Genomic DNA, 57,671 nt, shown 5'->3' on the forward strand with positions numbered 1-57,671 from the left:
GACACATGGAGACCTCGGCGACGCGCCACGCGAACAAAATAGGCGTCAAGCGTCATTCAAAAGGGCCGCAGAGCTACGCTTACGGGCAACTCCGGCCGGGCGCTGAAGTACGGCGGAGCGCCGGTCGTCGGCGGTCAGTTCGCCCCTTGGGCTCCGATCGCGGCGGAGCAGACGGCGAGCGGATTTGACTTCGCATGGAAAGTGCCTAGTGGGGACGCGTACACGGTCTGGAGCACGGATGCCAGCGGCAACTACATCACCAATCTGACTGGGATCGTGACCGGTGGCAGCACCGCGCTGGAGTCTCTCGAAACCGTATTCCATCGACCCTGAATGGAGATCGCACGATCGGGTTCCCAAGCGTCGAGGCTGTAGCCAAACCAGCCTCCTGCAGGCCGGCAATAACTACGAGCTCGGCAGCTCAGGTCCACTACTAAAATACAACGGCGTGGCGGTCGTCACCGGCCAGTGCGCCGTGGGCTCCGATAGCGGCAGAGCAGACGGGCGAGCGGCTCCGATTTCGTTTGGAAAGTTCCTGGGAGTGACAGCTACACTGTCTGGAGCGCGGATGCGAGCGGCAACTACATCACCAATCTGACCGGGATCGTGTCCGGCGGCAGCACCGCGCTAGAGTCTCTCGAAACCGCATTCCATCAGGACCTGAATGGAGACGGCACGATCGGAACGTCTCCAGTCGCCGCCGTTAGTAAGCCTACTACCGCAGCCCCAATAGCTCCGGCCCATCTCACCGAGGTTCACAGTTTCCAAATGTCTCTGCCTCTCATGCTCATGTTGGCGGCTTTCTCATCAGCTAAAGACTTGCTTAGGCGCGCAATCAGGATCAGGCATCAAAACAATCTCGTCAGCGCCGTTTCGAAAATCAAAACGAAACCGCGGCAATTATTTTCATTTTCCGATAGTGCGCCGTCGTAACCCGCGCATAATGTATCCAATATCTCCATAGGCGAGCGTCAGGGCCAAGCGGCGCAACTGGGAGTAGGCCACGCTCAGGCCTGAGGGCGCGTGCCCACCGCGGATTGCCAAGTTCTCCTTCGCAAAATTTTCGGCAAGAACACTCGTCTTGGTTTGGCTATGATGCCGAAGGCAGCCCCAATGTTCCCGGACATGAACCGCGCGCCCACACTTTAAGAGGCGAATAAACCAATCATAGTCGAACGAGCAATTGTACCTCTCATCGAAAAAACCAACTCGCTCGTGCAGCCCTCGACGCCAGAACGCTGCCTGATTTGCCAGCAGCATGCCTTCTGCGAATACACTTTCGTAGGTTGGCTTGACGTACCTGACATCTCGAATCGGCGCGCCAGCCTCGTCGACAAGGACGATGTCGGCTATAACAATGTCGGCATATGGATAGCGTTTAGTGGCCACGGCAAATGACTTAAAAGCTCCGGGCAAATAGAAGTCGTCGGAATTTTGCCAGCCCACCCAGTCGCCAGTGGCGCGCTGCAATCCCTTGTTGAGAGCGTGCACTTGGCCTCGGTCTTTCTCGCTAACCCAAAAGGCCAAACGGTCACTGTAGCGTTCGATAATCTCCCGGGAGCCATCTGTGGAACCACCGTCGATGACAATGTATTCAAGTTTTGGATATTTCTGGTTGAGAACGCTGTCGAGCGTCTGAGGCAAGAACTCTGCTTGGTTGAAGGACGGTGTGATGATCGACAGAGTGGGGAAGGAGGCGGTCGTCCCGCGAAACGCTTGGTCATTCGTCATAGTCATCTCACCGAGAGTTTTCAGAATTTCGAATAGGCCAGCCGCGCAAGTGCGGATGCTCGGATCTCGTGACCAGTGATGCTGAAAAGCCCAGCAAGAGACCAGCTGTCGACGACAAAAGGATCCGTCCATAGAATTGATCGAGAATTATGAAGAATAAGAGCAATGCGAGCACAACAATCGCTGGGCGACTCGTGCAAGGGAGACGGTTAATCGTCAAGCCGATTAACAAGAATATCGCAGTGCCGAGCAGTAGTACGTACGCGATGCCCCCAACAACGCCCATCTCGACGAAGGCTTGTAAAATAGTGTTATGCGGAAAGCTGCCTGGGCAAGTGCGGGCAGCGAAGTTTTCGAGCCCGATTCCGAATACTGGCGTTTCTCGAAAAAGTAAGAAGCCTTGTTGAATCAACCAAATCCGAATCGGCGTCGAATCAACCATTTTAAAAAGTTGATCACACTCCTCCCGCGGTACGCCCGCCGGCGGTTCCGAGTCTCCTCCCAAGCTCAGAACGCCAGCGCCTGCCGGCGAGTCTCGTCCCAAGCCCGGAAGGCCAGCCCCCACCGGCGGTTCTAGCGGCAGATATGTGCGCACCATGAAGTCGCGGGCAGCGTGGTTCAATATCAGTGCGAGCGTGGCTCCGACAAGTATAGCGGCGAAAACGACAATGCGCCCGCGGCGTCCATCGCGGGTGGGAGCCAGTACCATTAGCAAGGCAGTCGCGATGGTCGCGATAACGACGCCGCGCGCTCCGACTACCACGAGCGCAGCGGTGACCAGCGCGGCGATCATCGGCCTTGTCCAGGTTGCGATCGAGCATTTCCCGGACGCGCCGCTGGCTTGGATCACCACGGTGATGCCGAGCGCAACGGCCACGATTAGTACGCCGTGGTTAAGGCCCAGCATGACCGGTCGTAAATTATCGCCCGCCGTCAACTGCAGTGAGAACTGCCACGCGATCGCCGCTGCGCTTACTGTCAGCGTTATCGCTCCGAGGATCTTGAGAAAGCGCATTATGTCCTGCGCGGAAACGAGCCTCGCTGCAGCGTAGGGGCCGACCCAGAACGTCACGAGGAGGGCCCAGTCGCGTAGACCTGCATGGAGTGTCAAAACTTTGAGATGGACCGCAAGCAAGACAGAAACGAGGCAGAATGTAACGTCTATTCCTGTAATGCTCACCTGGTGACGGATGAAGTTCGGCAGAAGGAGAGCCAGAGGTATAAACCAAACAGCTACGGACCAGACAGCAAAATATGAGGATTCGTGGTTGATACCTAGCAATTGTAGTGAGAGAAAATACACTAGCGACGCGATCGGCAGGAGGCTCAATAAAGTGAGGCTGAGTGATCGAAGTAAAACGCCGCTCATCATTCACCCCCTCTTCCGAAAGTTACCTTGGTCCTCAAATTGAGGTTTGCATCCTGAGATTGACGCGGAAAAGCAGACATCGCAAAAGGTTTCTTGCTCTCCGATAGAAGAGGGGATCTACGATGCTCGCGAGCTCGGCAAGCGATGCCTGATTGATTGCAACCTGGCCGGGCATCGGCGGCGACGATTCCGGTAGCTCGTGATTTAGGCCTCGCCATAGCAATTTTGAACGAGACGTATGAGTTCCCGAGCTGTCGAGCCCATCATTCCGAACGAGGCTGACGGGAGGGTAGAGTACTAGCCCATCTCGACGGAACACCGACCAGTACCATCGAATTGCCCAACTATCTATGCGGCCCGCTTGCTGCCTCTGGAGCATATCGTAATAGCTAAATAGCCCACCAAGATCGAAGCGCGATCTAAGTGCGTAATTGGAGCGCAAGGCGTCGGTACCTCGCGCCTCGGGATCAAAATCGTGCCACGATCTTGACCATGTGGCCCAGCCCCAAGACGTTGTGACCGGCAAAAACCGTGCTGCCGAACTCGGCGATGCGTTGCTTCGCGCAAACGCAAATCCAGAGATCTGCATGACGCGTGGATCATCTGCAAAGGTATCGAGACCGGCGTTCATATAGTCAAGAAATGCAGACGAGACGATTAGATCATCTTCGACGACAATGACGCGGCCGTACTGTTCGCACAAGCGAGTCACACCGGCAATGATCGAGTGGGCGAGGCCCTGGTTCTCGGTCGCGATGACGAGGGTCTTTCGTGGATGCTCGAAGGCCTCGACGATAGCGCGTACATCCGCGACCGCTTGCTCGTCGCTTATGCCGCGAGGACCGTCGCAGAAAATATACAAATCAGTGTTTTCTATCCCCCTGCAGCGAGCGAGAGATTCCAGCGTGGCTCTCGTTTTGTCAGGCCGTCGAAAAACGAAAAGTGCAATCGGAGCAGTCATTATGAAGTTGTTCCGGTTCCCCCAAATTCAGGATTTGCCGATCCATCCTTCGACCGCTTGCGACCGTCTGTCAAGAAGTGCTGGTTGTGGATGAAAGCTAGATGAACTTCGCGGCGATCTCTCACTAAAGCAGCTGGTTGCGGTGCTAGGAATTGTGATATGCAATCTTCAATCGATGCACGCACATCGCGATTTCGAAGCATGCCCGAACGAAGTAGATCATCTCCACCTGCGTGATCGGCGCGCCTCCTCGTGATTGCTGTCTCTGTCGCGAACGCGATCTGTTGCTCTATAAACCGGGGCTTCATCATTGGCTAGGGCCCGCCCAGCCGGAAAACTCGTACTGAGGTTGGTCCAAGAACTCAGGGGACGCCGGCGCGCCTGAGGCGCGACCGGCCCCTGGCGAGGCCTCCTGCGATCTCGGGAAGGAAGATCCCCAACGAACCTATGAGCCTATCGGTCATGCGATGACCGTAAGTGGCAATTATTCGCGGTAGACGACCTAAGCGAACCTCGTTATGACCCACATATAGACCTTGAAGGACAGGTGGTGGCTAGGAGTTGGTCGTGTCGCGAAGCTTGAGCGGAGAACTTGCCGACGCCTTTGAGGCAGCAGTCGACCGGCGGAATGCGTCAAGGGTACAGCGACTAGTCGCCGACCCCCTGCGAGCTTTGACGCCCGCGTTGCTACGGACGCTTGGGCGCGTCAGGGAAGTTCCTGCCCAAACGTTCTGGGGCGAGACAATGCGGGTTGTGGTTCCCGAGCCGGTTTCGGCGATGATTTATCGTTTCGGTTATTACGATGAAAACGTTTGCCGTTTCTTGCTTGCAGCTCTGCGCGAGGGCAACACATTCGTGGATATTGGCGCTCACTTTGGGTTTTTTTCGAAACTCGCCGCTCGGCTGGTCGGAGGGGGAGGGCATGTGGTTGCGTTCGAGCCCATGCCTCGGACACGCAGTCTCCTGAGCGCGAACCTCTCCAGCTCGATTGTCGCCGGTTGTGCGCGCGTCGTTGAGTACGCCGCTTTCGACGAGGAGAAAACAATCGAGTTTCGCGACTACGGGGACGCGCATTCATCGTTCAACTCTGCTTTCGTTGGACGTGGGCTCGAGCGAACCGGAATCCCTGTCGATGTGCGGGCGCGCCGCTTCGACGACATCTGGAACGAGCTGGACCATCAACGCATCGACGTTATGAAGATCGATGCGGAGAGCGCCGAACTGAGGGTTTTGATCGGTGCCGAACAATCGCTCGCGAAATACAGGCCTGTCGTCATCGCAGAATTCGGCGATTTCGATCTTCCGAACGTTCCCACTTCACGATCCATCGTTGAATGGCTGATTCCCCGTGGATACGTTGCGTTTGAGGCGTCAAGAAGTGGCCCCACGCCACATCAGACCCAAATAAGGTATAATTATACCAATCTGATGTTTATGCCGCGCGAGAAGTTGGGCGTCATCGATGCGTGCGACTGTCACTAGGCAGGCGATAGCCTCCCTGGCCGACGTTGTTAGCCAGGGCGTCGCACTTGCATTTCTGTACGGATACCTGCTGCGTGCTCTCGGCTCGGATCAGGTGGGCCTTTGGGCCGTCGTTTTCAGTATAGCAGCGATTGGACGCGGTGCCGATCTCGGGCTGTCGAGGGGGTTGATTCGTTACCTTCCATTGCAGACCGATGATCCTCGGCGCTCGCCGGATCTGGTCGATACCGCAGTCGTGGGGACTATCGTTCTCCTTGCGCCGTTGGGTCTCGTGTCAGCCGCGGCATTGTGGTTCTTGATCCCATTGTCCGTTCACGGTTCTTTGCATGATGCGCAAGCGCTGATCCCATGGGCACTAGTGCTGCTTGCGGTCATGACGATGGGGCAAATTTATCTGAACGCGCTTACGGCGGTCTTCCGTACCGACCAGCGCTCCTATGCAAACATCATTGCGACGCTGGTCATGCTCTCCGCAACTGTATCGCTTGTGCCGGTCTACGGACTTCTCGGTGTCGCGTGGGCGCAGATCATTCAACACCTAGTCTCGATCGCAGTTTCCGCTTTGTATCTGAAGCGCAGCCTTCCGGGATTTCGTTTAGTGCCACGAAGAGCCGGGCGCAAGGACATGCGCCTGCTCTTCGCCTACGGCTTGAAGCTGCATGCTGCCGGCCTTGCCATGTTGATATTTGAGCCCGCTACACGGATCATCATGGCCAGGGTCGAAACGCTCGACGCTGTCGCCTACTACGATATGGCCTCTCGCTTGCTGCAGCAGGCGAGAAACCTGATCGTCATGGCAAATCAGGTCATGTCGCCCTACTTTGCCCGGCTGTCCGCTCTCTCTCGCGTAGAGCTCCTGACTGCCTATCGCTCGGCCTTGTCCATGACGCTCTTCTTCTCGCTGCCGACGATGGCAGGCCTTGTCGTCTCGGCTCCACTGATCGCAATACTGTGGATAGGCAAGAGCAACGATTCGTTTGTCGTCTTTGTCGCGATACTGAGCGTGGGTTGGACCATCAACGTTTTGAGTGCGCCCGCCTACTTCCTGGCTACGGCCGCAGGATACCTATCTCCCGTTATCGTTTCCCACTTGCTGATCTCTGTTGGTAGTTCCGTTCTTGCTTATGCATTCAGCCTGGTTGCTGGCGAGCGCGGAGTTGTTGCCGGCGTTACGTCCGGACTCTTCGTCGGGAGCGTCTGGTGCATGCGAATGGTGCATGCCAACAGCCTTGGCGGTTCGGAACAACTATGGCGGCCTTCGGATCTGCGCTTTGCAATTCTTTGCGCCGTTGCGCCGATAGCAAGCCTGACGTTCTACTTCGCTATGCAGGCGTCGCTTGGCGCACTAACAAGTGCGCTGGCGGGGCTGGCTGGCGGAACGCTCGTGATCGGTTTGGCGGTCTTGACCAATCCCTCCACAAGGGTGATACGCGACAGCTTGCTGCCGTCGCCAAAGCGACATGGCGGAACGAAGGCCGTTGACATATGAGCATGAAGCACCTCGCCACTGCATTTCTCGCTAAATTTGATCTTCACGTCGAACGCTTGTCCAAGAGTCCGAAAGAAACGCTGCTCGGACTTTCGGGCGAAAATGTGCGAAATGTGCTGGATATCGGAGCCAATGCGGGGCAGTTCGCGCGTGTGGCCCTAAAGCGATTTCCCCGAGCGAAGATCTGGTGCTTCGAGCCGCTTCCCGCGGCATACAAGCTTTTGAAAGGCATCGAACGGGACAGTGACGGTCGCATGACCGCTCTGAACTTTGCGCTCGGGGCCACGCAAGCTGTGGTGGACATGCACTTCCATAGCGAGCATTCTCCGTCGTCGTCGCTTATGCCTACGACGGAGATGTGTGAGGAGCTCTTTCCGCAAACTCGCGCTCAGGCCAGCGTTCCCGTCGAAGTCCGGACGCTTGACGACGTGTGCGCCGGATTCCCAATGCCACCGTTCGAAGATCTCGTGATCAAAATAGATGTTCAGGGTTATGAAGCCGAAGTCATTGCGGGAGGCAGGAGAACGATAGCGGCGGCAAAGGCGGTGATCGTCGAGATTTCCTTTGACGAGCTCTACAAGGGAGCCCCGACTTTTGAAGACCTGAGTAAACTGCTGGGCGAGACGGGACATCGTTTCGCCGGAGCCATAGAGCAATTTACTTCAGGGGACGGCCACGTCATCTTCATGGACGCACTGTTCAAGAAGTTCGGATAGTTCTCGGCGACAGAAGGATGAGACACTGCCTTGGCGGCCAGCATTTCATGATAGTCGTTGCCGTTTCGCGAAGCGGCACGTATGACGCGACATGTCGGCGGGATATGCGTGTGATTGCGAGCCGCCTTTTGTCAGCGAAAGTCTTCTAGCCATGTGCGGGATTGCGGGTATCGTTCATTTCCGTGGCAACGCGATTGAGCAGGAGCCGATATCGCGCTTGACGAATCTCCTGGCCCATCGCGGCCCGAACGGCGCGGGGACCTGGTTCAGTGCCGATCGCGATGTCGCCATGGGGCATCGCCGGCTGGCGGTTATCGATCCGGGAGAGGGCGGCTACCAGCCGATGTTGTCGGCTGATCGTCGCCATGTGATCGTCTTCAACGGCGAAATCTACAATTTCCTCGAGCTTCGGCGCGAACTCGAGGAGCGGGGCGCGATCTTCCGCACTCAATCGGATACCGAGGTCATTCTTGCTGCGTGGCGGGAATGGCGGGAGGGGATGTTGTCGCGCTTCAACGGCATGTGGGCGCTGGCAATCTACGACACCGAAACAAGGGAACTGTTCCTCGCGCGCGACCGCTTCGGCATCAAGCCGCTGCTCTATGCGATGTCGCCGGAGCGCTTTGTTTTCGCATCGGAGCAACGCGCCCTAGTGCGAAGCGGTTTGATCGGGACGTCGCTGGACGTCGACGTCGCGCGGCGGTTGTTGCTGGATGCCTTCGGAGTTGAAGGTAGCGAGCGGACCCTCTGCCAGGAGGTGCGTCGCTTGCAGAGCGGCCATTGCTTGTGGCTGCGTCACGGACAGCTGGAGATTCGACGCTGGTGGCGCACCGTTGATCATTTGCCGGAGGTGCCGACGACCGAAGCCGAGCGCGTCGAACGCTTTCATGAATTGTTCCAGGATGCCGTAGCGCTGAGGATGCGCAGCGACGTGCCGATCGGAACTTGCTTATCGGGAGGGTTCGATTCATCAGCAGTGATTTGCAGCATGGCTGCGCACGAAAGGGCCGGGATGGGTCCGCGCGACAGTACGTCATGGCGCCACGCCTTTGTCGCGACATTTCCAGGCGCATCGAACGATGAGCGGCCAATGGCCGAGGAGGCGGCTGCTTGGGCGCAAATCAATCCGACCTACCTTGAGATCGGGCGGGCGGACGCTCTGAGGGAGCTGGACCAAATCCTCGACGACAATGATGACGTCTATATCGGGCTTCCGAGTGCGATTTGGTTGATCTATCGTGAACTCAGACGCCAGAACGTGCCGGTGTCGATCGATGGCCACGGGGCCGATGAGTTGATGGGGGGCTATTTCCAGGGGGGGCAATACGGCGCTTTCTGGATTAGAAATGCCCTTGCGGGAATTTCCTCGAATTCGGCGTTGACCAAGCGCGGCGTCGATCTGTTGAGGGCGCTGATGATCAAGCGTCAGGGGCAGTATTTCCTGCGCGGCGGACTGCGCCAGGTTCCCGGCCAGCTCAGTCTTGTGGGCGATGACGACGTGCTGCCGCGCGATTGGGGCTCGTTCAATCGCCGCCTCTATCGAATGTTTCACGGCACCGTATTGCCGACAATTCTGCGTAACTACGATCGCCTCTCGATGGCCCATGGCATCGAGGTCCGGATGCCGTTCATGGACTGGCGCCTGGTGACCTACACGATGGCGTTGCCGGAGAGCAGCAAATCCTCCGGTGGTCTCACGAAAGTCATTGCGCGGCGGGCAATGGAAAACCAGATGCCGGAGTCCATCCGCATGGGACGCCGAAAGGTGGGGTTTAACTCGCCGATGCCGGAGTGGCTGAACGGGCCTCTTGCCGGCTGGACGGCCAGCCTGCTCGATCAGAACGTTCCGGCATTCGCCGAGTTGGTGGACGAGCCCGCATTGAGCCGGGCGGTCGGCCGCTTGACAACATCGAAGGCCTGGGATTGGGAATCTGTCGGACGGGTTTGGCCCTATCTGAACATGAAATGGATGCTGGCGAGGCGTACTTGATTTCTGCGGTTGTTCCAAATTGGGCCCTTAGTTCACATCGGAGTTGAACCCGCTAGCATCGGAACGCTTGCTTTCGATGAGCGATGGCATCCTTTCGGCTGACCAATTGGCGGTGCTTGAGACCGGTGCTCGAAGAAGTCTGATCGGACTTCCTAATCACGCCGATAGCACCTTGAAGGCCGTTGAGGGAGGCATGCGTCGTGCTGATGCCACGGGATGCCGCGCCGTATTTGTCCGACCCTCGGAAGCTATGCACGAACCGCAAGTTTCAGGGTCACCATTCTCACCCGACGAGGCGGTGTACAGCGGCAGCTTGCGGTGATCGGGAACTGGGCCGTATACGGCTGCAGGAAGGCCATCCTTCCTGCACCGGAGTGTACCGGGAAGGGCGCTCTTGCCTGCTGTTTTGCTATGCCCGGGGCCTCTTTTTTGCTCGCGTGCGACGCTGTAGGCTGAATCGGCCAGTACTTCGTCGTCCGTTCACCGAACTCGGGAGGACGCGCTACCATCTCGGTGCGTTCCGGCAAGGGAGCACTCCAAATCTTCCGGGCGCCAAGTGTCCGTATAACTACGGCCTAAAGGGTCGCGAATGCAGATTCGCCCTGATCCGTCCGCAATTGCGATGTTATGCTGTAGCCCTTCGCAGGGACATGCGGCGGGCATCAGAGGCGGTTCGCTTCGCTGGCGGTGGTGTTTGCACGGGCTCAGGGCCTCCAAACACCCTAAATTAACCTGTTGTGCGAATGCTCGGCTCCCGCGAGCAGATGGCAGCTGCAGCCCAGTAGCGTTCCGCGTCTGAGATCTCTGACCGGACCAATGGCCTGCCATTCTGACGGCGAATGCGGATGAGCAGGAAGAGGTATGAGCTTGTTTTCTCAAACCCGTATTGGATCTGCCAGTCCGGACGACACGTCCGTGTCCAGCTTTGACCCAAGTACTTGGGTAGGCTTCCAAGCGCTCTGGGGTCATGCAGCAGGGCTGCCTGGAGGCCCCTTATCGGTGCCGTCCGATGATCCCTTCTTCACCGTCACGGGAAGCTCCATCCAGGGCAGCTACATACCGGTCGGCTCGTCCGGATCGACGATCGACACGTCCAATCCGAGTTCCCTGACCTCAGTCACGTCGGGAGGGATCACGTTCAACCTAATTTTCGATGCGGCGGCAATGGCGGCACCCCCCAGCTTCCGAGCCGGTATCCAGCAGGCAGTGGCTATTCTCGCCGCCAACATCACCGATCAGATCACCGTCAACATCAAGATCGACTACAGCGGGACGGGCGGCGGCGCCGCCGCCGGCCCGGACAGTGGGCTGTACGAGAACTACAGCTGGGTCAGGTCTAATCTACTGAGCCATGCTAGCCCGGCGGATATGACGTTCAATGAGCTGCCGAATGCTTCCTCCATTCAGGGCCAGGCCAGCGTCGCAGTTTGGAATACTCAGCTGAAGCTTTGGGGTGTGCTGGGGGCTAACGACCTCACGACTGATGACGGAAGCGCCACCTTCGCAACCGACATCAACCCCAATCTGCTGGTCGGAGTGGCATTGCATGAACTTACACATGCAATCGGGCGGGTGCCCTACGGTTCGGCGCCTGACATCTTCGATCTGTTCCGATTTACCAGCTCGGGCGCTCGGCTGTTCCAGGGTGGGGCAACAGCTCCAGCGGCTTACTTCTCGCTTGATGGGGGCGCTAGTAAGCTCGCGGACTACGGCCAGACGTCTGATCCCAGCGATTTCCTCAACTCGGGTGTGCAGGGGGCGAACGATCCATTCAATGAGTTCTACACGAGCAGCACGATCCAGGGACTTACCGCGAGCGACCTGAAGCAGCTGGATGCATTGGGCTTCCATCTCGCGCTAAACAATCCGGTCACGATCGAATCCTATGGCACCACCGCACTGGTCAAGATCGGCATGGGTTACTATTTGGGCAACTCCGGCCCTCTGCTTAAGTACAACGGAACGGCGGTTAGCACGGCTCAGTTTTCGCCATGGGCTCCGATTGGTGCCGAGCAAACAGGGAGCGGATTTGATTTCGCCTGGAAAGTGCCCGGCGCGGACGCGTACACAGTCTGGGCTACGGACGCGGCCGGCAACTACGCGGGCAATCTGACGCCGATCGTGTCCGGCAAGGATGCGACGCTGGAAAATCTGGAGACGGTGTTTCACCAGGATCTCAATGGCGACGGCACGCTGGGATACCCGGTCATTGAGGGGATCGGCGCGACCGCTCTTTTGCAAGCGGGCAGCAATTACGAGCTCGGGATTTCTGGCCCGCTACTCAAATACGCTGGCGCGACTGTGACGATTGGGCAGTTTGGAGCCTGGACGCCGATTGGCGCCGAGCAAACCGCCGGTAGCTTTGATGTAGCCCTCAAGGTGCCCGGCGCGGACGCGTACACAGTCTGGGCTACGGACGCGACCGGCAACTACACGGGCAATCTAACGCCGATGGTGTCCGGCAAGGATACGATGCTGGAAAATCTGGAGACAGTGTTTCACCAGGATCTGAATGGCGACGGCACGGTTGGATTTCCGGCTATCGAGGCGATCGGCGCCACCACTCTTTTGCAAGCGGGCAATAACTACGAATTGGGCAATTCTGGCCCGCTGCTCAAATATGCCGGCGCGACTGTGACGATTGGGCAGTTTGGAGCCTGGACCCCGATTGGCGCCGAGCAGACCGCCAGTGGCTTCGATGTAGCCTTTAAGGTCCCCGGAACGGATAACTACACAGTCTGGAGTACCGACTCGAACGGTAACTACACGGGCAATCTAACCGAGATCGTGTCCGGCCATGATGCGACGCTGGAAAGTCTGGAGACAGTGTTTCACCAGGACATCAATGGTGACGGCACAGTTGGATTTCCGGCTATCGAGGCCATCGGCGCCACGGCTTTTTTGCAGGCCGGCAACAACTACGAGTTGGGCAATTCTGGCCCGCTGCTCAAATACGCTGGCGCGACTGTGACGATTGGGCAGTTTGGAGCCTGGACGCCGATTGGCGCCGAGCAAACCGCCAGTGGCTTTGATGTAGCCCTCAAGGTGCCCGGCGCGGACGCGTACACAGTCTGGGCTACGGACGCGACCGGCAACTACACGGGCAATCTAACGCCGATGGTGTCGGGTAGGAGCGCTGCGCTAGAGAGCCTGGAGATAACGGTATTCCACCAAGATCTCAACGGGGACGGTACCATAGGATATCCCGTGATCGAATCTAGGGGCTCTACCAATCTCTTGCAGGTCGGAAGCAACTTCGAGCTGGGTGATTCCGGTCCACTGTTGAAGTACGATGGGACTGCCGTCGTAAGCGGACAGTTTGGAGCCTGGACGCCGATTGGCGCCGAGCAGACCGCGAGCGGCTTTGATTTTGCCTGGAAAACTTCTGGTGCGGATAATTTTACCATGTGGAGCACTGACTCGAGTGGCAACTACACCGGCAACGTGCTCGGCGTGGTATCGGGTAGCAGCACCGCGCTTCAAAGCCTTGAGTCCGTGTTCAGTCAGGACCTCAACGGGGACGGGCATATCGGTCTGTCGGCGACCAGTCCTGCCGTATCTACGCCGGTCGCTGCCGCTGCCGTGACTCACGTTGACCTCGCCCAATCCGCTCCCGCGCTGCACGAGCTCGATCATCACTTGTCGGGCTTCTTCTTCACATCGTGAAGCTGGCAGGGTAAGTGGGGCCACCCGAGGTGCTCGCCGGCGGTGATCACGCGAGCAGAGAAACTCACTGAGCTCTCAATGCTGGACTTTTGCGGATGAAATTCGTTACGCCGTCGCGGCTGCTTGTCTCCCTGTTGGTAGTTGCGATACTGGTTCTCGCGGTTGGGACTACCGGATTGTGGATGGCTGGCCGTGTCGCGAAGCGGCTGGACGCGGTCAACGGCGGCCTCGCCAGTCTACAGGTTGCGGTAGAGGACAACAAAAAGAATATCCAAGATCAGCAACACGGTATGCTGGAGCGGCTGAACGAGCAGTCCCATGTTCTAAACGGCATATGGCTCGAGCAGCGGCTGCTATCTCCCCGCGATCTCGGAAATCGCAGGCTGGACGTTCGGCTGTTCGTCATTCGTGATCACCTGTCACAAGCCGGCGATCCGATCGTGTTCATAGGGGACAGCATCACCGAGTCCGCAAGCCTGCCTTCGTCCATTTGCGGGCGGCCTGTCGTTAACGCGGGCATAGGTGGAGCGAGCGTGCAGTCATATCCGCAGATTGCCAGCGAACTGTTAGAAGAAATGAAGGCCTCGCTGGTTGTGATCGCGCTTGGAACGAACGACGCTTCCAAAGCAATGCCGCCCAACTTCCGCGAACAGTATATGCAACTGGTCCATCTAATGCAGCAGCATGCCGCCAAGATTGTTCTGGCGGGCCCACCGCCGCTGGGCAATGGGCATCTCAGAACGTATTTCAACGAGGATACTCTACATCGGATATCCGGATTGATACGTGATATTGCGGCCGAAAACCACTTCGAATATGTCGACCTTGAAACGGCGCTTGGAGCGGACCCGGCTACGATCGACGGCGTTCATCTCTGGGCGGGGGGGTATGAGCCCTGGCGGACAGCAATGTCGGAAGCGATCGAACGTTCACTGTCGTGCGCGACACGTTGAGTTAGACGTAGGATGGCTGGGAAATATGAAACAAAAAATTCAACCGGAAGTGTGATGCCGACATTTAGGCTGGAAGCCACTCGGAGCAGAAGGCCTGAGGAGCGGAGCTGAGGCGCTTGAAGGTCGCGATCTTGGTGACAAACTGCTTTAAATGGCGGGATCCGTTCCTTGAATGATTGCTCCGGCGCTGCATTTCATTGAGCTCGTGCTCAATGGCAGTGCCGAGGGCATTTTTATCAACACCCACGATCAGGTGCTGCAGCGCTTCTTAGGACGCGGCCATCTCTGCGGCCATTTCTTCTGGGTCAATCGGACATCACAGGACCGAGGTCTTGGATCCTGGTGCCCCTTCCGGAGCCCCCTTTGTGCGCAAGCTATCCGACTGTGTCCGCAAGACGCTCTGCTGACCCGTCGACTCCTCGGCAACGCCAACTTGACCGCCCATGCTGTGGGGCTCGGGAAGTTTCCGCCCATTCTGGGTCAAGGCGGAGCGCTGTCGGCCTAGTAGTTCTTTCCCGCGCGCGTCCGGTGACGGCTCAATCTGCCCCGAGACTGCCGCCCATCGAGGTTCGGAACCTACCCGCGGCACCGATTACCCGTGGGAAGGCCTGGAGCAGGTGGCAGGCCTGGGCCAGGCAAATGAAGTACTCGCGGCTGACGGGCCTTGCCGAATCGGCTCTCGGGCGCTTGCTTCGGGGGCCTGGACAGCATAGACGACCACGCGCGGGTCCCAGGATCGCCCGGCCACCGGTATTCTGGAGACAATTGTATAAACTTTCGGAAGGTCCAAAAACAGGGCGCGGTGGTGGCGACCTCGTCCAGTTGACTGAGCGCATCTAAGCCGGCATTTGCTTACACCAGAGAAAGATTGGGACCTCCACCATGCGCACAGATGCCCCCGTGCATGCGGCCAAATCCTTGGTCGACGCAGCCGCCGCGCCGCTATTCAAGGTGCGTCCGCGACCGTTCGGGCCCGGCTATCAGACGGTGAAGCGGCGGATCATCGAAGGGGCCATCGACCAGGGGGTGCTGCGCGGAAAGAACAAACTGCCGCAAGGTTACGGCGTCGCCATGGATGAGCGCGTGGTCGAATATCCCTGGGCCTTTGGGAGGCTACGCGCCGGGGTCAAGATGCTCGACGCCGGTTCGACCTTCAACCACGATTTCCTGTTGTGCCGCTCGCCGCTCCGGGATGCCGAACTCACCATCATGACGCTGGCGCCGGAAAAGCGCTGTTATTGGCATCTCGGGATTTCCTATGTCTTCGGCGATCTCAGGACGACGTATTTTGCCGATCACGCTTTCGATGTCGTGGCGAGCATCTCGACCATCGAGCATATCGGTCTCGACAATGCGATGCTGTATTCCGGCGACGTCCGGCACGCGGAAACCGACGAGAACGGATTCGAGGCCGCCGTCCGCGAGTTTCGGCGCGTCCTCAGACCCGGCGGCACCTGCCTGATCTCCGTTCCGTACGGTAAGCGCGCCAACCTCGGATGGTATCAGGTGTTCGACTTGGCCAAGATCGAGTCGATCGTTGCGGCCTTTGCACCGACGTCTCACACCGTGGACTATTTCGGCTACGCCAGGACCGGATGGTCGCGTGGAAGCGCATCCGGGCTTGCCGATGCGACGGTTTACGATGTGCATAGCGGAAAGGGCTGGGCCGACGATCTTGCCGCCTCGTCGCGCGCCGTCGCGTGCCTGCAGTTGAACGCATGAACATCGACTATCTGATCCAGCGGTTGATTTGCCGTCCAACCTGCCGGTTGGAGGAGGGCGCCGTGCTCGGCTCTAGCGCCAGGATCAGGAACATCTACGGCGAGCAGGACCGTATCCGCATCGGTGCGCATTCGCAGGTGTTGGGAGAACTCCTGACCTTTCGCCACGGCGGCCGGATCGAGGTCGGATCGTGGTGCTACATCGGCGAGAGCAGCCGGATCTGGTCGGCCGGCTCGATCGTGATTGGCGATCGCGTCCTCATCTCGCATTCGGCGAATGTGTTCGACAATCTGACGCATCCGCTGGGCGCAAGGGCGAGGCATCGGCAGATCAGGGCGATCTTCAAGTCCGGCCATCCCAAGGATATCGATCTCGGCGAGCGGCCGGTCCGGATCGGCGACGACGCGTGGATCGGCGCCAATGCCATCGTGCTGCGTGGCGTCAGCATCGGGCAGGGCGGCGTGGTCGCAGCCGGAGCGGTGGTCACCAAGGACGTGCCGGCCTATTCGGTCGTGGCCGGCAATCCCGCTGTCGTCGTGAAGGAGCTTGGCGCGGATGTCGGCTGACGCGAAGATGCTCACTTGGGAGGACGCCGTGGTGTGGCTGCGCGAGCAGCCCGATCAGCGCCAGCTGGTGCTCGATGCCTATTACGACGATCCCCTGGGCGTTGCAGCCGAGCGCTACTTCCGGAGCGGCGAGTGGCAGGAGATCGCCAGGCTGCTGGCGGGTCGCGGCGGCAAGGCGCTCGACGTGGGCGCCGGGCGCGGAATTGCCAGCTATGCGCTGGCGCGGCAGGGCTTCAAGGTCACGGCGCTGGAGCCCGACGGCAGTCCGATCGTCGGCGCCGAGGCGATCCGCAACCTGGGCCGCGAAACCGGCCTCGCCATCGAGGTGGTCCAGGAGTTTTCGGAAGGCCTACCGTTCGAGGACGCGAGCTTCGACGTGGTGTTCGCGCGCGCCGTGCTGCATCACACGCGCGACCTCGACGGCGCGTGCCGCGAGATGTTGCGCGTGCTGCGTCCGGGCGGGCTGTTTCTTGGTGTGCGCGAGCACGTGATCAGCCGCGAGGAGGATCTCGGCCGCTTCCTAGAGCAGCACCCGTTGCACAAACTATATGGCGGCGAGCATGCCTATTTGCTTGCGCGCTACGTCGCCGCGCTGGAGAAGGCCGGGTTCTCCGCGATCGAGGTCCTGACCCCGCTGGGGAGCGCCATCAATCTGTTTCCCTATACCAGGGAAAGCTTGCGGGAGGCGATCATCGACCGGCTTTCCCAGCGCATTCCGGCGCGGCCGCTGTTCGAGCTGCTGCTCGGCAACGGACGCGGCTTCGACCATCTGCTGTCGCTCGCCGGCCGCTTCGACAATCGGCCCGGCCGGCTCTACTCCTTCGTCTGCCACAAGGCCGGCTCATGAGAGTCTGGGTCACCGGCGGCAACGGCTTTATCGGGCGCCATCTCGTCGCTCACCTCGCCGGTCAGGGCGAGCGCGTCCATGGCGTCGGGCACGGCGCGATCGATGAGGCTGAGCGGCAGAAGCTTGGACTGACGGACTGGATCAACGGCGAGATCAGCGCGCCAAATCTCGACGCGCTGGCCCAGCGGGATGGGGCTCCTTCGGCCATCTTCCATCTTGCGGGCGGCTCGTCGGTCGCACGCTCGATCGAACAGCCCTATGAGGATTTCTCGCGCACGGTCACCGCGACGGCCAGCCTGCTCGAGTGGCTTCGCCATTCCGCGCCGGAGTGCCGGCTGGTCGTTGCCTCCAGCGCCGCGGTCTACGGCGCCCATCATGCCGGAGCAATTTCCGAGCAGGCCGACACGCAGCCGATGTCGCCCTATGGCCACCACAAGCTGATCATGGAGCAGCTCTGCCGCAGCTACTCGATCTCCTTCGGCCTCCGCGCCACCATCGTCCGGCTGTTTTCGGTGTACGGTCCGTGGCTCCGCAAGCAGCTATTGTGGGATCTCTGCCTGTGGCTGGCGCAAGGCCAGCGCGAGCTCGTGCTCGGCGGCACCGGCAGCGAGGCGCGTGACTGGATCGATGTGCGCGATGTTGCGCAGCTGCTGGCGCGGCTCGCGGACGATGATGACGAGGCGATGAGGGTGCTGAACGGCGGCAGCGGCATCGCGACCCCTGTCGCGGAGGTCGCCGAATTGGTGACGCGCGCCTGGGGTGGCGACATCAAGGTGAGTTTCTCGGGGACGGCTCGCGCGGGCGATCCATTCAGCCTGGTCGCCGACGCCCGGCAGCTTGCGGCGATTCCGTTCAATTGGGGCATCCCGCTCGACGAGGGCATCGAGAATTACGTGAGCTGGTTCAAGGGGCAGGTCCGTTGAGCAGCGCGCGTCCGATCCGGCTCGCCTTCACCCTGATTTCCCGCAAGGCCTGGGCGGGCGGCTACAATTACCAGCTGAACCTGTTCAATGCGCTGGCCAAGTACTGTCCGGGCGCGATCACGCCCGTGGTGTTCGCGGGCGAAAGCCACGATGCCGGTGAGCTTGAGCCCATAGGCCGCGTGGACCCTGTCGAGATCGTCCGTTCGCTGGATTTCGACTGCTCCCTGCTTGCCTCGCTCGTGCCGACGCTCTTCGCCCGGGATCGCGGCGCGATCTCAAGCTTCCGAAGCCACAAGATCAATGCGGTCTGGGAGAACGCTCGCTTCTTCGGATGGCGCTCTCCCTATCCGACGGTCGCCTGGATTCCCGACCTGCAGCACCGGCAACTGCCGCATCTATTCACGAGCAAGGCGAGGCGCCGACGCGAACTGGGCTTTCAGCTCCAAGTGCTGGCTGGACGCACCATCATCCTCAGCAGCCGCAGCGCCGAGCGCCATTGTCTTACCTATTACCCGCGCACCAAGGGCCGTACCGCGGTCGTGAAATTCGCCAGCGAGCCTTCGGCCGAACTGCTCAAGCTCGATCCTAGGCAGGTGCTTCAGAAATACGAGCTGCCGAGAACCTATTTCTATCTGCCCAACCAGTTCTGGCGGCACAAGAACCACAGGATCGTGCTGGACGCGCTTGCGCTGCTCGCGCAGCAGGGCGTCCGTCCCGTGGTGGTGGCTTCCGGCGGCAGCGATCCGAACGAGCCGGGATATCTCGAGCAGTTCATGCGAGAAGCCGCGTTCCGGGGCCTGGCGCAGCAGTTCCGCTATCTCGGCATGATTCCGCTCCCCGAGGTTTACGCTCTGCTGCGCGCCAGCGCCGCGCTAATCAATCCGTCGCGCTTCGAGGGCTGGAGTACTACGGTGGAGGAAGCCAAATCCTTCGGGGTTCCCATGATCCTGTCCGATATCGACGTGCATCGCGAGCAGGCGGAAGATCGCGCCCGCTACTTCGGCACTGACGATGCGCCGGTGCTTGCCGCGCATCTGCGGGATTTCGCGCGTCCTGCCTTTGTGGTGCGTGAGCTGGGCCAGGAACTCGGCGATCGGGTGCGGCAGTTTGCCGAGGATTTTGTGACGACCATCGAACAGGTCGTGCGAACCTCCCGCTAGCGGTGCGAGCTGCCTCGGCCAGAAAGTGGAAAGCGAGACGTCTATGAGTAGACCGGTCGTCCTCGTCACCGGCGCAACCGGATTTGTCGGACGTAATCTCGTGCCGCTACTCGAGAGCCGCGGTTACCTAGTGCGCCGCGCGCTGCGCGCCGGACCGGCCGGAGCGAACGACATCGTGGTCGGTTCGATCGGACCGTCCACCGATTGGAACAAGGCGCTGGCCTGCGCGGACGCGGTCGTCCATCTCGCCGCCCGGGTGCATCACCCCAATGAAGAGCATGCCACCGAGCTGTACGACGCGGTGAATACGCAGGGCACGCTGCAGCTCGCCCGGGCGGCGGCGCGCTCGGGTGTGTCCAAGTTCATCTTCCTGAGCACGATCCTGGTCAATGGCAGCTCGACCGACGGGAGGGGACCTTTTAAGGCGGATGACGCAGCGGCGCCGCGGGGTGTCTACGGAAAGTCCAAGGCGGCCGCAGAGAACGCTCTGCGGCGCATCGGGGCTCAATCCAAAATGCAGATAGCTGTAGTGCGCCCGCCGCTAGTGTATGGACGCGAGGCGCGTGGTAATTTTCGTCAACTCGTCGGCGCGATCAGACGGCGGATTCCGCTTCCGCTTGGCCTTGTCGACAACAAGCGGGCATTCATCAGCGTGCAGAATCTCGTGTCCTTTGTCGCGCATCTGGTCGACTTCGACCTTGGTTCGGCGTATCAAATCTACTTGGTTGCCGACGACGAGCAGATCTCGACCGCTGCTTTCGTTCGCCGCATCGGCAAGGCCATGGATAAGCCCGGCATTCTTCTGCCTGTCCCTCCTTCGGCGCTGGCGCTCGTCCTTCGGGCGATCCGGCCGGAGCTGCGCCACAGCCTTTTAGGATCCATGGAAGTTGACACCTCCGCCGCCCTGTCGACTGGCTGGAGACCGCCGCTCAGCATGACCGAGGGATTGCGGCTGGCGGTGGGCACATCGGCTTCGTCCTAGACACCCATCCGAGTCATTCGGCAGCTGCTCAGCTGACGCGCCGGCGAAAACATTGTGCGTTGCTCATCGTTGCTCTGAAAGGTCGGGGCTGCGCAACAATTCGCCGATCAGGCCGGCATAGGCGTTCATCGCGACGGTCTGGTCAAACTTTGCAGCCGCTTTAACAGCGCGTCCCGCCATGGCGCCGTCGTCGGCACGGGATGCCGCCCGGATCGCGTCGGCCAGCTGATTGGCGCGACCGGGCGTCATCACCCACCCGAGCCCGTTCTCCACCACCGTCAACGCGGCCTCGGCCTCCGGCTCGGACACCAGCACCACGGGACGGCCGACCGCCAGCAGTTTGTCGAGCCGGCTCGGCACGACACTCTCGCAACGTCCTTCCGGTACGGAATGATCCAGAGATGGGCGGACGCCGGAACGCTTCAAGCTCGGAATCCTCGACCCGCCCGACAGAGGAGATGTTGGTTCGCGGCCGCCTGCAATTGCTTGAGGCGCTCGAAGCCCATGCCCCAGCCCGACAGCAGGAACTGAATGTCCGTCTCCTCCATCAGAAAGCGCGACGCCTCGAACACGATGTCGGGGTCGTGGGTGAAGCCGAGATTGCCCGACAGGACGAAGATGAAGCGCGCGGGCGGCGATCGCCTTGCGGAACGGATTGTCCGGCGTGGCCGGCCGCGGCGCGGGCACGAGCGTCGCCCAGTTTGGGATGAAGCGGATCTTGCTCCGCGTCATGCCGGCATAGCTCAGCAGCGGTCGCTGCGCGTCACGGCCGATGGTGATGACGGCGTTGAGCGCGCGGAACATCAGGCCATTGGCAGCCCGCATTGTCCGCGTCATGAGCGAGCCGGGCTGCAATAGGCCCGTCATCACCAGCACGTCTGGAAACAGATCGTGCATAGTCAGAGCCGCGCGCGCGCCCTTCAGCCTTGCCGCCGCCGCGACCGCATACGGCAGCACGAACGGCGCGGTAACCGTGAGCACGACGTCCCCTCGCCTCAGCTGCCGCGTCAATGCGAGAAACGTGCGCGAGGCGAACAGCAGCTCCGACACCGCGCGTCGGACCAGCGCTGCTTTCCCGGCCAGCCCGAGAGCACGACGACCTCGTGCTCGGCGGCGAGACGGCAGGCGATCTCGGCCACGTTCGCCGCCGTCGTGCTGGTATCCGGCGGATAGTCCTGGCGGGCGACGACGAACTTGCCCAAAGGCTGCATGGTCAGGCCGTGGTCGACCCGAACTCGGGCACCGCATCCTTCAGGATGGTCCTGACGGTAGCGCGATCGTCACGTGCAATCGCCTGCTCCAGCGCCGCGATCCATTTGCGCAGGGTCTGCATCGGCGGCTCGTTCGGCTGCGCCGCCATGATGTCGGCCACGCCGATCTCGCGGGTCGGCTCCTCGGAGGCGCACAGGATTTCGTGCAGGCGTTCGCCCGAGACATGCCGGTGAACACGATCTCGATGCAGGAGCCGGGTTGCAGTCCTGAGAGGCGGATCAGGCGCTCGGCAAGATCGACGATCTTCACCGGGTGGCCCATGTTGAGCACGTAGACCGAGACGTCGGCACGCTGGGTTCCGAGCGCATGGGGGGCCGCGGTGATGACGAGATCGCAGGCCTCGCGAATGGTCATGAGTAGCGGACCGTGTCGGGATGCGTCACGGTCACCGGGTCTCAGCCGCGATCTGCGCCTTGACTTTCGGGACCACCGAGCCGTTCGATGCCAGAACGTCGCCCAACCGGACCGAGATCAGGCGCATCGGCGGCTTGCTGCCGCGCGCCCCCAGCTGCGAGGTCGTGGTCCAGCGCCTGGCAGCACATCTTAGCAAGCGCTTGATCAGGCCGAGCATGGACACCGGCTCGTTTGCCTTGTCGGTCGAAATCATCACCATGGCTTCGGCGCCGGCGGCAACGGCGGCATCCGCCACGTTGACGGAGCCGAAGATATTGGTCTTCACGCCCTCGCTCCAGTCGCGATCGAGGATCGGCACGTGCTTGAGCGCGGCGGCGTAGAACATGATGTCCGGCCTGAATTCGTTCATCAGACGCGCGATGCGCTCGCGGTCGCGAATGTAGGCAGTCCGTCCCTCGATCTCGGCTGAAGCGCCCCGCGTGGCGAGCGCTCCCGTGATCGCGTAGAGCGGCGGCTCCGAGATTTCCACGATCAGGCGCCGCGCAGTGCCGAAGGCGACGAGGCGCTCGCAGATCTCGGACCGATCAATCCGCCGCCACAGGTGACGATCACCGCCTTGCCGTCGATCAGTGCTTCAAGGAGGGCGTAGTCGATTGTCTCGCTGGGCCGCAGCAGCGTGTCCTCGACCGCGACGGCCGTGAGCCGCGGCGTATCGCCGCTCTCCAGCGAGGGCATTCGGCTGACGATCGCGCCCAGCTTGCGCGCCCGCATCAGGATCGATTCCGGAGAGCTTCCGGCTCGCATGCCGACGGCGTCATGACGAGGCGCGCGATCGCTTGTGGCGCTTGGCGAAGTCGGCGATGACGTCCTCGACGTCGTCGATGCCCCCCAGCACCGGCACGTTGCGATGAACTGGCCGCCATCGGCGGTCGCCCGCGACAGCACGCCGACGGGCCAGATGCACTTGATCTTCCCGCTCTCGATGCCGCGCAGCAGCACCTCGGCATCCGCGGCACAGCCGATCAGCAGCGTCGGTGCGGGATCTCCGCCTCGCGCGTGACGCCGCACCCGTGTATAGCGGAAGTAGCGGTAGGCCATACGTGACGCGCTGAGGAAGGAGATCTCGAGAAACCAATAGAGGACGATCGTCATCTTGCCGAGGAAGAAGGCACCGCGGACGTTGGGGGCGACGAAGATGTAGTCGAGCACGAGCAAGGCGACCATCAGCACGGACGCGACGCGGATGATGTTCAACGCGTCCGGCAGCGAGATGAAGCGCCATTTCCTCGTGGTCAGGTTGAAGACGAAGAACACGACCACGCTGAAGGCGAGGAAATAGGGCAGGATCTGGAACAGCAGCGGCAAGCGGTCGAAGAAACCGTCGCCCCCCTCGAATCGCAGATAGATGGCGGCAAAAAGCGTCGCCGTGGTCGCCAGCAGGTCGTGGAGCGCGATCAGGAAATTGCGCAAGGTGAGATGCGAAAGACGCGTCGTTAGCTCACTGGTCTCGGACTTCGGATCTACCGGTGCTACGCTCTTGCGTAAAGAGAGCGACGTCCATTGAAATCCCACGTTCCATCAGCGGTCGCCAGGTTCGAAAGGGCTAAATCGTATTTTGACGATCGCCCAAGACCGAGGTTGTCAGTGAAGCAGCCTCCGCAATTGACCAATCTGAGCAGGTTCCTTGAGGACATTTATTGAACGCCATTACACCTTGCGCTACCTTGCATCATGTCTTCTCGGGGTTGACCAAAGCGTCAGCAGTCGCACCGATATGCTCACTGGACTGATGCAGAGCAACCTCCATCGGCAGGGTTTCACAGCCGATAGCGCCTGACTTTGGACAACTATGGTTTTGCGGTGGCGGCTCGCTCTGCTGTAGCTTTCAACGTGTCCACCTCAGCCCGAATTGCTCTTGTCTCCGCGACGTTGGCCGGGATTTCTTCCGTGGCTTTTTCTACCTTGGTCATGCGAAGGCTCAATTCGGCCAATGCCCTGTAGATCAGGTCCAGATACATTGTTTCGCTCTTCTTGGCCTCAGCTAATTCCTTGGCCAAGATGTCAAATCGTTCGGTTGATGGTTGCTGGATCTGCTTAAAATATGCTTCTTCGGTCCGCCATATCGCGAGCCTCTGCATTTCTAGGAGGGCCATGAAGACGAGGTTTGCCGCAAGCAACGTCACCAAAATTACTCGCCAGTTTTCCTTGAACATCCGATTCCCTCCGATAAAGAGCGCCTATCACCCAGGGCTAGCTGACGGACTCGCAGACGTTTGATTACCCACAAAATCAAAGGCCGCCGGTTCACGTTGGCGGGGCTCTTTCCAAAATCGCCCACATTATTGCGGCTCGCACTGTTGGGTTCTACCCTTCTCGACAGCTTTACGGGTCTTCCGGTCTGTCCATACCAACTAATTTATTCTCGTACCAACCCTCGAATCACGGTGATCGCATCGTGTATCACGATTTGCAGGAGCGCCGCTCCCGGCATCCTTCCCGATCCCGCACCTGCTCTCGCTAGCGGTACATTTGCCACTATGCTAAGGGTTGCAGCTTCAGGGCGAAAGCGATCGATTGAAATGTGCGGAATTGCCGGTATCGTTAATTTCGATGGTGAACCCATCGCCCGTCAGTCCATCGTTCAAATGATTGAAACCCTGGCACACAGGGGCCCGGATAGCTCCGGGATCTGGGTCGAGGACCATGTCGGTCTTGGACATCGCAGGCTCGCGATCCGGGACTTGTCGCCCGCGGGCGCCCAACCAATGATCGATCCCGGTGCGAAGATCGCCGTCTCCTACAATGGCGAACTCTACAACGACGTTGAACTTCGGCGAGCGCTCGGCCGCACTGCGGGTGCCAGGTTCCACACCGGCTGCGATACCGAAGTCATCGCTCCCAGTTATCGTCTCTGGGGCAAAAACGCGTTCCTGAAATTCGAGGGCATGTACGCGATTGCGCTTTGGGATCAGAAGAACGAGCGGCTCATTCTGGCGAGAGATCCGATCGGGATCAAACCTCTTTATTTTTCGTTCGTTGGGCGGTCCTTGCGGTTTGCAAGCGAGATTAAAGCTCTGCTGGCGCTGCAAGATCAGCCGCGGCAACTTTCACCGCATAGCCTGCATCGGTTCTTTGCGCAGGGCTATCCCGGACCGGCGCGCAGCCTGATCGACGGGATCCAGCCGCTGCCGCCCGGCAGCACGCTCGTCGCGGACCGGAAAGGTTGGCGCGTCGAACATTTTTGGCAACCCAAGCGGCACACCAAGATCGTGAGCTTCGAAGAAGCCCTTTCCCGTTTCGACCAGCTCTGGCCCGAGGTGGTTGATGATCAACTCATCAGCGACGTGCCGGTCGCTCTGTTGTTGAGCGGCGGAATCGATAGCGCGCTGATCGCCACCGCGCTGCCTGGTCGCTCGGACCTGTCGGCCTATACCGCCAGTTTCGGCGAAGCCGCCTTTGACGAAAGTGGACTCGCCGCGGTCACCGCCAGACACACCAATCTACGCCAGCGTTTGGTTTCAATCGATACCGAGGATGATATCGAGGTTCGCTTTCTGGACGTTGTCGCCAAGGTCGATGGCCAGCTGGCCGATTCGAGCGCTTTGGCATTTTATTCGCTTTGCCAGAAGGCCGGCCGCGAAGTCCGCGTCCTGCTGACCGGTGATGGCGCCGACGAGTTCTTCGCCGGCTATGAAACCTATCGCGCCACCCGCCTTGCAACGGCCGTGGGGCCTTTGTTTCCGAAATTCGCGATGCAACATCTTTCAGAAGCGCTGTTTGCGAAAGCGGCTGCTAGCCAGGCTAAGGTGGGGGCCGCGGAAAAATTCGCGCGATTGCTCGCCGGCGTGGCGAACGGCGGCGCGCGGCCACACCCGCAATGGCGGCGATATCTATTTCCCGAACAGATCGATACCCTCTATGGCATCGGGATGAAGGACATCGATCGCGAGGCTGACGCCCTCGACGAATATGCCGCGGCACTCGGCACCGAAGGCTCTGCGGCAGACCGGGCCCTAGAGGCTGATCAGCGTTACTATCTTCCTGGGGACATGCTGATGAAGACCGATTCGATGAGCATGGCGCACGGCGTTGAGGTGCGGGTGCCGTTCCTCGACCGGCGCATTATGGAATTCGCCAATGGCCTCGACGTGGCGGTGATCAGTCCGCTTCGCGGTCCGGACAAGCGCATTCTGCGCGCCTATCTCGAGAGACACGGTCTGCCAAAGGACCTGACACGGGGGACTAAAAAGGGCTTCAATATTCCGGTGGCAAACTATCTGCGCCATGGCCTGAGGTCGCTTGGAGAAAGGCTGCTGGACAAGGAGGCTGATTGTCTGGCGCCCTTCCTGCGGCCGGATGCCGTGCGGCAGCTCTGGCGAGAGCACGTTGACGGAAATTCCCGTTATAGTTACACCCTCTGGACCTTGCTTACCTTGGCGACGTGGCGAACAACGGCCAATGTCTAGCAGTGCTTTCCGAGCCAAATTTAGGAAGCAATTTTGGGACCGTTCGAAGACGTTTCAGTCATCATTCCGGCGTTCAATGAAGCGGGCGGGATTGGTCCGACTCTGGAGCAGCTTTCGCTTACACTGCCGGGCGCCGAAATCATCGTCGTCGATGATGGCTCGACCGACAGCACTGCCGAGGTTGTCGAAAAATATCCGAACGTGACCCTGATGCGGCATGGCTTCAACCGGGGATACGGAGCGGCGCTGAAAACCGGCATGGCCCACGCCAGTCGTCCGCTGGTTGCCTGGTTCGACGCCGACAACGAGCATCGCGTCAGCGATCTAGTTTCGATGATAGGTGCCATTCGCCAGGGCAGTCTGGCGGCGGTGATCGGCCAGCGAATATCGGGCGGCGCCTCCGCGGTCCGCGGCGTCGGCAAGGCGGTGATCCTGATGCTCGCCCGGTCGCTCGGGTTCCGCGGCGGTCGCGACATGAACTGCGGGCTTCGCGTGTTCCGCGCTGAGGTGATCTGTCGATATTTGCCGTTGCTTCCGAATGGTTACAGCGCGTCGATGACGAGCCTGCTGGTGATGCTCGAGCGCGGTTATCCCATCGGATACCATCCCGTGGAGCTCGCCGCCCGCATCGGAACCAGCAAGGTCACCCTCCGCGCGGGCTTTGCCAGTCTGCTGCTGGTGATGCGAGTGATCATGATGTTCGCCCCGATGCGGATTTTCCTGCCCTTCGCGTTGGCAATGTTCAGCATCGGCGCGGTCTACGGCGCGACCCTGGCAATCCTGCACGGCGAAGGGTTTCCCACGTTCGGCGTCTTTCTGATGCTCGCCGGCCTTCTCATCGGCATGCTGGGGCTGATCGCCGACCAGCTCAGCCAGATGCGCCTCGTCCAATACGAGACCACCGCACCCTATCGCGCGCTGCCGCTTGCAAAGGACCGCGAAGCGAAATTACCACCGGGACTGTCTTGAGAAGCCATGTCTTGAAGGTCGGGCGATCCGCCGCGCCGCTGCTATTGACCTCGTTGCTACTCTGGCTGGTGTCATACGCGGTCGTTCGAGCCAGGCGTTGCGGTAATTGTCGGCGATGCGGCCGAGCTTCTTCGTCGCCGCCGAGATGCTGATGTTGCTGAGCATCGCAGTCGCAACCCTGCGCTATCAGTCGATGCTCCAAACCCTTTGTTCCGACGGTCCGGTGCATTACTTCCCGTTGCTCAAGCTCAACCTCCTGACGCTCTTCAGCTCGCATTTTGTCCCCTTCGGCGCGCTGGCGGATGCCATGCGCGCGCTGGTTTCGCGCAAGCTCCTAAAAATGCCGGTCGGCAAGGCGGTGGAGGGCGTGATCGCGGATCGCGCGCTGGCGGTGGCCGGATTCGCGCTTTTTGGACTGCTCTTGCTTCCGCTGCAAATCTCGATGCACTGGCCCTGGCGGATCGTCATGGCTCAGGTCGCGACCTTTGGCGGGCTGTTCGTGCTTCTCGGAGTCGCTGCCTTCGGCTTGACCTTGCACGTGCGGTTCCTCAAGTCCGCAGCGGAAGCCGCGCGACGGTTTTTGGGACATATCGCCACGTGCCGTAGCCTCGGCTGGTGGCTTGGCTTAGACCTTCTGATGGCCTTGAGGTCGAAGCCGACGATGTTATACATCTCCTCCGCTGGGCGGCCTAGGCGGCCGGCAGCACCGGCCTGTTCGCAGCGATGCTGTTGCTGCTCGGGCTCGGCTTGCGCATTCCGCTCCGGGGCGCGTTCACGACGACGCCGGCCATCTATCTTTCGCAGGTTGTTCATATCTTCTATGCTGGATTGCTCGCGCGAGATTGCGTTCGCCGCTTCGCTCGTGCCTAGTGACGTTCTGGTCGACTCCGATGCGGTCGCCCTCAGCTTGAGCATAGGTCTTTGCAATCTGGCGGCCAGTGTCCCAGGAGTGATTTTTGCCGGGCCGCTGCTGCAAGCATTGCGAGGGAAGACGATCGCGCCGGGGATGAAATGATCGGCCATAGCGAAAGGGACACGGGTTCAGCCATGAATCCCAATGCGACGACACATGATGGAACTCTCCCGCCCAACTGGGCGCTCGCCCCGCGCAAGAGCTTGCTGCAGTCAGCATGGGACCTAGCCGGTGCTCCCCTGCGGATGGTGCTGCTGCCGGATTCACAGAATGAACGCCTGCACCTGACGTCGCTGCGGGCCGAGCGCTATGCCGCCGTGTTGCCGCAGCTCAGGGGACGGGTTCTCGACATCGGCGCCGGCGACAATGCGCTGATACGTCTCTATCGACATAGGCTGCTCCGCTCAGCCAAGGATGACGCCGGCGCGGACGACAGCGTCGGCGTCGATGTCGTCGACTGGGGCGGGGATACGCTAAAGATCGCATCCTCGGACAGTCTTCCGTTCGAAGCGGAAAGCTTCGATACAGTCGCCTTTGTTGCATGCCTCAATCATATCCCTGAGCGGATCGGTGCTCTGAAGGAAGCGCATCGTGTGCTCAAGCCCGGCGGTTTGCTGGTAGCGACGATGATCGGGCGGCTGATCGGCGATGTTGGCCATGCCATCTGGTGGTACAGCGAAGACAAGCACCGCGACGTTGCCGAAGGCGAGGTCATGGGAATAGACAAGACTGAGATGCTACAGCTTCTTGAGCAAGCCGGCTTCAGGGAGGTTTCGGTGAAGCGGTTTGTCTATGGAATGAACTATCTCTATCTGGCTACGCGCACCTGATTCAGAAATCGCGGCGCGCGTCGGAAGCGGGAAACGGGCAATGACATCCTCGCATTCAGCAAAATCCAAGCCGGACGTCGGTCAGCGGACGATTGCCGATTTCGGCGATCAATGGACCCGTTACACCGACAATTCCGGCTATTATGGCTCGCTCGGACTCTTTGCCGATATCTGCGAGCCGCTACTGAGCCTCGCCAATGTGCGCGGACGCACTGTTGTGGATATCGGGTCCGGTACTGGCCGAATAGTAAATATGCTGCTGGATGCCGGCGCCGCGCACGTGACCGCACTTGAGCCCTCGGAATCCTTCGCTATTGTCGCTGCCAACACCGCGGATCGCGCTAGCCGGGTCGAGGTGATACGCTGCGACGGGACGGCCATTCCGCAGGATCGTGATTTCGACCTCGTGGTATCGATCGGCGTGCTGCATCACGTCGAGGATCCCGGACCGATCGTTAAGGCGGCGAGACGCGCGCTGAGACCGGGAGGCGTGATTTTCATTTGGCTCTACGGTCGGGAAGGCAATGGCATATACTTGGCGCTGTTCGAGCCCTTGCGAGCTGCCACCAAGAGAATGCCTCATCGCCTGTTGGCCATTCTGTGCCACGTCTTGGACTTCATTGCGATGTCGTACACCGCGGCTTCGAGAATCCTGCCGCTTCCGATGCGCCAATATATGCAAAAGGTCTATCGCCGGCTGCCCCCGGATAAGCGTCGCCTGGTGATCTATGACCAGCTCAATCCAGCATACGCTAAGTACTATAGCGAAGACGAGGCGCGGAGCCTGTTGGAGAGCAACGGCTTCACGAACGTTCTACCCATCACCGGCACGGCTACAGCTGGAGTGTGACCGGAGTACGATGAAAACTCCTGGCAGCCCCTCGCAACCTGGTTAGGCGGACTGGTCGGGCCTATAGTAGCTTAAATACCAATCGACGAATTTCCCGACTCCCTCTTCAATCGAGGTCTTCGGTTGAAATTCTATTGCTTCAACGAGACTATCAACGTCGGCATATGTGCTGGCTACGTCGCCCGGCTGCATCGGAAGAAATCGTTTAATGGCCTTCCTGCCGATTTTCGCCTCGATACACTCGATAAATGAAGTCAGCTTAATCGGATTTCTGTTTCCAATATTGTAAATTCGGTAGGGCGCCGATGAAGTTGCCGGATCGGGCGCCTCGTAATTTCGGACCGCACTGGGCGTTGCAATCTTGTCTGCAACCCGAACGACGCCTTCGACAATATCATCAATATAGGTGAAGTCTCGCTCGTGCTGCCCGTTGTTGAATACGTCGATGGGCGTTCCGGAAATAATACTGCGCGTAAAGAGAAACAGAGCCATATCCGGCCGACCCCAAGGACCGTACACGGTGAAGAATCGCAATCCGCTTACAGGCAGATTGTATAAATGGGCATACGAGTGCGCCATTAGCTCATTGGATTTTTTGGTCGCCGCGTAGAGGCTGAGAGGATGATCAACGTTATGGCTGACGGAAAACGGCATCTTGCTATTTGCGCCGTATACGGACGAAGACGATGCAAATACGAGATGCTTGACGCCGTTGTGGCGACAGCCCTCCAATATGTTCAAGAAGCCTACGATATTTGAGTTGATGTAAGCATGTGGTGCTTCCAGGGAATAGCGCACGCCAGCCTGGGCCGCCAAATGGATGACCTTCTCCGGCTTGAACTTTGAAAACAAGCCCGAAACGGCGGCGCAATCTTCGAGATTCGCTTCTACAAAGTGAAAATTCCGAAAGGCAGAAAGCCGGCTTAGTCTGGCTCTTTTCAAATTCACATCATAATAATCGCAAACATTATCGATCGTAACGACGTCGTGACCTGCCTCCAACAGACGGTGGGCGGTGTGATATCCAATAAAACCAGCTGCGCCGGTTATCAGCGTCGGCATCTGTGACATCACGAACTCAGGGTTCGTGCCCTCGATATTGTCTTGGCTTCCAAAGCCCGCCCCAAGCATAACTTTGCTTTGGGCCGCCCTGAACTTTCATCCGGAGCCGTTAGCGTCCTTCAGTATTGTACGCCAAATGGCGCGGGTGGAGCAACGGACGATCGGCGGCCTGTACGCAGTGTTCGAGTCATACCTGCAGGCTCCAGCGAGCGAGCGCCTTCAGTCGGAATTGGACTACTTCCGCAATTCCACCACCTTCCTGGCAAATGAAAAGTTCCTCTTAACGATCGCGGAGATCTGAAGAAGAACCGGCGTTGGAGGCAGAGGCAAAAGGGCAACGCAAGTTGCTATGGAAAAAACGAAGGACCCGAGCAAAGCGTAACTATAGCGGACGTCCGCGAACAATGAGCTTCCCGTGATGTAGATATTGATCAGCGGTATCCCGAGAAATATCGAGCCTAGCAAAACGTCCTTTCTCAGGAGAACCGCCGATGCCGCTAATGAAAGGAGAAAGAAGAGGTCAAGCGGAATATATGCGACCAACCCCATGATAAAATGAAGGTAAGTCGGCTGGCTTCTGAAGTATGGCTTCATCGATGCAGCAAACAGCCGGTGAAGTTCGGACTTGTCATCCTTCTCAAAGAACTCAGCGATTTGACTGTCGAAGGCGCTAACGTTTGGCCGAACCCAGGACAGGTAAAGGTAGTGATTGCGTTCATGCGCAAAGAGCTTCATGCCATTGAAGCCGCGGAAAATCTCATAGTCGGCTGGAAGAGCTAAAAGATAAAAATTGAAACCGCTCGAAGAAAGACCGTAGCCGATCGAGTTCAGTCGAGGTCGATAGCCGTCGGCAATCAGCGCCCGGCCCATGTCCTCGATTTTGCCTATGGCTTCTGTGTTGGAGGCACCGGCAACAATCCAGGAGCGCATGATAGTCGTAACGTCGCCAAACGAAGCTCCCTCCTTGAGCAGCCTTTCCGCACTGATCGAGGGTGGCAACTGGTAGCTTCTAAATCTCTGGGTCAATTCCGGGCTAGGATTGGGATTTGCATACAGCCCCGCCCACAACTTGCTTGGACCCAGTCGGGGAAAAATGAACTCGCCTCCATCAAGTGCTCTGATGGACGGGAAAAGCAAAATGCCGAAGATGAAAACCAAACTGAATGTCGCAAGATTCGCGGAGAGCAGCCGGCCTTGCCGAATAAGGGTCGCGCAAGCGATGCCAAGACAGAATACTGCTACGGTGCTTCTCAATTGAGTTGCGAAGGAGATGCAAATGCAGAAGAGAACCGAAGCTCGAGCGCTCATGATTCGGCTATTGATCGCGCCGACCGATGTTCCCAAAGATATTAGCAAAAACGACGAAGATAGCGACTCCGTCAAAAGCGCATTATGCATCGATTGATAGAATGGAATGAGACAAAGCGCCACCGCCGCAACAGCAAACCATCTTGACGGCCAGGTAGAGTAAAAGGATCGGGTGCAATAGACGAGTGCAGAAGCGGCAATTGCATGTTGTCCGACCGCAAGGCAAGGCCAGATCAGCCTGACTGGCAACAACGCCAAGGCGTTCCAAAGCAGCGGCAGGCCTAATGGAACGTAGTTGTGCCACCAAAGGGGCTCCCCCGTGATGATGCCGGCGCCACGCTGTGAGGTTAAGAGCGCATCAGATATATTGATGTAGCTTGACGCATCCGCCCATATGACCGCGCCCTGCAACCAGAAGAAGAAGATGTGGAGAAGCACTATTAAAAAAATGAAAGATCGCTTCTCAGGGCTCAAACAATTCAGGCTCTGCTCTTCCAGAGAGAAAGAAACAGGCGCGCAGTGTTTTCCAAGTCGCCCCAACTGCATTTGACGTCCAATGGCCATCTCAGACTGCACAGACATTCAACCAGATCATCCGTCAAAGGCGGGAGAGATGGACTCCGCTAGGCACATCACTCCGCGGCAACATGCCTTTTAAATCGAAGACAATGCCTTGATCGGCCAGCTTGAGCAGGCTGGAGACGCGACGCCATCCATACTCACTGAAGATCTTGTGCGGGACGGCAATGATTACCGCATCGGCCGGGGCAAGATCATCAAACTCAAAAAGACTCAAGTCGTATTCCTTCATTGCCTCGAGCCGATCTACAACGGGGTCATGCACCTGGACGTTGATCCCGTATTTTTCAAGCTCTTTCACCGTATCTCCAACGCGACTGTTTCGTATGTCAGGCACGTTCTCTTTGAATGCCAACCCCAAGATCGTCACTGTCAGCGGCTGCCCAAGTTTCTTCATCATCATCACACGAGCGCATTCGTCAGCTAAGGACTTACTCATGGAATCGTTTACGCGGCGCCCTGCAAGTATGACTTCCGGGTGGTAGCCGATCTGCTCTGCCATGTGGGTCAGGTAGTACGGATCGACGCCGATACAGTGTCCGCCGACCAGGCCTGGCGAGAAGGGCAGAAAATTCCATTTTGTTTTTGCGGCCGCCAGCACGTCACCCGTGTCGATACCAAGGCGTTTAAAGATCAGCGACAGTTCGTTGATCAACGCGATGTTCAGGTCGCGTTGTGTGTTCTCGATGACCTTTGCCGCTTCGGCGGTCATGATGTTTGGCGCTTCATGGATAGGTGCGTTAATGACCGCGCCATAGACGCGCGTCATCGTTTCCAAGGTCTTTTGATTCTGACCGGCAACTATCTTGGCGATGCTTTCGAAGCGATGCTCTTTATCGCCAGGATTTATCCGCTCAGGCGAGTAGCCAAGAAAAAAATCTCTACCTGCTACCAACCCGGATGCTTTCTCCAGATAGGGCGCACATTCATTCTCCGTGACACCAGGATACACAGTTGACTCATAGACAACGATATCGCCCCGGGAAAGCACCGAGCCGACGAACTCCGAAGCGCGATACAACATGCTGAGATCAGGCCGCTTGGCGTGATCCAAGGGAGTCGGAACAGTCACGATGAAAAAGTTTGTCGCCGCTAGACTCCGAACGTTGTTCGAATAGACCACATCGGCTTCTGCGAGATCGCCTGACTCAACTTCTCTGGTCCGGTCGTAACCTCTGACGAGCTCATCTATGCGTTGCGGGTTTATGTCGAAGCCTACAGTTTGAAATCCCGCGCGTGCGAACGCAACAGCAATCGGTAACCCAACGTAGCCGAGTCCAACGACGCCAATCCTAATTTCATCACGCACTTCTGTTTCCTTCCATAGCTGTCGTGCACCTTAGACAAGCTGCCAACTCGACCGAGGTCGGACCGAGCACCCCATTGCTGTTCTCTGCGACTTACAGGAAATTCTTGGGGCTGCTCAACTCGAATTGCTGGGTCATTTTGGTCTCGGCTTGGGTGGCGCCTCCGTGATTTATTGCCCGTAGTTTGTACATCACGCAAGAGGATTGGCACCATGACGGGAGGCGATGGCGCTTGAAATGCTTGAGCGATGGATGTCTTGCCAATCCTTATAGCGTCGGCAATCTTCGCTCCTTCCAGCAAATTACCGCCAGAGAAGCCAGTCTCACGTCAGCAACGAATTTTCCGGCATCGTTTGCGTGGCGAGCGGACTGCGAAAACCTTCCGCATCGCCGGGAACAATTTCTCCGGTGATCCATATGATCGCTTGACCGGATTTGTTCACGCCGACTTTGATCTCAGCAGATTCAGCATTGCTCGAAAGCGTTGCGTGAGGCCGTCGCCGGCAAAATGACAATCGTATGCCCCCAATGAGGGACATTTGTTCAGCAACTGGAAGCGTGCACAAGTGCTTCCAAAAGGGAATGGATTTTTGTGCCAAATCGGCGGCGATTCCCGGCGGACGCCGGCTGGATCTGAGCTATGGCCGCTTCAATGCGCGGGACTTGGTCGTTGGCACCGGCAACAAGCTGCCGGGCCTCCGCCGAGTCCGGATTCTCCCACCGCCCTGTCCGGGTAAGTCCGCGCGTGTCAAGTCCACCATAGCGATGCATCCACGGGCCATACGTGTGGCAGAAGATGTGGAAGCCGCGCATGCGGCGGGCAGCACTACCTTGGCTCGGTGCAGTGCCAGGTACAGCATCTTGTAGAGCCGGCCGCGCTTGCAGAACCGGAAGAGCTTTTTCGCCTGGGCGACGTGCGAGGAAGGGCACGCCAACGCCTGCTCTGTCCCTGCCGGTAGCACCATTCGCTCGCGCGACGCCAGAGGCTTTTCAGGGCCCCACAAGACGCGGGGGTTGCTTCGGGAACGCTTTTCCGCAGACTCAGCCGCAACTCGACAACTGGTCAGGAGAGCGGTCCGCCTGCAAAACTTGATCATCCTGATTGCCAGCTACGTCTTTTTATGGGTCGTGGGACCGGCGTTTCATTTCCCCGCTGTTGGTCATTTCGCTGGCGAACTACGTAGCCGCCATCCTGATTGAGCGGTTCAAAGACCCAACGGGCAGGAAGCCATTCTCTGGATCGCGATCTCAATCTCGCTGTTCGCGCTTGCCGTGTTCAAATACTTTCAATTTCTTTGTCTTCTCGGCGGTGCCGGCAGAGCGGTGAAGTTTGCGCGGTTTAAAGCGGTGGCGGGCGAGATGGTGGAAGACCGGGATGGTGAACTCGTCGCTGACCTTGCGCCTCAATGTTTGTCGCGCGGCGATCACGATGGAAGGCATGGTCAATCATGGTGAGAGAGTTTCGCGGGGCTCGTGACGTAGGGAGGGCGTAGCCCGACCGGAGTTACGACCCGCGTCGGCGTGATCCCGAGGGGGACCGCGCCGACTGCGCGACCGACGGGGCGGCTCCTTGGGAAGGCGGGCTCGGCATGCTTTTGAAACTGAGTATCGGCTGGATGAACTTCGTCGGATGCCGGGCCGGGAAGCTGGGTGGCCGTAGGTGGATCGTTCCCTTAGTCGAGCGGCTGCTCTGCTTCGGTTAGACCGGCGAGGACCCTCCATGCGCTTCTGTAGGCTGCCTCGACGGTACGGGCGTCGGCCTCCAGAAGAGTGTTCTTGAGGGGCAGGCCGCCTTGGCCCAGGCGAGTAGCCCGTCACTGTCCTGCTGGGCGGCCAGCTAGCCCAGGAGCCGCTCAGGAACTGGGCGGAGGCCTGGGGCGGCAAGACACGGGGAGCGCGGTTCAGAATGGCCTTGGAAGGCCTTCCGTTCGCTCGTGACGTGGCCTGTGGCCCGCGGCCATGTCACTGTTTCCAAACAGCTTGCAGTCGTTTGACAGACGCCGAGCGCCGGGGCTTGACGTGCGAATGGTGATCTGTCCAAAAAGACGGACGTGAACATGCTTCGCTGGCGCCTCGTCGCGCCTGTTTTATCTCAGATGCGCGGGAACAGGGTAGGCCATGACCAAACGGGTCGCTTTAATCACCGGCGTGACGGGTCAAGACGGGGCCTATCTCGCTGAGTATCTGCTGTCGTTAGGCTATACCGTGCACGGCATCAAGCGGCGCTCGTCGTCCTTCAACACCGTGCGCGTGGACCATCTCTACAAAGACCCGCATGTCGGATACGTGCCTTTCCTGATGCACTACGGTGACATGACGGATTCGACCAACCTTATTCGCTTGATGCAGCAGATAAGGCCGACCGAGATCTACAATCTCGCCGCCCAGAGCCACGTCGCCGTCAGCTTCGAGAGCCCGGAATACACTGCTAACGCCGACGCCGTCGGCGTGCTGCGCCTGTTGGAGGCGATCCGCATTCTCGGCATGGAAAAGGAGACGCGGTTCTACCAGGCCTCGACTTCCGAGCTCTACGGCCTCGTGCAGGAGATCCCGCAGAAGGAGACCACGCCGTTCTATCCGCGCTCGCCCTATGGCGTCGCCAAGCTCTACGGCTACTGGATCACGGTAAACTACCGCGAAGCCTACGGCATGTTCGCGTCCAACGGCATCCTGTTCAACCACGAGAGCCCGATCCGAGGCGAGACCTTCGTCACCCGCAAGATCACTCGCGGCGTCTCCCGGATCGAGGTTGGGTTGGAGCAGACGCTCTATCTCGGCAATCTCGAGGCCAAGCGCGACTGGGGCCATGCCAGGGATTACGTCGAGGGCATGCACATGATCCTGCAGGCCGACAAGCCCGATGATTTCGTACTCGCCACCGGCGAGACGCGCTCGGTGCGCGAGATGGTGGAGCTGTCCTTCGCCCATATCGGCCGCCGCATCGAATGGCGCGGGAAGGGCGTCGACGAGACCGGCGTCGATGCCATCAGTGGCAAGACGGTGGTGAAGATCGATCCGACCTATTTCCGCCCGACCGAGGTCGATCTGCTCGTCGGGGATGCCAAGAAGGCGCAGAAGGTGCTCGGCTGGAAGCCGAGGCGGACTTTTGCGCAGCTCGTCGACGAGATGATGACCTGCGATCTGGCCGAGGCCAAACGGGAAGCGGCTCATGGCAAGCGTACCGTTTGAGCTGAAGGGCAAAAGCGTCTATGTCGCCGGCCATCGCGGCATGGTCGGCAGCGCGATCGTGCGCCGGCTGGCGCGCGAGGATGTGAATCTCGTCACCGTCGAGCGTCGCGAGCTCGATCTCTGCAACCAGGCGCAAGTGTTCGACTGGTTCGCGAAGGTGCGGCCGCAGGTGATCTTCCTCGCCGCCGCGAAGGTCGGCGGCATCGTCGCCAACAACACGCTGCGCGCCGAGTTCATCTACGACAATATCGCGATCGCCACCAATGTGATCCATGCTGCGCATGTGAACCATGCCGAAAAGCTGATGTTCCTCGGCTCGTCCTGCATCTATCCCAAGCTGGCGCCGCAGCCGCTGCGGGAAGACGCGGTGCTGACGGGCCCGCTGGAGCCGACCAACGAGCCCTATGCCATCGCCAAGATCGCTGGCCTTAAGATGGCGGAAGCCTATCGCAGCCAATATGGCAGCGACTTCATCAGCGTGATGCCGACCAACCTCTACGGGCCTGGCGACAATTATCATCCTGAATTGAGCCACGTCGTTGCCGCGCTCATCCGCCGCTTCCATGAAGCCAAGCTGTCGGACGCAAAGACCGTCGAGGTCTGGGGCACCGGCGCGCCGCGGCGCGAGTTCCTCTATGTCGACGACATGGCGGATGCCTGCGTGTACCTCATGAAGACCTACTCCGGCGCCGGGTTGGTCAATATAGGTACCGGAAAGGACATCGCCGTTGCTGAGTTCGCCCGACTCGTCGCAGACATCGTCGATTACAACGGTGAGATCGCTTTTGACACCACTAAGCCAGACGGCACGCCGCGCAAGCTACTCGATGTCAGCCGCCTTGAAAGGCTCGGCTGGCGCGCGAAGACCTCCCTCATGGACGGTCTGAAGCAGGCGTACGGAGCATATCTGTCGCTCGGGTAATAGAGCGGTTACTCCCGCTCAATCCATCGTGGGCCGTCATCGCTTTTGAAGGTCAGTCACTTCGAAGACTATTTGATCAGAACCTTCCATACTCTTATTACTTGGACGGTGGTTGCATTGTTTGCCAGAGACGGCGCTCGCGCTGGTCTGCTTCGATCACTTTATTGGTCTCAACCGTCAAAGCTTTGTTCACGTTCACCGCCCAGGATGCACAGCCAGAATTTCTTTTCGGCGGTGACGAGAAGATGTTGGTACAGCGGATCGGCCTGGATTTTGATCTCGACCATTATGCTGCCGCCGGTGATGATGGAGGGAACGGCGCTGCGGGATGCGGTGACCCACATGTTGTGCTGCTGCGCCATGTGTTGCTCGGCCGCAGCTTCCTCAACAACGCCCAGCGCAGCATGAACTTGGCTTCGAAGACGGCGCCGGCCTGCTCGACGGTCCCATCAGGATCGCCGCCATGTATTTGTGGACGGGATGGCGAATACGATTCTGGATGTCCTTCACCGTGGGACCGCTCGCCCATACCAGGTGCGATTCAAGACCTCTGTCATAGTCCCGAGCTGGACGATCAGATTGTCCGAGAAATCCTGCGGCTCCGTTTCGCCGCGCTTCTCGCGCCACAATCGGATGAGGCTCTCTTGGCCATCCCCCCATGATGATCCGGGCGTCCGAGCCGCCGATGAATGCGGCGGTCATTTGGGTTGAACCTGATGATTTGATTTGACTCGTCTGCGCCATTCGTTTGAACCGTCGTCACCGGTATCTCCCACGCAAGAACAAGCGGCTGTACATGCCGCACTGCGCAGAGGCCTGCGTCCGCTAGGCGAGCTACCGGCGCGATAATCAGAGTTGGCGCCCGGTAGACTCAGTTTGCTCCAGCCGCAGGCGAGTGTCAGTACTTTCTGCAGCAGTTCGGCTTACAACGGGCATGGTCCCTGTTGTCACGCGCTTAAAGGCAAGGACGAAGGTTGACCAGCAACAAAGCGAACAAGACGAAGGCAATTTTGCGCCCCGGAGAACAGCAGGGTACAGGAGACGCGGGCAGACAAAGATGCTTTTAACCGCGCGAGCTGTTGAAATGGAGCAATGATTGTCGGAAGATCGGCGGTATTCCCTCCAACTTGGGTGAGTGATCTTTGAGGCGTCCAGCAGTTTTCTTTGATCGTGATGGCGTCCTCAACGAGGACGATGGCTATGCTTTTGATCCGGACAAGATCCGGTGGATAAAAGGAGCCCAACAGGCGGTAAAGGCAGTCAATGACGCCGGTTACTTTGCGTTTGTCGTGACGAACCAATCAGGAATCGCAAGGGGATTTTATGAGGAGTGGCATGTTCGCAATTTGCACGAATGGATGTCGCGTGAACTCGCTATTGTGGGTGCGCATATCGATGCGTTCGAGTTCTGCCCCCACCATCCCGATGCCGTGATTGAGCGATATCGTGTGCTCTGCAACTGCCGTAAGCCTCAACCAGGAATGATTGGGGCGTTGGTTGAGCGGTACGCAGTAGATATCAATGCTAGCTTCATGATCGGCGACAAGCAGAGCGACCTTGCTGCGGCGCAAGCGGCCGGAATTGCGGCCTATCTGTTCGATGGATCAAATCTCCATAGGTTCATTGCCCCGTTGTTGGCTGATCGGTTTTAGTCTTCAGTTAGGGCGGCGTCCCGGAGGCACGGGAACATAGGGTTGAGGGCGTGATGCTCACGACCTACGGGGCGCTTGATTGCTAAGTGGAGCATTAGCTCGACCGGCCGTACGCGAAGGAGCTCGGGGGATGAATAATGAGGATCGTACCCATATTGGCAAAAAGCAGGATTTATCGCTCGTCTATTTTGGACTTTGAGATGGTTCCGGCTCGTTCTTCATGTTTACTCGTTGGGCAACATTCGAAAGGGGGACTACCGCTCGTCCGCGATCACCTTGCCGTCGTTCGGGAGCGCCCCTGGGCTGACCAGCTCGACGGCGCCGCCGAGCTTGGTCACGGCCCGCAAGCTGTCGGCGACATCTTTACGCAGCACATCGTCTGATGCGCCCGTCTCAGCCTTCAGCGTCATCGCATCGGCCTCGCCCTGGCGGGTCACGACAAGGCGCAGCCTTCCAAGCAAGGGATGGCGTTTGCCGATCTCGGCGATCTGCTCGGGGCGAACGAACATGCCCTTGACCTTGGTGGTCTGGTCGGCGCGGCCCATCCAGCCCTTAATGCGCATATTGGTGCGCCCGCACGGGCTCGTGCCTGGCAGGGAAGCCGTGAGGTCGCCGAGTGCCAGCCGAATCCAGGGATGATGCGGATCGAGTGAGGTCACGACGATCTCGCCGACATCGCCCGGCGCCACCGGCTCGCCGGTGCCCGGTTTGACGATCTCCATGATCAGATCCTCGTTGACGACCATGCCATCGCGGGCCTCGGTCTCGAAGGCGATGAGGCCAAGATCGGCGGTGCCGAACGCCTGGTAGGCGTCGATGCCGCGCGCCTTGATCTCGGCCTGGAGGGAGGGCGGGAATGCTGCCCCCGACACCAGCGCGCGCTTGATCGAGGAGACGTCGCGGCCCGCGGTCACTGCGGCGTCGAGCAGGATCTTCAGGAAATCAGGTGTGCCGCTGTAGCCGACGGGGCGGTAGGCCTCGATCAGCTCGAATTGCTGCTCGGTATTGCCGGGACCGGCGGGAATCACGGCGCAGCCGAGCGCGCGTGCGGAGGAATCGAAGATGAAGCCGCCGGGGGTGAGGTGATAGCTGAATGTGTTGAGCACGATGTCCTGGGGCCGGAACCCGGCGGCAAACAGTGCCCGGGCGCCGCGCCAGGGGTCGGCCTGGCGTCCTTCCGGCTCGAAGATTGGGCCCGGGGACGTGAACAGGCGTGCGAACGACCCAGGCGCCGCAGCGACGAAGCCGCCGAAGGGCTGGGAGGCCTTGTGCAGGGCCGGCAGTTCCGACTTGCGCAGCACCGGCAGGCGGGCCAGCGCCGCTCTGGATGTCACCGAGGCCGGATCGATGCCCTTGAACCGCTCGGCATAGGCCGGTGCGGCCATGGCGCTGCTCAGCACCTCCGGCAGGCGGGCGAACAAATCGGCCTCGCGCGCCGCATGCTCGCGCGTCTCGAGGGTGTCGTAATGGGCGGTCATGGCAGATCTTTCCGGGTTGGCATCCGTTGCACGCAGCCGCTCGCATGGGTATCAGACGGCCATTGACTGGGCGCGGGGAGGGCGCGATGGCGGACGAGGGCATCATTCCGGTGGAGGAGACGGCTGGGGTCGTCGCGCGCCTGAGGCGCCACATGATCGAGGACGCGATCCCGCTGTGGTCGACCGTCGGCTGGGACCATCGGACGGGCGGTTTCATCGACCGCCTGCACCGCGACGGCACAGCTGACGCGGCCGCGCCGCGTCGCGTGTTCGTGCAGGCGCGGCAAATCTATTGCTACGCCAAGGCGGCGCAGATGGGGTGGTACCCGCAAGGCCGCGCCATCGCGCTGAAGGGACTCGAACACCTCTTGGCAAAAGCGAAGGCGCCCGACGGCAAGCCCGGCTATGTGCACCGGCTGACGCCTGATGGCGCGGTGCTGGATGCGCGGCGAGATGCCTACGATCACGCCTTCATCCTGTTTGCGCTGGCGACTGTCTATTCGCTCGACCGGGACGCGCAGGTCCGCGCCGAGATCGACGCGCTGCTTGCTTTCCTCGACGGCCATCTGCGCTCGCCGCACGGCGGCGTGCACGAAGGCCTGCCGGTCTCGCTGCCGCGCCGGCAAAACCCGCACATGCATCTGTTCGAGGCGATGATCGCGTGTTTCGACGCCACCCACGATCTGTCGTTCCAGAACAGAGCCGGCGAATTCTTCGCCCTGTTCCTCGCCAATCTCTACGACAAGCAGAAGCGCATCCTCACGGAGTATTTCGAGGAGGATTGGTCGAAAATCGAGCCCGTCAGCGTCGAGCCGGGCCATCAGGCGGAATGGGTCTGGCTGCTGAAAGGGTTTGAACGCATCACGGGCTGCCCGACGGGCACGCGGCGCGCAGAACTGCTTGCGACCTCGCTGCGCTATCGCGATGCGGCCACCGGCTGTCTCGTCGACGAAGGCGACGATGCCGGCAACACCCGTCGCGCGACGCGCCGGCTGTGGCCGCAAACCGAGATTGCGAAAGCGTGGATCGCGCAGGCCGAGTCCGGCGAGGCGGGCGCGGCGGAGGAAGCGCGCGCGGCGCTGGTGCGGCTCGAACGTTACTATCTCAGCCATCCCGTGCGCGGCGGCTGGTACGACCAGTTCGACGGCGACGGCAAATCGCTGATCGACACCATTCCTGCGTCCTCGTTCTATCATGTTCTCTGTGCGGTCACGGAAGCGGAGCAGGTGCTCGGTTGAGAATTAAAGCCAGCGCTTGCGCCGCTTGAAGCTCTTGAGGTTCTTGAAGCTCTTGCGCTGGTCGCCGGCGCCGCCAAGATAGAATTCCTTGACGTCCTCGTTGTCGCGCAATTCCTCGGCGGTGCCGTCGAGCACGACCTTGCCCTGTTCCATGATGTAGCCGTGGCTCGCCACCGACAGCGCGGCGCGCGCGTTCTGCTCGACCAGCAGGATGGTGACGCCGAGGTCGCGGTTGATCTTCTGGATGATGGAGAACACCTCCTTCACCAGCAGCGGCGACAGGCCCATCGACGGCTCGTCCATCAGGATCATCTTCGGGCGTGCCATCAGCGCGCGGCCGATTGCCAGCATCTGCTGCTCGCCGCCGGAGAGATAGCCGGCAAGGCCCGTGCGCTCCTTCAGGCGCGGGAAATAATTGAAGACCATGTCGAGATCGGCATCGACCTCACGATCCCTGCGGGTGAAGGCGCCGAGCCTGAGGTTTTCCAGCGACGTCATGTCGGCGACGATGCGCCGGCCCTCCATCACCTGGAAAATGCCGCGGCGGACGATCTTGTCGGGATCGATGCCGGCGATGGGCTCGCCCTCGAACAGGATCTGGCCGCGCGTGACCTCGCCATCCTCGGTCTTGAGCAGACCCGAGATCGCTTTCAGCGTCGTGGACTTGCCGGCGCCGTTGGCCCCGAGCAGCGCCACGATCGCGCCCTTAGGCACGTCGAGGCTGAGGCCGCGCAGCACCAGGATGACGTCGTCGTAGACGACCTCGATGTTGCGCACGGCGAGGAGGGGCGGTGCGGGGACGATGCTGGGCGTGGGGCGCTCGATGTGAGCCGTTTCGCTCATGGTCAGTTGCTTTCTCGGTGTCGTCACCCGCGAAGGCGGGTGACCCAGTATTCCAGAGACGTCTGAGGTTCACGGAGAAGCCGCGGCGTGCTGGATCCCCCGCCTTCGCGGGGGATGACAGTTGCGTGCGTGGTGAAAGCCGGCCTCACCAGCCCAGCAATTCCGGCTTGCGCGGCAGCTCGACCGTCTTGACCTTTTCGAGCTTGATCGTGCCCTTGGCCATGAGGTCGTTGAGATCGGCGTCGGTCGCGCCTGATATCTTGGTGCGATAGAGATCGACCTTCAGCGTGCCGCGATGGTCCTTGTCGGTCCAGGTCGAGGGATTGCAGACGCCTTCCATCCCTGCCGGCACCCAATCCTTCTTCTGATAAAAGCCCTTGGCGACGTTCTCGCCGGTGGCGCCGCCGTTCTTGGTGGCCCAGTCGAGCGCCTCCTTCATGTAGAGTGCCGAGCAGACCGCCGCGACGTAGTGCACCGGGCGATAGACCTTGCCCGAGGGGTCCGACATCTTGGAAATCTCCATCAGCGTCTTCATGCCGGGCGCATCGCCGTTCCAGCTTACGGCGGTGCGCAGCGGGAAGATCACGCCATCGGCGGCGTCTCCGGCCGTCTTGGCGGCGTTCTCGTCCATGCCCCAGACATTGCCGAGGAACTGGATCTCGACGCCCGCAGTCTTGCAGGCCTTCATCACCGAGATGTTGGAGGCCGCGGTGTTGCCGAGATAGGCGTAGTTGGCGCCCGAGGATTTCAGGCTCAGGCACTGTGCGCTGTAGTCGCCCGGGGCGAGTGCGAACACCAGTGGCGGCAGCACCTCGAAGCCGAGCTCCTGCGCCATGGCTTCGCCGGCGGCCTTCGGCGCGTTCGGATAGGGGTGGTTGGCGCCCATGTGCACGAATTTCGGCTTGCCGGGCTTGCCCTTGGCCTTCCAGTCCTCGGCCGCCCACATCAGCATCGCGCGCAGCGAGTCCGAATAGCTCGGGCCGTAGAAGAAATTATAGGGCGCGGGCTTGGCCTTGCCGCTGGTGCCTTCGGGATCGGTCAGCGCCGCAGCATAGGAGCCGGACATGTCGGGGATCTTGTCCTGGGCGAGGAAGCCGGTCAGCGCTTCGGTGTCGGCGGTGCCCCAGCCCATGATCGCGGCGACCTTGCCGTCCGGTGCCGACCATTTCTTGTAGAGCGCGATCGCGCGGGGCACCTGGTAGCCATAGTCGTTGGTGTCGAGGTTGACCTGCTTGCCGCCGATACCGCCGTTCTTGTTGACCCAGGCGAAGGTGTCGGCGACGGCCTGTCCAAACGGCGTGCCGACGTCGGAGGTGCCGCCGGAATAATCGGCGAGATGCCCGATCGCGATCTGCGCCTGCGCGCCTGCGGAGTATGCGGCAATCGCGAGCGCGAGCGATGCGGTGCTCAAAAGAGACTTCATCTTCATGGGTCGGTTCCTCCTGTTTATTGTTTAAGTGAAGTTGCCCGCGCTCAATGCGAGAACGGGTAGAGTTTCCAGTACGCCTTGATCTGCCGCCAGCGATGTGCGAGCCCATCAGGCTCGAACATCAGGAATGCGATGATGATCACCCCGATCGCGATCTCGCGCAGGAAAGTGATGTTGTTGTTGAGCGACAGCGCCTTGTCGATCGCACCGCCCTTCAGGTGCAGGCTGATGAATTCCATGGATTCCGGCAGCAGCACCACGAAGGCGGTGCCCATCAGCGTGCCCATGATCGAGCCGGTGCCGCCGATGATGATCATGGCGAGGAACAGGATCGAGCGCTCAATGCCGAAACCTTCCTGCGACACGACCTGCTGGTAGTGCGCGTAGAGCGCGCCGGCGATGCCGGCGAAGAAGGCGGCGAGACCGAACGACAGCGTGCGGTATTTGGTGAGGTTGATGCCCATGATCTCGGCGGAGAGATAGTGGTCGCGGATCGCCACCAGCGCGCGGCCGTCGCGCGTGCGCATCAGGTTGGTGACGAGGATGTAGCTCGCCAGTACATAGGCCAGCACGACGTAGAAATACTGCCTGTCGCCGCGCAGCGTGTAGCCCAGAATGGAGAACGGCTCGGCGCTCGCAGGCACCGAGCCGCCCGAAAACCATTCCGCGCGGGAGAAGAAGTCGAGCAGGATGTATTGCGCGGCCAGCGTCGCGATGACGAGGTAGAGTCCCTTCAATCGGGCCGCGGGGATGCCGAAGATCAACCCGACCATCGCGGTGACGAGACCAGCGAGCGGGATCGCGAAGAACACCGGAATCGGCGCGTTGTTGGAGAGATAGGCCGAGGTGAAGGCGCCGAGCAGGAAGAAGGCGGCATGCCCGATCGAGATCTGGCCGGTGAAGCCGACCAGGATGTTGAGGCCCAGCGCCGCGATCGAGAAGATGCCGATCTGGATCAGGATGCTGAGCCAGTAGCCGCCGAGGACCTGCGGCACGAGGCAGAGCAGCAGCACGCCCGCGATCGCGAAGTTGCGGCTGGTCGTGGTCGGGAAGATCGTGGTGTCGGCCGCGTAGGAGGTGCGGAAATCACCAGCAGGGATGAGGGCAGGGCCGGCCATGGGTCAGATCCGCTCGATGTCGTGGGTGCCGAACAGGCCGTAAGGCTTGATCATCAGCACGATGATGAGGACGTAGAACGGTGCGATCTCGTAGAGATTGCCCCAGTGCAGATATTGGCTGTCGACATATTGCGCGACGTTCTCGAGCAGGCCGATGATGATGCCACCGAGCACCGCGCCGCCGACGGAATCGAGCCCGCCGAGGATCGCCGCCGGAAACACTTTGATGCCGTAGGCGGCCAGGCCCGAGGACACGCCGTTCACCACGGCGACGACGACCCCTGCCACCGCCGACACGGTGGCCGAGATCGCCCAGGCCATCGCAAACACGCTCTTGACGGAAATGCCGAGCGACTGCGCGACTTGCTGATTGAACGCGGTGGCGCGCATCGCAAGGCCGTACTTCGAGGCGCGGAAGAACCAGGCCATGCCGATCATCATCGCGAGCGAGACGACAAGGCTCATGACATAGACGGTCTGGATCTGGAGGCCGAACAGTCCGACGGACTGGCTCTCGAACACGCGCGGGAACGGCTGCGGATTGACGCCGAACATCCATTTCAGCGTCGCCTGGAGCACGGTGGAGAGGCCGATCGTCACCATGATCACCGAGATGATCGGCTCGCCGATCATCGGGCGCAGGATCAGGACCTGGATCGCGATGCCGAACACGAACATGAACACCAGCGTGATCGGCATGCCGATCCAGAACGGCACCTGGTATTTGGCGAGCAGCGCCCAGCACACCCAGGCGCCGACCAGCAGCAATTCACCTTGCGCGAAATTGACGACCTGGGTCGCCTTGTAGATCAGCACGAACGACATCGCGACCACGCCATAGAGCGTGCCGACCACGAGACCGTTGACCAGGAGCTGGATGAGGAAGGCGGTGTTCATTTATGGTCTCCTGATGCACCCACATCGTCATTGCGAGCGCAGCGAAGCAATCCAGCATCTTTCCGCGGAGACGGTCTGGATTGCTTCGCTGCGCTCGCAATGACGGAGTGCATATGCGATAGCCCTGCCGCCTGCGGGGGAAGGCGAAGGCGGGCGCCGTTCGCGACGGACTGCATCACTCCGCGGCCTCCGCCATATGCCCATGCCCGCCGAGGTCCACCACGCGCAGCGTCGTTCGTACACGTTGCGTGGTGCCGTCCTGGAAGCGGATCACGGTGTCGACGAGGATGTCGGGATCGCCGCGGTAGATCGCGTCGATGATTTCAGCGTATTTCTCGTTGATGACGCCGCGGCGCACCTTTCTTGTGCGGGTGAGCTCGCCGTCGTCGGCATCCAGCTCCTTGTAGAGCAGCAGGAAGCGCGAGATGCGTTGCGCCGGCGGCAGCGTGGCGTTGACGGTCTCGACCTCCTTCCGGAGCAGCGCGTAGACCTCGGGGCGCGAGGCAAGGTCGCTGTAGGTGGTGAAGGAGAGGCGGTTCTTCTCTGCCCATTTCGAGATGATGGAATAGCGGATGCAGATCATTGCCGCGAGCGCGTCACGTCCGGCGCCAAGCACCACGGCCTCGGCGATATAGGGCGAGAATTTCAGCTTGTTCTCGATGAATTGCGGCGAGAAGCGCTCGCCGCGCGAGGTCTCGGCGAGATCCTTGATGCGGTCGATGACCACGAGCTGCCTGTTTTCGTTGAAATAGCCGGCATCGCCCGACAGCATCCAGCCGTCCTTGATATCGGCGATGCTCGCTTCCGGGTTCTTGTAATAGCCCAGGAACATGTTGGGGTGCCGCACCACGATCTCGCCGACGCCGTGGATGTCGGCATTGTCGATGCGGATCTCGATAGTGTCGGCCATTGGCACGCCCGTGGTGTCAGGGTCGACCTTGCCTTCGGGATGCAGCGTGTAGGCGCCGAGCAATTCCGTCTGGCCGTAGAGCGTGCGCAGCGGCACGCCCATGGCCTGGAAGAACTTGAAGGTGTCGGGCCCGAGGGCCGCGCCGCCGGTGGCAGCCGAGCGCAGGCGGGTGAAGCCGAGGCGGTCGCGCAGCGCGCGGAACAGGATCGCGTCGGCGAAGCCGGAGCGCTTGCCCTGTTCGAGCGCGGCAAGTCCCGACTTCATGCCGATGTCGAACAGGCGCTGCTTGAAGGGCGTCGCATCCATGACCTTGGCGCGGACATCGGCGGCGATCGATTCCCAGACCCTGGGGGCAAAGAGCACGAATGTCGGCGCGATCTCGCGCAGATCGTTCATCATCGTATCGGGCTCTTCGACGAAGTTGATCTTCATCCGGCAAAGCAGGCCTTTGCCGAGCACATAGACCTGTTCCATGATCCAGGGCAGCGGCAGCACCGAGACGTATTCGTCATCAGGGCCTTTGGGGTCGAAAGCCAGATAGGTCGCGCAATGGCCGAGCACGCGGCCGGCGGCGAGCATCGCGAGCTTTGGATGCGAGGTCGTGCCTGACGTCGTGCAGAGGATGGCGACGTCCTCGCCCTTGGTGGCATCGACCAGGCGATCGTAAAGCTCCGGCTCGCGGGTCGCGCGAGCGCGGCCGAGCTCGGCGAACTTCTCCGCCGACATCAGCCGCTGGTCGTCATATTTCCGCATGCCGCGCGGATCGGAATAGATGATGTGCTTGAGATCAGGCACGCGCTCGGCCAGCGCCAGCAGCTTGTCGACCTGCTCCTCGTCCTCGGCGAACACGAGCTGTGCCTCGCCATAATTGAGGAGATAGGAGGCTTCTTCATCCAGCACGTCGCGATAGAGCCCTAGGCTCAATCCGCCGATCGCGTGGGTTGCTACTTCTGCCGCCACCCAATCCGGCCTGTTATCGCCGATGATGCCGATGACGTCGCCGCGACCCAGGCCGAGCTCAACTAGGCCGAGCGCGAAGTCGCGCACGCGGGTCTGGTAATCGTTCCAGGTGAACGGACGCCAGAGACCGAGATCCTTTTCGCGCAGCGCAATCTCGTTGCCGTGCTCCTTGGCATTGAGCCGCAGCATCTTCGGATAAGTGTCGGCCTGGGCGACGCGCCCTGCGTAATCCATCATGCCGCGCTCTCCTGCGCCGGCGGCGCATCGTCGGGGTCGACCAGCGCCTCGTCCTCTTCGCCGAGATAGGCGCGCTTGACGTGGGGATCGGCGAGCACCGCGGCGGGATTGCCCTCGGCGATCTTGCGGCCGAAATCCAGCACCATGACGCGGTGGGAGATATCCATCACCACGCCCATGTCGTGCTCGATCATCACCACCGTCATACCGAACTCCTCGTTGAGGTCGACGATGTAGCGGGCCATGTCCTCCTTCTCCTCGAAATTCATGCCGGCCATCGGCTCGTCGAGGAGGATGAGGCGCGGCTCCAGCGCCATGGCGCGGGCGAGCTCGACGCGCTTGCGCAGGCCGTAGGGGAGGGTGCCGGCGGTGGCCTTGCGCACCGACTGGAGGTCGAGGAAGTCGATGATCTCCTCGACCTTGCGGCGGTGTTCGAGCTCTTCCTTGCGTGCGCCGGTCAGCCAGTACAGCGATCCGGTGAGGAAATTGTTCTTCACCAGGTGATGGCGGCCGACCATGATGTTGTCGAGCACGCTCATATGGTGGAACAGTGCCAGATTCTGGAAGGTGCGGCCGATGCCGAGCTTGGGGCGCGCATTCGGGGTCAGCCCCGTGATGTCGCGGCCCTGGTAGAACAGCTGGCCTTCGGTCGGCTTATAGCGGCCGGAAATACAGTTCACGATGGAGGTCTTGCCGGCGCCGTTGGGGCCGATGATCGAGAACAGCTCGCCCTCGTTGATGGCGAAGCTGACGTCGGTCAGCGCGCGAACGCCGCCGAACCGCAAGGACACGCCGCGCACTTCGAGACTGGTAACCACCAAACAAATCCCTCCCGCTGATGGCGCATTCTGCGGCGCTCTTCGTCGGTACCTTCCGGGCGATCCTAGTACGGCTGTGTCGGTGAGGCCATGCAGCACATGGTCCCGACCGGAGCCGCACCGCCTTCGCCCGTTTGGGATCAAAAGCCGCATCGCCCGAGGTGGTTCTCAATAGGGGAAAGCGCTATTTTGAAATGTCTCCGGCCTGACAATTCTGCGACAAAGTTTTTCGGACCGAGGCGGCCTTCATCTTTCGTCGGATGGGAGCCTGAACGATGATGTTGCGATGCAGCATAAGAACGGGGTGACGACACGGTGCGGCTGACTTCGGGATCATGATTTCAGAGGATCAACTGAGGCGAGTCGCCGCCTGGTCGCGCGAGCTCACGCCAGCGGAGATCGAGATCGCCCGCGCCGGGATCACCGAACGCTCCTATGGCACCGGCGAAACCGTGTTCATGCGCGGCGACAAGTTCGACTATTGGGCCGGCATGGTGAGCGGCCTCGCCCGCATGGGCGGCGTTTCGCGCGACGGCAAGGAGACGAGTCTTGCGGGGTTGACGGCCGGCGCCTGGTTCGGCGAGGGCAGCGTGCTCAAGAACGAATTGCGTCGCTACGACGTGGTCGCGCTGCGCGACAGCCGAGTCGCGCTGATGGAACGTAGCGCCTTCATGTGGCTGTTCGAGAACAGCGTCGGCTTCAATCGCTTCCTGGTGCGCCAGCTCAACGAGCGGCTCGGCCAGTTCATCGGCATGCTCGAGGTCAACCGCACGCTGGACGCCACCGCGCGCCTTGCCCGCAGCATCGCCTCGCTGTTCAACCCGATCCTCTATCCGGAATCGACCGCGCATCTGGAGATCACGCAAGAAGAGATCGGAGCGCTCTCCGGCATGTCCAGGCAGAACGCCAACCGCGCATTGAACCTGCTCGAGAAGGAGGGGCTGCTGCGGCTCGAATATGGCGGCGTCACAATCCTCGATGTCGAGCGGCTGCGCGGATATGGGGATTAACGCGCATTGGGGTGGGTAGACCGGTCGCCCGCTTGCTCTTCCGCGCCGCCGGGACCATTGTGGACCACATCGTGGGCCATTCAGTATGGCCCATCAAATCGTGCGATCGCGGCTTCCGCGAGGTCTTGAGCCATGACGTGCTCGGGTTGCGGTTTCGAGGTCCAGGCCGGCTTTGCCTTCTGCCCGAAGTGCGGCACGAAGCAGCCGAACGCATGCCCTGGCTGCGGCTTTCCATGCGCGCCGGATTTCGCCTATTGCCCGAAGTGCGGCGTCCTCGTCTGTGAGGTCTCCACGGGCAGCGGGCAGGCATCGGCGCGGACGAGCCCGAGCACGGTGCCGATCCGGTCCTCCTCTCCGCCGCTCGCGCCGACGGCCGAAGCTCTAGCCGCATTTCGACCTCTCTCGGGCGAGGTCGAGAGCGAAGCGAACCGCCGCACCATCACCGTGCTGTTTGCCGATCTCAGCGGCTTTACTGCGATGAGCGAGCGGCTCGATCCGGAGGTTATGCAGACCCTTCAGAACGAATTGTTCGAGGAGTTGACGGCCGCGGTGCAAAGCTTCGGCGGCTTCGTGGACAAATTCATCGGCGATGCGCTGCTTGCTCTGTTTGGTGCACCGGCCGCACACGAGGACGACCCGGAGCGGGCGGTCCGCGCTGCCCTCGATATGATCGGCCGGACGGCGCGTCTCAGCGAACGCGCAAAGGCATATGCCGGCTCACCCCTGCTGCTCCATGTCGGCATCAACACCGGGCACGTCGTCGCGGGCGGGCTCGGTGTGGGCGCTGCCAAATCCTATTCGGTGACCGGCGACACCGTGAATACCGCCCAGCGGCTGCAGTCGATGGCGGCGCCGGGCGAGGTGCTGGTCGGCCCGTTGACCCACCGTCTGACGCGGCACGCGTTCTCCTACGAATCGCTTGGCGAGGTCTCGCTCAAGGGCAGGATGGGCAGCGTTCTGATCCATCGCTTGAAGGAGCCGCTCGACACGCCGCGTGCGGCACGAGGCCTCGAAGCGCTGGGCCTCAATGCGCCGGTGATCGGCCGCGACGCAGAGCTTGCGCGCATGATCGGCAGCCTTGATCTGGCGTGCGGCGGCGCGGCTCAACTGGTGCGCCTGGTCGGCGAAGCCGGCATCGGGAAAACCCGCCTGGTCAGCGAATTCGTAGCCCGCATCCGCGATGACGATCGCTTCGCAGGCGTGGCGATCCGGCAGGCGGCCTGCTCGCCGCTCGGCGAACAATCCTATGGCACGCTCGCCGCAGTGCTGCGCAGCGCCTATGGCATCGCGCAGAAGGCTGGCGCCACGGAGGCAGAGGCGAAAGTCGCCGAAGCGCTGTCGGAGCTTGGCCTCGCGACGCACGAGGCCCACCGCCTGATGCCCCTCTATCTGCACGTGCTCGGCCTCGGCGACCCCGGTGCCGTGCTGAGGCACGTCGAGCCCGAACAGCTCCGCCGGCAGATATTCTTCGCGATCCGCACCATCTTTGAACGCCGCCTGGCACTGTCGCCGCTGCTGATCGTCGTCGAGGACCTGCACTGGGCCGACGCGGTGTCCCTTGAAGCGTTGCGGTTCCTGATGGACCGTTTGGAGCGGACGCGGCTGATGCTGCTGTTCACGCATCGGCCGACGCTGGAACTGGACCAGTTCGGTTCGAGCAAAATCAGTCACGCAACCCTTCGGCTACCCCAACTTGGCGAGGTTGACGGACAAAGATTGCTCGCGGCCTATTTCATTCACGGTTGGCGTGAACCGCCGGGACGCCTGTTCAGTCGTATCCTCGATCGCGCCGGCGGCAATCCGCTTTTCATCGAGGAGATCATCCGCGGCCTGATCGAAGCCGGCGCCCTGGAGCGTGACGGCGCGCTATGGCGGGTGAAGTCGGATGAAGCCGCCGCGGACATTCCGGCGAGCATCCAGGCTTTGTTGCTAGCGCGCCTCGACCGCTTGCCGCACCAGGTGCGCCGCCTGGCACAGGAGGCAGCGGTGATCGGCCCGCGCTTTGATGCGGCTGTTCTCGGTGCTGCGGCAACCGATCCGGCAAGGGTTGATACAGGGCTCGAACTTCTGTGCGAGGTTGAGATCATCGAGGAGATCGCGGGCTCGAACTCGATTTCCCTGCGGACCTACCGCTTTACGCAAACCATGCTTCAGGATGTGATTTATCAAAACCTGCTCCTGCAGCGCCGGATCGAGCTTCATGAACGGATTGGTGCCGCGCTGGAGCGGCTTTATGGTGATGAGCCGGAGCGCCTCGAAGATCTCATACTGCTCGGACATCACTTCAGTCTGAGCGCGAGCAGGCCGAAAGGGGCGCGCTATCTGCGCGCCGCCGGCGATCGCGCACGCGCAAGCTACGCCAATGACGATGCCCTTCGATTCTACCAGCAGTCGCTCGAAGTACTGTCGACCGGCAGCGAATGGGAGCCGGAACGCCTCGTCCTGCACGAGCGCATTGCCGACCTCTGTCGCGTGGCTGGCCGCCGAAGCACGGCCGAGGAGCATTATCGATGCGCGCTGGAGCGATACCGCGCGGCAGAGGACCGCGTCGGCGAGGCGCGAATTCTTCGCAATCTCGGCCGATTGTTGTGGGACGCCGGCAAGCGCGTCAACGCGGAGGCGCACTATGCCGAGGCGGCAGAGCGGCTTGCGGGGGTCGACGCGCCGATCGAGTGGGCACACCTCCTGCAGGAGCGCGGCCGTCTGGCGTTTCGCGTGGGTGATCACGTCGCTGCCGCGCGATGGGCCGACGAGGCGCTCGGTTACGCGCGCTCTGTGTCGGTGGACGCGGACGGTCAGGCCGGCATCGAGGCGGCGCGCGCCATTGCGGAGGCGCTCAACACCAAAGGGGTTGCGCTGGCGCGGCTTGGGCAACACCAGGATGCAGTGCATGAGGTGGAGCAAAGTGTCGCGTCTGCCGAAGCCGCCGGCCTCCTCAATGTGGCGTGCCGCGGCTACACCAACCTCGGAGTGCTCTACACGATCATCGACCCGGCGCAAGCCATCGACGTATGCCGGCGTGGGCTCGATGTCGCTCATCGCATCGGCGATCTCGGCTTCCAGGCGCGCCTTCTCGCCAACTTTTCCGTCGCCTGTTGCACCTTCACGGACAGATGCACCGATGAGGGGGTGCCGGCTGCCGAAAAGGCGATCGAGATCGACCGTGCGCTCGATCAGCGCGAGCATCTCCCGGTTCCCTTGATCGTGCTCGGGCAGATCCATCAATGCCATTTCCGGCCTGACCTAGCCATGGGCTGCTACCACGAGGCCATCGAGGTCGCGAGTGAGACCGGTGAGCCGCAGCAGCTCTTTCCATGCTATGATGGTCTTGCGACCTTGAATCTTGATCGAGGCGACCTGCCGGAGGCCGAGCGTTATTTCGCGCTGGCCCATGATGTCTGTGAGCGGCATGGGCTCGATCCTGCTGGGCTGATCGTACTGCCGTTTCTTGACTAGCCAATGTGAGGGAGTTCAACCATGTCAGATCGTCATGTCGATGGACCGCTTCAACCGGGTGATCGCGCACCGAACGTCGTGCTGGAGGCCATCACACGCGAAGGGAAGATCGCGCTCGAGGATTACCGCGGGCATCGTCCGATATTGGTCGGCTTGTTTCGGGGCCTGCACTGCCCATTCTGCCGGCGCCACATCGCGGCGCAGGCCCAGCTCGACGGCGCGCTACGCGGAAGGGGCATTGAAAGTCTCACGATCGTCAATACGCCGGCCGACCGGGCGCGGCTCTACTTCCGCTATCATCCCCTGCCGAACTTGCTCGCTGCCTCCGACCCCGAGAGGGTCTCGCATCGTGCGTTCGGTTTGCCCAATCTCGAGTTCACGGAGAACGAGACCGATTGGCCGCGCAAGGTCGGCATGGATGTGCTCATGAGCATGCCACCAGTCGATATGCCCGGCGAATTGCCTGGGCCGATGGCGCGTCCGGCGGCCGCCGAGTACCTCAACAACAAGGACGGCTATGAGATGACCGAAGCCGACCAGCGCATGGCGGCAGGCGGCACAGGCCAATTGTTCGGCCAATTCCTGCTCGATCGGGAAGGGATCGTGCGCTGGACGTTCACCGAGGTTCCGGATGGCGGCCGGCGCATGTTCGGCGCGCCGAGCCATCAGGAGCTGATGTCGGCCGCCTCGCAGGTGGCAAGCTAGGCAAGGAAGGTCAGCTCGCCGTCCTCGGCTGCCTTTCCGCCAGCGCCGCCGCCATCGCCGAGATCAGCGGGCGCATGAAAAAGGCTTCATCGGCCGGCGAAACGTCGGTGCGCAAACCATGCGCGGCGAGTTCGCCGGAGACGGCCGGTCCGACTGAGGCGATCAAGGTCCGCTCAAACCCCGCGCGCAGCTTCGCTTCGCTGCCATGCGCCTTGGCCGCCTCGATCAGCCGGCGGACCTGGCCAAGATTTGTCAGCGCGATGGAGTCGATGCGTCCCTCCGCCATCTCGTCGATGGCGGCGACGATATTGGCGTCCGCGGCTTTGGAGTCGTAGACGTAAGGCAGCACCGTATCGACCTCCGCACCTTGCGCCGTGAGTGCGCCGGTCAGCGCCCTGTGGTCCTTGTCCGGATAGAGCTGGAGGCCGAGGCGGTGCCCCTTCAAGTCGAGCTTGCCCAGCATCTCGATCACGCCTTCACTGGTCGGCTTCTCGGTGGTCTGCTGCGCCTCGAGCGCGATTTCACGCAGCGCCTTGCCGGGTTTCGGCCCGCGGGTAAATTTTCGCGATTTGGCCAGTGCCGCGACAAAGGCTTGGTCGAGCCCGCGCGTGCGCGCGAGCTTCATGATCCGCCGCAGGCCTTCACCGGTCATCAGCACGAGGTCGTCAAACGGCTTGTCGATGGCGCGGCGGATCCAGGCTTCGACCGGGGCCGGGTCCGGCGCATCCTGAATGGTGAACATCGGGCATTGCACGACCTCGGCGCCTTGCTCGGCCAGGAGCTTCGAGAACTGCGCCTCCTCGCGGGTCTCCAGAATCAGGATGCGGGTGCCGTTCAAGCGGTCGGCCATGGGCGTGCTCCGTTCAGTCCAATTTCGCAATCGTCCATTCATCCTGACTCCGTCGTCGGGATTGGCGCAAGGCCAGCCACAGTGCTAGAGCAGGGCGCAAATCGCGGGTCGTTCCGCGCCGCTGCCCAATCTTTCGTCAAGAGCCATCTCTTCAACAGCCATGCCCGATCATCAATACGTTCTGACCCTGTCCTGCCCGGATCGTCCCGGCATCGTCTCGGCGGTGTCGACCTTCCTGGCGAACTCCGGACAGAACATTCTCGACGCCCAGCAGTTCGACGACGTCGAGACCAAGAAATTCTTCATGCGCGTGGTGTTCACCGCGGCTGATCTCGCCGTGGAACTGGCGGCGCTGCAGACCGGCTTTGCCGCGATCGCCGAGCGTTTCGGCATGGAGTGGCAGATGCGCGACCGCGCCGCGCATCGCAAGGTGATGCTGCTGGTGTCGAAGTCCGACCATTGCCTGGTCGACATCCTCTACCGCTGGCGCACCGGCGAATTGCCGATGAGCCTGGCCGCGATCGTCTCCAACCACCCGCGCGAGGTCTATGCCGGGCTCGATTTCGGCGAGATACCGTTCCATTATCTGCCAGTCACCAAGGAGACCAAGCGCGAGCAGGAGGCCCAGATCCTCGATCTCGTCGCCAGGACCGGGACCGATCTCGTGGTGCTCGCCCGCTACATGCAGATCCTGTCGGATGATCTGTCGGCAAAACTGTCCGGACGCTGCATCAACATCCATCACTCGTTCCTGCCGGGCTTCAAGGGCGCCAAGCCCTATCACCAGGCCCATGAGCGCGGCGTGAAGCTGATCGGCGCCACCGCCCATTACGTCACGCGCGACCTCGACGAAGGCCCGATCATCGACCAGGACGTCGAGCGCATCAGTCATCGCGACACGCCTGAGGATCTCGTTCGCAAGGGCCGCGACATCGAACGCCGCGTGCTCGCGCGCGCGATCCGCTATCACCTCGACGACCGCGTCATCCTCAACGGCCGCAAGACCGTGGTGTTCGTGGATTAGCGAATGGTGAGTGGCGGGTAGCGAATAGAAAAGGGGGCATATTCGCACTCCCTATTCGCCATTCGCCACCTCAGTGCACCGCCTCGCCCGACGTGGATCCGGTCGCGCCCTTCTGCGCCTGCTCTTCCTTGTCGCGATCCGCCGCCGGCATCAGCCGCTTGCGCTCGCGTTCCTTCATGTAGGCGTCGTATTGCGGCGTGCCCCGCCGGGGCGGGGCATCCGCCGGCAGGCCGCCGGCCCATTGCGGGATGTAGTCGCCCATGCCGGCCGAGAGCTTTTCGTTGACCGTGCCGCAGCCGGACAGGCCCGCGGCGAGCGCGAGCAGGGAGACGATGAAACGGAAACGTCTGGACATGGTCGGATGCAGCAATCGGGACGAGGGACCGGGCGCCGGACGAGCGGCGCGGTCGGAACCGTAGCCTTCAACAAGGTAAAATAGGCTTATTCGAGATAGGTATCATAACACTT

The 57,671-nt window shown here is 60.8% G+C and carries 50 protein-coding genes and 2 pseudogenes; 27 read left to right on the plus strand and 25 right to left on the minus strand.

Features of this window, described 5'->3' with window-relative positions; translation table 11 throughout:
• The first annotated feature begins 54 nt into the window (after positions 1-54).
• Together XH80_RS43995 and XH80_RS44000 are read left to right on the plus strand one after the other, a co-directional pair.
• Positions 55-333, plus strand: a complete 279-nt coding sequence (locus XH80_RS43995; protein WP_442869154.1) for a hypothetical protein — start codon at positions 55-57, stop codon at positions 331-333.
• 243 nt (positions 334-576) lie between these two features.
• Positions 577-933: pseudogene (locus XH80_RS44000) on the plus strand (hypothetical protein); the annotation flags it as partial.
• On the opposite strand, the gene XH80_RS18610 reads toward XH80_RS44000, so the two are convergent.
• The 3 genes from XH80_RS18610 to XH80_RS18620 are packed head-to-tail and all read right to left on the minus strand — an operon-like array spanning position 907 to position 4,061.
• Positions 907-1,731 (minus strand): glycosyltransferase family 2 protein, encoded by an 825-nt coding sequence (locus XH80_RS18610; RefSeq protein ID WP_271599802.1) that lies wholly within the window; start codon positions 1,729-1,731, stop codon positions 907-909. The pseudogene XH80_RS44000 and the gene XH80_RS18610 overlap by 27 nt on opposite strands.
• 7 nt (positions 1,732-1,738) lie before the next feature.
• The gene (locus tag XH80_RS18615) at positions 1,739-3,103 is read right to left on the minus strand and encodes an O-antigen ligase family protein (protein ID WP_271599803.1); all 1,365 of its coding nucleotides are present in this window, start codon (positions 3,101-3,103) and stop codon (positions 1,739-1,741) included.
• A 31-nt stretch (positions 3,104-3,134) separates the two neighbouring features.
• Positions 3,135-4,061, minus strand: coding sequence for a hypothetical protein (locus XH80_RS18620; RefSeq protein WP_271599804.1), 927 nt, complete (start codon positions 4,059-4,061; stop codon positions 3,135-3,137).
• Positions 4,062-4,805: 744 nt separating this feature from the next.
• On the opposite strand from XH80_RS18620, the gene XH80_RS18625 reads away from it, so the two are divergent.
• The 12 genes from XH80_RS18625 to XH80_RS18680 all read left to right on the plus strand — a co-directional run bounded on the left by XH80_RS18625 (position 4,806) and on the right by XH80_RS18680 (position 20,557).
• Complete coding sequence (locus tag XH80_RS18625) at positions 4,806-5,543, plus strand: FkbM family methyltransferase (RefSeq protein WP_271599805.1); 738 nt, start codon at positions 4,806-4,808, stop codon at positions 5,541-5,543.
• Positions 5,524-7,032: an oligosaccharide flippase family protein gene (locus XH80_RS18630; RefSeq protein ID WP_271599806.1), complete on the plus strand. Its 1,509-nt coding sequence runs from the start codon at positions 5,524-5,526 to the stop codon at positions 7,030-7,032. Before XH80_RS18625 ends, XH80_RS18630 begins: the two co-directional genes overlap by 20 nt.
• A gap of 2 nt (positions 7,033-7,034) precedes the next feature.
• On the plus strand, positions 7,035-7,748 hold the full coding sequence (locus XH80_RS18635; RefSeq protein WP_271599807.1) for an FkbM family methyltransferase: 714 nt from the start codon (positions 7,035-7,037) through the stop codon (positions 7,746-7,748).
• A gap of 91 nt (positions 7,749-7,839) precedes the next feature.
• The gene (gene asnB / locus XH80_RS18640) at positions 7,840-9,738 is read left to right on the plus strand and encodes an asparagine synthase (glutamine-hydrolyzing) (RefSeq protein ID WP_271599808.1); all 1,899 of its coding nucleotides are present in this window, start codon (positions 7,840-7,842) and stop codon (positions 9,736-9,738) included.
• Positions 9,739-10,737: 999 nt separating this feature from the next.
• On the plus strand, positions 10,738-13,404 hold the full coding sequence (locus XH80_RS18645; RefSeq protein ID WP_271599809.1) for an NF038122 family metalloprotease: 2,667 nt from the start codon (positions 10,738-10,740) through the stop codon (positions 13,402-13,404).
• A gap of 95 nt (positions 13,405-13,499) precedes the next feature.
• On the plus strand, positions 13,500-14,357 hold the full coding sequence (locus XH80_RS18650; RefSeq protein WP_271599810.1) for an SGNH/GDSL hydrolase family protein: 858 nt from the start codon (positions 13,500-13,502) through the stop codon (positions 14,355-14,357).
• Positions 14,358-15,239: 882 nt separating this feature from the next.
• Positions 15,240-16,079 carry a methyltransferase domain-containing protein gene (locus XH80_RS18655; RefSeq protein ID WP_271599811.1) on the plus strand — a complete coding sequence of 280 codons (840 nt, stop codon included), beginning with the start codon at positions 15,240-15,242 and terminating at the stop codon, positions 16,077-16,079.
• Positions 16,076-16,645, plus strand: a complete 570-nt coding sequence (locus XH80_RS18660; protein WP_271599812.1) for an acyltransferase — start codon at positions 16,076-16,078, stop codon at positions 16,643-16,645. The genes XH80_RS18655 and XH80_RS18660 overlap by 4 nt, the downstream gene beginning before the upstream one ends.
• Positions 16,635-17,492, plus strand: a complete 858-nt coding sequence (locus XH80_RS18665) for a class I SAM-dependent methyltransferase (protein WP_271599813.1) — start codon at positions 16,635-16,637, stop codon at positions 17,490-17,492. The genes XH80_RS18660 and XH80_RS18665 overlap by 11 nt, the downstream gene beginning before the upstream one ends.
• Positions 17,489-18,415 (plus strand): NAD-dependent epimerase/dehydratase family protein, encoded by a 927-nt coding sequence (locus tag XH80_RS18670; RefSeq protein WP_271599814.1) that lies wholly within the window; start codon positions 17,489-17,491, stop codon positions 18,413-18,415. Before XH80_RS18665 ends, XH80_RS18670 begins: the two co-directional genes overlap by 4 nt.
• On the plus strand, positions 18,412-19,575 hold the full coding sequence (locus XH80_RS18675) for a glycosyltransferase family 4 protein (protein WP_271599815.1): 1,164 nt from the start codon (positions 18,412-18,414) through the stop codon (positions 19,573-19,575). Before XH80_RS18670 ends, XH80_RS18675 begins: the two co-directional genes overlap by 4 nt.
• A gap of 43 nt (positions 19,576-19,618) precedes the next feature.
• A complete protein-coding gene (locus XH80_RS18680; protein WP_271599816.1) occupies positions 19,619-20,557 on the plus strand; it encodes an NAD-dependent epimerase/dehydratase family protein in 939 nt (312 codons plus the stop codon).
• 63 nt (positions 20,558-20,620) lie between these two features.
• On the opposite strand, the gene XH80_RS18685 is transcribed toward XH80_RS18680, so the two are convergent.
• The 7 genes and pseudogenes from XH80_RS18685 to XH80_RS18700 form a co-directional block, all read right to left on the minus strand.
• Positions 20,621-21,607 carry a glycosyltransferase gene (locus tag XH80_RS18685; RefSeq protein ID WP_333968835.1) on the minus strand — a complete coding sequence of 329 codons (987 nt, stop codon included), beginning with the start codon at positions 21,605-21,607 and terminating at the stop codon, positions 20,621-20,623.
• Entirely contained in the window at positions 21,565-21,768 is a 204-nt protein-coding gene (locus XH80_RS18690) for a hypothetical protein (RefSeq protein WP_271599818.1), read from the minus strand. Before XH80_RS18690 ends, XH80_RS18685 begins: the two co-directional genes overlap by 43 nt.
• 2 nt (positions 21,769-21,770) lie before the next feature.
• On the minus strand, positions 21,771-21,929 hold the full coding sequence (locus XH80_RS44005) for a hypothetical protein (protein ID WP_442869155.1): 159 nt from the start codon (positions 21,927-21,929) through the stop codon (positions 21,771-21,773).
• Between the two features lie 122 nt (positions 21,930-22,051).
• A pseudogene (locus XH80_RS44010) lies at positions 22,052-22,183 on the minus strand (polysaccharide biosynthesis protein); the annotation flags it as partial.
• Positions 22,184-22,214: 31 nt separating this feature from the next.
• Positions 22,215-22,712 carry a polysaccharide biosynthesis protein gene (locus XH80_RS44015; protein ID WP_442869152.1) on the minus strand — a complete coding sequence of 166 codons (498 nt, stop codon included), beginning with the start codon at positions 22,710-22,712 and terminating at the stop codon, positions 22,215-22,217.
• Positions 22,713-22,714: 2 nt separating this feature from the next.
• Positions 22,715-23,653, minus strand: coding sequence for a nucleoside-diphosphate sugar epimerase/dehydratase (locus tag XH80_RS44020; protein WP_442869153.1), 939 nt, complete (start codon positions 23,651-23,653; stop codon positions 22,715-22,717).
• Positions 23,654-24,030: 377 nt separating this feature from the next.
• Complete coding sequence (locus XH80_RS18700; protein ID WP_271599819.1) at positions 24,031-24,396, minus strand: hypothetical protein; 366 nt, start codon at positions 24,394-24,396, stop codon at positions 24,031-24,033.
• Between the two features lie 366 nt (positions 24,397-24,762).
• Here XH80_RS18700 and asnB (XH80_RS18705) point away from each other — a divergent pair, with 366 nt between their 5' ends.
• The 5 genes from asnB (XH80_RS18705) (at position 24,763) to XH80_RS18725 (ending at position 30,211) form a co-directional block, all read left to right on the plus strand.
• Positions 24,763-26,649 (plus strand): asparagine synthase (glutamine-hydrolyzing), encoded by a 1,887-nt coding sequence (gene asnB / locus XH80_RS18705; RefSeq protein ID WP_271599820.1) that lies wholly within the window; start codon positions 24,763-24,765, stop codon positions 26,647-26,649.
• Positions 26,650-26,682: 33 nt separating this feature from the next.
• Positions 26,683-27,618, plus strand: coding sequence for a glycosyltransferase family 2 protein (locus XH80_RS18710; protein WP_271599821.1), 936 nt, complete (start codon positions 26,683-26,685; stop codon positions 27,616-27,618).
• 115 nt (positions 27,619-27,733) lie between these two features.
• Complete coding sequence (locus XH80_RS18715) at positions 27,734-28,633, plus strand: lysylphosphatidylglycerol synthase domain-containing protein (protein WP_271599975.1); 900 nt, start codon at positions 27,734-27,736, stop codon at positions 28,631-28,633.
• Positions 28,634-28,665: 32 nt separating this feature from the next.
• Positions 28,666-29,361 (plus strand): class I SAM-dependent methyltransferase, encoded by a 696-nt coding sequence (locus tag XH80_RS18720; RefSeq protein WP_271599822.1) that lies wholly within the window; start codon positions 28,666-28,668, stop codon positions 29,359-29,361.
• 40 nt (positions 29,362-29,401) lie between these two features.
• On the plus strand, positions 29,402-30,211 hold the full coding sequence (locus XH80_RS18725) for a class I SAM-dependent methyltransferase (RefSeq protein WP_271599823.1): 810 nt from the start codon (positions 29,402-29,404) through the stop codon (positions 30,209-30,211).
• Between the two features lie 42 nt (positions 30,212-30,253).
• On the opposite strand, the gene XH80_RS18730 is transcribed toward XH80_RS18725, so the two are convergent.
• The 5 genes from XH80_RS18730 to XH80_RS18750 form a co-directional block, all read right to left on the minus strand.
• Positions 30,254-31,273: an NAD-dependent epimerase gene (locus tag XH80_RS18730; RefSeq protein ID WP_271599976.1), complete on the minus strand. Its 1,020-nt coding sequence runs from the start codon at positions 31,271-31,273 to the stop codon at positions 30,254-30,256.
• A 234-nt stretch (positions 31,274-31,507) separates the two neighbouring features.
• A complete protein-coding gene (locus XH80_RS18735; protein ID WP_271599824.1) occupies positions 31,508-33,145 on the minus strand; it encodes a hypothetical protein in 1,638 nt (545 codons plus the stop codon).
• A 34-nt stretch (positions 33,146-33,179) separates the two neighbouring features.
• Positions 33,180-34,469 (minus strand): nucleotide sugar dehydrogenase, encoded by a 1,290-nt coding sequence (locus tag XH80_RS18740; protein ID WP_271599825.1) that lies wholly within the window; start codon positions 34,467-34,469, stop codon positions 33,180-33,182.
• A 321-nt stretch (positions 34,470-34,790) separates the two neighbouring features.
• Positions 34,791-35,066: a hypothetical protein gene (locus XH80_RS18745; RefSeq protein WP_271599826.1), complete on the minus strand. Its 276-nt coding sequence runs from the start codon at positions 35,064-35,066 to the stop codon at positions 34,791-34,793.
• A gap of 649 nt (positions 35,067-35,715) precedes the next feature.
• On the minus strand, positions 35,716-35,907 hold the full coding sequence (locus tag XH80_RS18750; RefSeq protein WP_271599827.1) for a hypothetical protein: 192 nt from the start codon (positions 35,905-35,907) through the stop codon (positions 35,716-35,718).
• 678 nt (positions 35,908-36,585) lie between these two features.
• Here XH80_RS18750 and gmd point away from each other — a divergent pair.
• Both gmd and fcl read left to right on the plus strand, forming a co-directional pair.
• Positions 36,586-37,656: a GDP-mannose 4,6-dehydratase gene (gmd, locus tag XH80_RS18755; RefSeq protein ID WP_271599828.1), complete on the plus strand. Its 1,071-nt coding sequence runs from the start codon at positions 36,586-36,588 to the stop codon at positions 37,654-37,656.
• On the plus strand, positions 37,637-38,578 hold the full coding sequence (gene fcl, locus XH80_RS18760) for a GDP-L-fucose synthase (protein ID WP_271599829.1): 942 nt from the start codon (positions 37,637-37,639) through the stop codon (positions 38,576-38,578). The genes gmd and fcl overlap by 20 nt, the downstream gene beginning before the upstream one ends.
• Positions 38,579-38,748: 170 nt before the next feature.
• Here the strand turns inward: fcl and XH80_RS43755 are convergent, their stop codons facing one another.
• Positions 38,749-38,940 carry a hypothetical protein gene (locus XH80_RS43755; RefSeq protein ID WP_333968836.1) on the minus strand — a complete coding sequence of 64 codons (192 nt, stop codon included), beginning with the start codon at positions 38,938-38,940 and terminating at the stop codon, positions 38,749-38,751.
• Positions 38,941-39,720: 780 nt separating this feature from the next.
• On the opposite strand from XH80_RS43755, the gene XH80_RS18770 reads away from it, so the two are divergent.
• The gene (locus tag XH80_RS18770; RefSeq protein ID WP_271599830.1) at positions 39,721-40,230 is read left to right on the plus strand and encodes a D-glycero-alpha-D-manno-heptose-1,7-bisphosphate 7-phosphatase; all 510 of its coding nucleotides are present in this window, start codon (positions 39,721-39,723) and stop codon (positions 40,228-40,230) included.
• Positions 40,231-40,484: 254 nt separating this feature from the next.
• Here XH80_RS18770 and XH80_RS18775 read toward each other — a convergent pair whose 3' ends face one another.
• A complete protein-coding gene (locus XH80_RS18775; protein WP_271599831.1) occupies positions 40,485-41,708 on the minus strand; it encodes a phenylacetate--CoA ligase family protein in 1,224 nt (407 codons plus the stop codon).
• Positions 41,709-41,794: 86 nt separating this feature from the next.
• Between XH80_RS18775 and XH80_RS18780 the strand changes: the two genes are divergently transcribed.
• Positions 41,795-42,946 carry an AGE family epimerase/isomerase gene (locus XH80_RS18780; RefSeq protein ID WP_271599832.1) on the plus strand — a complete coding sequence of 384 codons (1,152 nt, stop codon included), beginning with the start codon at positions 41,795-41,797 and terminating at the stop codon, positions 42,944-42,946.
• A gap of 3 nt (positions 42,947-42,949) precedes the next feature.
• On the opposite strand, the gene XH80_RS18785 is transcribed toward XH80_RS18780, so the two are convergent.
• From XH80_RS18785 to XH80_RS18810, 6 genes are all read right to left on the minus strand, one after another.
• Positions 42,950-43,789 (minus strand): ABC transporter ATP-binding protein, encoded by an 840-nt coding sequence (locus tag XH80_RS18785; protein WP_220003119.1) that lies wholly within the window; start codon positions 43,787-43,789, stop codon positions 42,950-42,952.
• A 145-nt stretch (positions 43,790-43,934) separates the two neighbouring features.
• Positions 43,935-45,218 (minus strand): ABC transporter substrate-binding protein, encoded by a 1,284-nt coding sequence (locus XH80_RS18790; protein ID WP_271599833.1) that lies wholly within the window; start codon positions 45,216-45,218, stop codon positions 43,935-43,937.
• A 44-nt stretch (positions 45,219-45,262) separates the two neighbouring features.
• Positions 45,263-46,336: a branched-chain amino acid ABC transporter permease gene (locus XH80_RS18795; protein WP_271599834.1), complete on the minus strand. Its 1,074-nt coding sequence runs from the start codon at positions 46,334-46,336 to the stop codon at positions 45,263-45,265.
• Between the two features lie 3 nt (positions 46,337-46,339).
• Complete coding sequence (locus XH80_RS18800; RefSeq protein ID WP_057749289.1) at positions 46,340-47,233, minus strand: branched-chain amino acid ABC transporter permease; 894 nt, start codon at positions 47,231-47,233, stop codon at positions 46,340-46,342.
• Between the two features lie 175 nt (positions 47,234-47,408).
• Positions 47,409-49,340 (minus strand): long-chain fatty acid--CoA ligase, encoded by a 1,932-nt coding sequence (locus XH80_RS18805; RefSeq protein WP_271599835.1) that lies wholly within the window; start codon positions 49,338-49,340, stop codon positions 47,409-47,411.
• A complete protein-coding gene (locus XH80_RS18810; RefSeq protein ID WP_271599836.1) occupies positions 49,337-50,158 on the minus strand; it encodes an ABC transporter ATP-binding protein in 822 nt (273 codons plus the stop codon). Before XH80_RS18810 ends, XH80_RS18805 begins: the two co-directional genes overlap by 4 nt.
• Before the next feature lie 335 nt (positions 50,159-50,493).
• Between XH80_RS18810 and XH80_RS18815 the strand changes: the two genes are divergently transcribed.
• From XH80_RS18815 to XH80_RS18825, 3 genes are all read left to right on the plus strand, one after another.
• Positions 50,494-51,168: a Crp/Fnr family transcriptional regulator gene (locus XH80_RS18815; protein ID WP_271599837.1), complete on the plus strand. Its 675-nt coding sequence runs from the start codon at positions 50,494-50,496 to the stop codon at positions 51,166-51,168.
• A gap of 132 nt (positions 51,169-51,300) precedes the next feature.
• Complete coding sequence (locus XH80_RS18820; protein ID WP_271599838.1) at positions 51,301-54,624, plus strand: adenylate/guanylate cyclase domain-containing protein; 3,324 nt, start codon at positions 51,301-51,303, stop codon at positions 54,622-54,624.
• Between the two features lie 21 nt (positions 54,625-54,645).
• Entirely contained in the window at positions 54,646-55,329 is a 684-nt protein-coding gene (locus XH80_RS18825) for a redoxin domain-containing protein (protein ID WP_271599839.1), read from the plus strand.
• Positions 55,330-55,339: 10 nt separating this feature from the next.
• On the opposite strand, the gene XH80_RS18830 is transcribed toward XH80_RS18825, so the two are convergent.
• Positions 55,340-56,179 (minus strand): uroporphyrinogen-III synthase, encoded by an 840-nt coding sequence (locus tag XH80_RS18830; RefSeq protein WP_271599840.1) that lies wholly within the window; start codon positions 56,177-56,179, stop codon positions 55,340-55,342.
• Positions 56,180-56,339: 160 nt separating this feature from the next.
• Here XH80_RS18830 and purU point away from each other — a divergent pair, with 160 nt between their 5' ends.
• The gene (purU, locus tag XH80_RS18835; RefSeq protein ID WP_271599841.1) at positions 56,340-57,203 is read left to right on the plus strand and encodes a formyltetrahydrofolate deformylase; all 864 of its coding nucleotides are present in this window, start codon (positions 56,340-56,342) and stop codon (positions 57,201-57,203) included.
• Between the two features lie 70 nt (positions 57,204-57,273).
• On the opposite strand, the gene XH80_RS18840 is transcribed toward purU, so the two are convergent.
• Positions 57,274-57,558, minus strand: coding sequence for a hypothetical protein (locus XH80_RS18840; protein ID WP_271599842.1), 285 nt, complete (start codon positions 57,556-57,558; stop codon positions 57,274-57,276).
• Positions 57,559-57,671: the final 113 nt, after the last annotated feature.

It is taken from the genome of Bradyrhizobium sp. CCBAU 45384 (assembly GCF_028128665.1).
GTDB classification, from domain to species: Bacteria; Pseudomonadota; Alphaproteobacteria; order Rhizobiales; family Xanthobacteraceae; genus Bradyrhizobium; species Bradyrhizobium manausense.

What these genes read in the sequence shown, in the direction of transcription:
- XH80_RS18820 (WP_271599838.1), top strand. Translation starts at nt 51,301, where the DNA reads ATGACGTGCTCGGGTTGCGGTTTCGAGGTCCAGGCCGGCTTTGCCTTC.
- XH80_RS18630 (WP_271599806.1), top strand. Translation starts at nt 5,524, where the DNA reads ATGCGTGCGACTGTCACTAGGCAGGCGATAGCCTCCCTGGCCGACGTT.
- asnB (WP_271599820.1), top strand. Translation starts at nt 24,763, where the DNA reads ATGTGCGGAATTGCCGGTATCGTTAATTTCGATGGTGAACCCATCGCC.
- XH80_RS18825 (WP_271599839.1), top strand. Translation starts at nt 54,646, where the DNA reads ATGTCAGATCGTCATGTCGATGGACCGCTTCAACCGGGTGATCGCGCA.
- XH80_RS18720 (WP_271599822.1), top strand. Translation starts at nt 28,666, where the DNA reads ATGAATCCCAATGCGACGACACATGATGGAACTCTCCCGCCCAACTGG.
- XH80_RS18625 (WP_271599805.1), top strand. Translation starts at nt 4,806, where the DNA reads ATGCGGGTTGTGGTTCCCGAGCCGGTTTCGGCGATGATTTATCGTTTC.
- fcl (WP_271599829.1), top strand. Translation starts at nt 37,637, where the DNA reads ATGGCAAGCGTACCGTTTGAGCTGAAGGGCAAAAGCGTCTATGTCGCC.
- XH80_RS18680 (WP_271599816.1), top strand. Translation starts at nt 19,619, where the DNA reads ATGAGTAGACCGGTCGTCCTCGTCACCGGCGCAACCGGATTTGTCGGA.
- XH80_RS18830 (WP_271599840.1), bottom strand. Translation starts at nt 56,179, where the DNA reads ATGGCCGACCGCTTGAACGGCACCCGCATCCTGATTCTGGAGACCCGC.
- XH80_RS18815 (WP_271599837.1), top strand. Translation starts at nt 50,494, where the DNA reads ATGATTTCAGAGGATCAACTGAGGCGAGTCGCCGCCTGGTCGCGCGAG.
- XH80_RS18840 (WP_271599842.1), bottom strand. Translation starts at nt 57,558, where the DNA reads ATGTCCAGACGTTTCCGTTTCATCGTCTCCCTGCTCGCGCTCGCCGCG.
- XH80_RS18785 (WP_220003119.1), bottom strand. Translation starts at nt 43,789, where the DNA reads ATGAGCGAAACGGCTCACATCGAGCGCCCCACGCCCAGCATCGTCCCC.
- XH80_RS18670 (WP_271599814.1), top strand. Translation starts at nt 17,489, where the DNA reads ATGAGAGTCTGGGTCACCGGCGGCAACGGCTTTATCGGGCGCCATCTC.
- XH80_RS18750 (WP_271599827.1), bottom strand. Translation starts at nt 35,907, where the DNA reads ATGCCTTCCATCGTGATCGCCGCGCGACAAACATTGAGGCGCAAGGTC.
- XH80_RS18735 (WP_271599824.1), bottom strand. Translation starts at nt 33,145, where the DNA reads ATGGCCATTGGACGTCAAATGCAGTTGGGGCGACTTGGAAAACACTGC.
- XH80_RS18780 (WP_271599832.1), top strand. Translation starts at nt 41,795, where the DNA reads ATGGCGGACGAGGGCATCATTCCGGTGGAGGAGACGGCTGGGGTCGTC.
- XH80_RS18650 (WP_271599810.1), top strand. Translation starts at nt 13,500, where the DNA reads ATGAAATTCGTTACGCCGTCGCGGCTGCTTGTCTCCCTGTTGGTAGTT.
- XH80_RS18715 (WP_271599975.1), top strand. Translation starts at nt 27,734, where the DNA reads ATGCGGCCGAGCTTCTTCGTCGCCGCCGAGATGCTGATGTTGCTGAGC.
- XH80_RS18665 (WP_271599813.1), top strand. Translation starts at nt 16,635, where the DNA reads ATGTCGGCTGACGCGAAGATGCTCACTTGGGAGGACGCCGTGGTGTGG.
- XH80_RS18725 (WP_271599823.1), top strand. Translation starts at nt 29,402, where the DNA reads ATGACATCCTCGCATTCAGCAAAATCCAAGCCGGACGTCGGTCAGCGG.
- asnB (WP_271599808.1), top strand. Translation starts at nt 7,840, where the DNA reads ATGTCGGCGGGATATGCGTGTGATTGCGAGCCGCCTTTTGTCAGCGAA.
- XH80_RS18635 (WP_271599807.1), top strand. Translation starts at nt 7,035, where the DNA reads ATGAAGCACCTCGCCACTGCATTTCTCGCTAAATTTGATCTTCACGTC.
- XH80_RS18730 (WP_271599976.1), bottom strand. Translation starts at nt 31,273, where the DNA reads ATGCCGACGCTGATAACCGGCGCAGCTGGTTTTATTGGATATCACACC.
- gmd (WP_271599828.1), top strand. Translation starts at nt 36,586, where the DNA reads ATGACCAAACGGGTCGCTTTAATCACCGGCGTGACGGGTCAAGACGGG.
- XH80_RS18700 (WP_271599819.1), bottom strand. Translation starts at nt 24,396, where the DNA reads ATGTTCAAGGAAAACTGGCGAGTAATTTTGGTGACGTTGCTTGCGGCA.
- XH80_RS43755 (WP_333968836.1), bottom strand. Translation starts at nt 38,940, where the DNA reads ATGGCGCAGCAGCACAACATGTGGGTCACCGCATCCCGCAGCGCCGTT.
- XH80_RS18620 (WP_271599804.1), bottom strand. Translation starts at nt 4,061, where the DNA reads ATGACTGCTCCGATTGCACTTTTCGTTTTTCGACGGCCTGACAAAACG.
- XH80_RS18775 (WP_271599831.1), bottom strand. Translation starts at nt 41,708, where the DNA reads ATGACCGCCCATTACGACACCCTCGAGACGCGCGAGCATGCGGCGCGC.
- XH80_RS18795 (WP_271599834.1), bottom strand. Translation starts at nt 46,336, where the DNA reads ATGGCCGGCCCTGCCCTCATCCCTGCTGGTGATTTCCGCACCTCCTAC.
- XH80_RS18690 (WP_271599818.1), bottom strand. Translation starts at nt 21,768, where the DNA reads ATGCAGCCTTTGGGCAAGTTCGTCGTCGCCCGCCAGGACTATCCGCCG.
- XH80_RS18655 (WP_271599811.1), top strand. Translation starts at nt 15,240, where the DNA reads ATGCGCACAGATGCCCCCGTGCATGCGGCCAAATCCTTGGTCGACGCA.
- XH80_RS18610 (WP_271599802.1), bottom strand. Translation starts at nt 1,731, where the DNA reads ATGACGAATGACCAAGCGTTTCGCGGGACGACCGCCTCCTTCCCCACT.
- XH80_RS18615 (WP_271599803.1), bottom strand. Translation starts at nt 3,103, where the DNA reads ATGATGAGCGGCGTTTTACTTCGATCACTCAGCCTCACTTTATTGAGC.
- XH80_RS18805 (WP_271599835.1), bottom strand. Translation starts at nt 49,340, where the DNA reads ATGATGGATTACGCAGGGCGCGTCGCCCAGGCCGACACTTATCCGAAG.
- XH80_RS18790 (WP_271599833.1), bottom strand. Translation starts at nt 45,218, where the DNA reads ATGAAGATGAAGTCTCTTTTGAGCACCGCATCGCTCGCGCTCGCGATT.
- XH80_RS18660 (WP_271599812.1), top strand. Translation starts at nt 16,076, where the DNA reads ATGAACATCGACTATCTGATCCAGCGGTTGATTTGCCGTCCAACCTGC.
- XH80_RS18800 (WP_057749289.1), bottom strand. Translation starts at nt 47,233, where the DNA reads ATGAACACCGCCTTCCTCATCCAGCTCCTGGTCAACGGTCTCGTGGTC.
- purU (WP_271599841.1), top strand. Translation starts at nt 56,340, where the DNA reads ATGCCCGATCATCAATACGTTCTGACCCTGTCCTGCCCGGATCGTCCC.